We start from the raw sequence: 57671 nt of genomic DNA on the forward strand, positions 1-57671 counted from the left end.
ACGATTCAAAACCAAAACCGCATCATGCTCCCAACGCTCAAACAACAGCTGAAACAATTCCGAGCGCTGCTGATTGATTTCGATGAATTTTTTCTGCGATAAAAAAGTGATGTTATTCTGATTGATAATTTTAACCACGGGAGCTGCGTCACAATAAGGCTCTACCAACGGATGCGTGAGAATATCCAAAACCTCTTTGTAATAGAAAGTATAACTGGTTTCGCTGCGTTGAAGTGCATTGGCGTGCAACTTGAACAACTTGCTGATTAAAATCTGCGCCGGATTGTTCTTACTGCTGTAGCCCATGGTAATGTTTAAACTCTCGACGGAGTCGGGTAAAGCGTATAAGGCCGGTATCAGCAGGTTTTCTTCCCCAAGAACCAAGGCCGTTTTGTCCAGACTTTCACCGTTGGCCTGAATATTCTCGACGATTTTACCGGCAATTTTAGCCTGTCCAATCGTTTTGGGTGTTCCTATGATATGGATTTGTTTCGTATTGGAAAACTCATTTACAACCCACTCGAACGGTTGTGTGGTATATTGCTTCCATTCTTTTTTAAAGCGACGAATAAACAAACCGGCGTCGTGATGGCTGTCCTGCAGAAAAACAGCATCCATATCCCAGTAAATCTTGGCCTGACTGTTAAACAAGAGTTGCTGAATAATTTTTTCCTCCGCCTGATTTAAAGCATTGAAACCTGCAAAAACAAGTTTAGTAGCGCCCAACGATTCGGAGAAATACTGCAAATTGTTTACGGCTTCTCTGTAAATCAGTCCTTGATAACCGATTCCCATATTTTTTAAATGCGTATAGAGCGTTTCGTAATACTCAGGAAGTCGGCTCCAGAATTCTAGATGGGTTTTAATCAAATCGGTGGTTTGGGAAGGTTCCAAATCCCAACGCTTCAATACCTCAATATCTTTCAGATAAGAGAAAACATGATCCGGTTTTAAAAGATATCGGTCGATTTCATTAAAATCCTGCAGCAGCGTTTTTCCCCAATTGGCAAACAATTCAAAATCCTGTTGTTGTTCTACCGGTGTTACGGAAAGGTAAATATTGTAAAATTCAAAAAGCAGTTCTGTAGGATCTATCGTTCGGATTCCGGCCACCTCCTGAATAAAATCTTCAATACTGATGATATTGGGGGCAAAGACGGTTTGATCCAACTGTTTTTTTAACGCTTCAATCAAAAAAACTTTGGCTCTTTTATTGGGTAGAATTATAGTAACTTCTGAAAGGGTATTTCCGAATTCGGAAACAATTTGATGGCTTACTTTATCGAGAAAAGAAAAATGTATCATGCCATAAAAATAAAAAAAACGTCCCGATAAATCGGGACGTTTTCACTATTTATTTGAAGTGTAAGTTTAAATTAGTTAGCCAATTTAACTTCTACACGTCTGTTGTTAGCTTTACCTTTAGCGGTTTTGTTAGAATCGATTGGTTTAGATTCTCCGTAACCTTCTGAAGTTAATCTGTCAGCAGCGATACCGTTATCGATTAAGTAATTTTTAACCGCAGCAGCTCTGTCTTTAGATAATTTCAAGTTAGCAGCATCTGAACCACTTGAATCTGTATGACCTTCAATGCTGAATTTAGAAGTAGGGTACTCTTTCAAGATAGCAGCAATTGATTGTAATACTGGGAAAGTTTGTTTTTGGAACGAAGACTTACCAGAGTTGAACAAGATAGTTTTAGCGTAAGCGTTTAATTTTTTCATTGCGTCTTCAGACACTTCAGGACATCCGTTGTTAGCAACAGTACCTTTCACGTCAACACATTTGTCATCTTTATCAGCTACACCGTCACCATCTGTATCAGGCCAAGGACAACCAGCATTTTCAGCAGGACCTTTCACGTCAACACATTTGTCAAGGTTATCAGCTACACCGTCACCGTCTGTATCAGGACATCCGTTCATAGCAGCAGGACCAGCTACTTCAGGACAAGCATCGTCTTTATCAGCGATTCCGTCACCGTCAGTATCAGGACAACCGTTTAATTCTTTTGGACCAGCTACTTCCGGACAAGAATCATCTTTATCAGCGATTCCGTCTGCATCTGTATCAGGACATCCTTGGAATTCTTTTAAACCAGCAACTTCTGGACAAGCGTCATCTTTATCGTAGATTCCGTCACCATCTGTATCTTTTCCTCCAAATTTGAAAGAAAGACCAACAAAGTGCTGTAAATGAGATGCGATATCTACATTTGGAGTTCTAGTTTCGTCAAATGAATGTTTGTAAGTAGATTGGAATGTTAAACCAACTTGCTCTGAAAACCAGAAAGCCAAGCCTAAACCTCCATTAACTGTACCTGCTGAAGCATCACCCATGAAAGTGTAACCTCCACCAATGTGAGCAGATGGATCAATCCATTTTGATTTTAAAGCATTCATGAAGCTATATTTAATAACCCCATCAGCTGCATAATACATTAAATCTCCAGGATTTGAAACCTGATACTCACCAGGATTAGTAGGTCTTTCACCAACAAATTTATTGATTTTGTTTACCGACCCCGTAATTCCGAAAGAGAAGTTGTTACCTACGTGTCTTGATACGTTAACGTAAGACACTGAAGGAATGATATTCCAATACCCTTTTGCATTGAAATATTGAGAAAACTGATCTTCTACTTTAGAAGCAGCACTCACTCTACCACCATCCACTGCGTTAGCACCGAATGAGATAGCCCATGGATTGTTACTATCCTGTGCTTGAGAGCTTAATCCTGCAAACATAAGAGCAGCAACAAATAATCTGTTTAGATGTTTCATACTTTTTTTATTTAATTACAATAATTTATAATTGAGACAAAAATAAGAGGTTAAATATTAATTACAAAGCGATTTGTTAAAAAAAATACATTTTCCTACTAAAAATCCCCTTATCTAATCACATTTAACGTTTTTCCAACCTCAGTAAATGCCAGAATCGCTTTATCAAGATGTTCTTTAGTGTGTGCTGCAGACAATTGCACGCGAATTCTTGCCTTATCTTTTGGCACCACCGGGAAGAAGAACCCTATCACATAAATTCCTTTTTTCAACAATTCATCTGCCATTACCTGAGACAATTTCGCATCGTACAACATTACCGGAACAATTGCAGAATCCCCGTCAATAATATCAAAACCGGCCGCCTTCATTCCTGCTTTAAAATAGTTGGTATTCCATTCCAATTTATCGCGTAAGGACGTATCCTTTTCCAACAATTCAAAAACCTTGATTGAAGCCCCAACAATGGCTGGTGCCAAAGAATTGGAAAACAAATACGGACGGGAACGCTGACGCAAAATTTCAATCACTTCTTTTTTAGCCGTGGTATATCCTCCCATGGCACCGCCAAGCGCTTTTCCTAACGTTCCGGTGATAATATCCACACGTCCCATTACGCCTTTAGCTTCAAGCGTTCCTTTTCCGGTAGCCCCAATAAAACCGGCAGCATGACATTCGTCTACCATCACCATCGCATCGTATTTATCGGCTAAATCACAAATTTTATCCAATGGCGCTACCAATCCGTCCATAGAGAACACCCCATCGGTAACAATCAATTTGAAACGGCGTCCTTCCTGATTAGCTTTAATAAGTTGCTGTTCCAAATCTTCCATATTATTGTTTTCATAACGGTAACGCGCTGCTTTACACAAACGCACGCCGTCAATAATCGAAGCGTGGTTTAAACTATCCGAAATAATACAATCTTCTTCTCCCAACAACGGTTCGAAAACCCCACCGTTGGCATCAAAAGCCGCTGCGTATAAAATCGTATCTTCCGTTCCGTAGAAATCGGCAATCTTTTTTTCTAAGGTTTTATGAATATCCTGTGTTCCGCAAATGAAACGCACCGACGACATTCCGAATCCGTGCGTATCCAAAGTATCTTTAGCGGCCTGCACCACTTCCGGATGCGAAGACAAGCCCAAATAGTTGTTCGCACAGAAATTTAAAACCGTTTCGTTGTTAACGGTAATTTCCGCTCCTTGCGGCGACGTGATAATGCGCTCTTTTTTATACAATCCGTTTTCCTGAATCGTGTTCAGTTCGTTTTGCAAATGTTCTTTTATTTTTCCGTACATTATTAAGTGTGTTTGTTTATTTGATTATTTCATATTTACAATCCGGTTTCCTGCTTAGTGAAGTCTCTACCGTCATCAGCGTTTTGCTTTTTGCAACCTGCTGCCTTTTGCCTTCTGGCTTACAAATGTACTACTTCTAATTTTTCTCCTATATATACAAGTGTTTTTTTCTCAACCGAAAATCCCATCTCCTGCAAGGCATGTGCGTATTCTGCCAATTGTGCTTCATATTTCGTTTGATGTGCACCGGTTTTATAATCCAACAAATATGCAGATGTTCCCTGCACCGAAACACGATCCGGTTTAACGGTAGCCGTACCTTTTTTGATGATATTCTGTTCGTTGAATACTTTTTTATCGGCTTCAAAAAAAACGGCCAAATCCGGATGATTTACAATTTCAGACAAAGTTCGTTCCACTTCCGGCTTTTGCGATTCGGTTATCAGTCCGCTTTCAATCGCTTTTTCGATAGCCAAATCCACATCGGCATCGGTTTTTACAAACGATAAAATCTCGTGCATCACATTTCCGAATTCAATCGCTTTAATCTGATCAGTGCCCCACATCAGGGCTTCACGTTGGGCGATTTTGATTTTCTTCGGATTAAAAACCTCGTTTACAATTTCAATTGTAGGTTGTTTTTCTTTTTCTTCTTTAGTTACCGAAAGCCGATTGCTGTCGCCAAATTCAAATTCGGATTGATCGTCCTGATACACGCCTTTAAAATCGAGATATTTGATGAAATACGACGACATATTATTGGTCAACTCTCCTTTTGAGGTCAGATTTTTATTGGAAATAACATACAACTGTTCTTCGGCTCTGGTTAACGCCACATACAAGACATTGATATTGTCCAAAAGTTCTTCCTGACTTCTTTCATTATACACCTGCGCGGCATTTTCACCGTATTGGGCCACTTCTTTTTTCGTATCGACCAACGCTTTCGGAATATCCAAATTGGCATCTTCCAGTTCCAACCACATTTTATTTCTTGGGGAACGGGCGTAATCTTCTTCGGCAAACGGAAAAATCACTACCGGAAATTCAAGTCCTTTCGATTTGTGAATCGTCATGATCCGCACCGCATCGTTTCCTTCCGGAGACGGGATGCTGAATTTGGCGCCATTATTTTCCCAATACTCCAGAAAATCCGAAATTCCGGCTTGCGTGCGCACATCGCGTTCCAATACCAAATCCATGAAATACTGCACATAAGAAACCGTGCTTTTTTCTTTGATAAACGTCGACACAATAATTTCCACCGCTTCGTACAACGATTTTTTTCGGCAGTTTTTAAAGGAAATTACGATTCCGAATTCCGCCAACCATTTTTGCAGTTCTTCTTCCGAAAATTTGGTCATGCCCAATTCGATGAAATCATGAATCGGCAATTCGGATTGTTTATTTTTGGCGATGAAATATAAAAAGGCCGCTTTGGCTTCCTTATCGTTGTTGTTTTTCAGATAGCGCAACACATTCAAAATCAACTTTACTTCAGTCGCGTTATCGATCAATAAGGTTTCCGAAGACAAAATCGGGATATCATTTTCGGTTAAATAATTCGCCAAGGCCACACCCGATGTTCGCTTCCGCGTCAACAAAACCATATCGCGGTACTGAAACCCATTCGCTTTCACTTTTTCAATGGTTGCTAAGGTTGCTTTCAGATACAGTTGTTCTTTATCATCGGATTCTTCCTCAGACATTTCATCGGCTTTTTCGACTTTCGGAATAAAGGAAATATTTACATAACCGCCTTTTTTAGTGTTGACTTCCTGATGACTTTTGTTGCGGTACAAATCCTGATAATCTTCGTTGGAAAATTCATCGGCCAACATCGCAAAAAAAGCATTGTTGAAAGTGATGACTTCCGAATAGCTTCGGTAATTCGTTCCTAAACGCACCAATTCCTTGCTCGGATTGGAAAACGGATTTTCGTCCTTGCTTAAACTGATGAATTGTTCCGCTTTCCCACCACGCCATCGGTAAATCGACTGTTTCGGATCGCCCACAATCATCAGTGAACCTTGCGCACCGGATAAATCTTCGGAAGAAAGCGCATTGTCAATCAGCGGAACCAGATTGTGCCACTGCATTTCCGACGTATCCTGAAATTCATCAATAAAGAAATGCTTATAGCGTTCTCCTAATCGCTCATATATAAAAGGTGCAGGTTGGTTCTGGATTTCGTTGTAAATAATGGCGTTGAATTCGGAAATCGACAAAATATTTTTCTCTTTCTGAATCGTGTCGAGTTCTTGTGCGATGGAATTCAGCAACGACAATGGTGTGATGTTTTTCTGAAACGCGGAATAGAAATTCTTCTTTTCGTAATTTTTATAGACTTTGGCCAAAATTGCAATCAACTCGGGCGCGATACTTTCGATGACGGCTTTGTCTTTTGCGGTTTTATTCACCTGAATGTCATCGGCTTCAAAAAACTTTTTGTGCGAACTTTTCAATTCGCCTTTCTGAATGTAGCCCAAATGATTCGGAAACGTACCGCGGGAAAACGAACTTACATCAATGTTGTTGCTTTCAATCAACCGCAGTGCTTCCTCGGCGAAAGCCACACATTCTTCTTCCAATCTTTTGATTTCTTCCGATAATTTTTCGCGAATCACCAAAAACTCATCGATGGTTTTTTCGTGGAAATGCGAAATTTCGTTTCGGTTGTTTTCGTTGACCAGCAATCGACTCACATCGAACAATTCGTGCGTGACATCCCAACTTTTATCGTTATCGGTTTTATCAACGGAAAAATCGACTAAAATTTTGGTCAGCACTTCATCTTCTCCGGCTTTGGCGATAATAGCATCCACGGCTTCCTGCAACAATAAATCGGTTTCCAGTGACACTTCGAAAGTCACCGGAAGATTCAAATCATGCGCAAAGGCGCGAATGACCTTGTGCGTGAATTTATCAATCGTGGAAATATCAAACGCCGCATAATTATGAATAATGTTTTTGATGATCGCTTTCGACTTGTCTTTGATGGTAGCCAATGAAAGCTTCGTTTCCGATGCGACATCTTTCATGAAATCAAGCGCTTTCCCGTTCGGTTCGTCCTTTGAAAATTCGTGCAACGCATTCACAATTCGCGATTTCATCTCCTCTACCGCTTTGTTGGTGAAAGTAATGGCGAGGATTTTTTTATAGGCGTCGTTCGTATTGGCCAGCATCAGGATTTTTAAATATTCCTTAACCAGCGTATAGGTTTTACCGGAACCGGCCGAAGCATCGTATATGGTGAAAGCGGATTTTGCCACAGATTTGTCTTTATTAATGTTTAAGTAATCTTAAATTACCTCAGTCTATTTTCTTTTACGAAGATAAATTTATAATTTTGAATGAATTTAATTATTAATCTTTAAATATAAAATATCATGGCTTTTGAATTACCACAATTACCATACGCATACGACGCCTTGGAACCGCACATTGATGCCCGTACCATGGAAATCCACCATTCGAAACACCACAATGCTTACATCACCAACCTAAATGCAGCGATTGCAGGAACAGATTTGGAAGGAAAGTCGATTGAAGACATTCTGAAAAATCTTGACATGAACAATATGGCGGTACGCAACAATGGTGGTGGTCATTATAACCACACTATGTTTTGGGAAATCATGGCACCAAACGCCGGTGGATTACCAACAGGAGAATTAGCAACTGCAATTGATGCTGCGTTTGGTTCTTTTGATGCTTTCAAAGCAGAATTTGCTAAAGCAGGAGCTACTCGTTTCGGTTCGGGATGGGCTTGGTTGTGTGTGAAAGACGGGAAATTAGAAGTTTGCTCTACGCCAAACCAAGACAACCCAATCATGCCGGGTGTACCTTGCGGCGGGCAGCCAATCTTAGGAATGGATGTTTGGGAGCACGCTTACTACTTGAACTACCAAAACAGACGTCCGGATTACATTGAGGCGTTCTTCAATGTAATTAATTGGGCAGAAGTGGCAAAGCGTTACGCAGCAGCGAAATAAGCGAAAAAAAAGAATAGAATATAGAAAATAGACAGATGAACTTTGGGTTTGTTTGTCTATTTTTTTTGTCTTTACTCTTTCATCTATTTTCTTTGCTCTTTCCTCACTTTACTCTAATAAAAAAGGTGGAATTGCTTCCACCCTTTTTGCCCCAAATCTACCATAAACTTAACCTACTAATGCTATGGTAGTACGAATGTATAGCGATAGTTATTGAACATCAAATAAATCAGACATACTGCATTTTTTCTCGATAAAGTGCATTTTCACCCGCTTTTCACCGATTAAATGAAGTCGAAAACGAAACTTTGTAAAATAAAAAAGGTGGAATTGCTTCCACCCTTTTTGCCCCAAATCTACCATAAACTTAACCTACTAATGCTATGGTAGTACGAAAGTATTGCGACTGCTTTCATCCGTCAAATAAAACAGTTAAACTGCATATAAAATCGATGAAAAGCATTTTTATCTGTTTTTTAGTATGCTCGGGCGTCTTTTCCTTCGTAGAAGTTCATGAACGCTCGGTTTACCACACGATTTCCGCCATCGGTTGGATAATTTCCGGTGAAGTACCAATCGCCTAAATTCTTCGGACATGCTTTGTGCAGATTTTCAACCGTTTGGAAGATAATTTTCACCTCTGCTTTCACGGAACTCTCCGTTAACATCTGCGCAATTTTATCGGAAATCTCCTGATCGGTAAACGGTGCGTAAATTTCTTTCACATAATTGACCACTTCGCTATCATGGAAATTTTCCTGTGCTTTGGATTTCTGATACACTTCTTCAACGATGTGTAGCAAATTGCGTTCTTTCAGCAATTCCATAGCAGCACGGAACGCAACCAATCCTTCCAATTTCGCCATATCGATTCCGTAACAATCCGGATAACGGATTTGCGGTGCCGAAGAAACAATCACTATCTTTTTCGGATTCAGTCGGTCCATCATTTTGATGATACTTTTCTGCAAAGTAGTTCCGCGAACGATACTGTCATCAATAATGACTAAATTATCAGTTGGTTTGATTACACCATACGTCACATCGTATACGTGTGCCACCATATCATCGCGACTGCTGTCTTCGGTAATGAACGTTCTTAGTTTCACATCTTTAATTGCGATTTTTTCCGAACGCAGTTTCACCGATAAAATCTCCTGTAATTTTTCAGCAGAAAGCGATTCCTTATTGGCTAAAATATCGGCAATTTTCCGTTGATTCAAAAAATCATTGGCGGCTTCCACCATTCCGTAGAACGAGGTTTCTGCCGTATTCGGGATATAAGAGAAAACCGTGTTGTCAGTATCATCGTTAACCGCATCCAAAACGGCCGGCATGATTAATTTTCCTAAATTTTTACGTTCCTGATAAATTTCAGCATCGCTGCCTCGGGAAAAATAGATTCTTTCAAAGGAACAAGCTTTCAAAGGCAAGGCTTCACGGATTTGCTCATCGATAACACGACCGTCTTTTTTAACGATAATGGCGTGTCCGGGAGTGATTTCTTTTATTTCTTCAAACGGAACATTGAAAACCGTTTGAATTACCGGTCGTTCCGAAGCCACCACCACGATTTCATCATCCTGATAGTAAAACGCCGGACGGATTCCTGCCGGATCACGGGTTACAAACGCATCACCGTGACCTAACAAACCTGCCATCGCATAACCACCATCCCAGTTTTTGGAAGCTCTTCTCAAGATTCTTCCGATATTTAATTTTTCAGCAATTACCGGAGAAGCTTCTCTTTTACTCAACCCGTCATTTTTACATTCCTGATACAAATCGGTTACTTCATCGTCTAAAAAATGACCGATTTTTTCCATTACAGTAACCGTATCTGCCATTTGTTTCGGATGTTGCCCTAAACGTACTAAATCTTCGAAAAGTTCTTTAACATTGGTCATGTTGAAGTTTCCGGCCACAATCAGGTTTCGGTGCATCCAATTGTTCTGACGCAAGAACGGGTGCACACTTTCGATGCTGTTTTTGCCGAACGTTCCGTAGCGTACGTGTCCTAAAAACAATTCTCCGATGTAAGGAATATTGGCTTTTTGTGCCGCAACATCATGCTGGTATTCTGGATGCTGCTCCATCTCTTCATTAATACGCTGATTGATTTGCGCAAAAATGTCCTGAATGGGCTGCGTCTGATTGGAACGTACCCGACTGATGTAACGTTCTCCCGGTTCCACATCCAATTTAATACTGGCCAAACCGGCACCATCCTGACCACGGTTGTGTTGCTTTTCCATTAACAGGTACATTTTCTGTACTCCATAAAAAGCTGTGCCGTATTTTTCTTTGTAGTATTCTAACGGTTTTTTTAATCTTAAAAGGGCAATGCCACACTCGTGTTTTAAAGCGTCACTCATGTTGTTGTGTGTTGTGTTGTTGTATTAATGAAAAGAGCCCCGTTTCCGAGGCTCATGTGTATAGTGTTAGTTTTCTAACGCGATGTCAAATTGTGTCAAGGCTTTAAACTCCTGTAAACGAGACAGCACCTCTGTTTTTTCTAAATTCTCCATTCTTTCTGTTCCGAATTTCTCCACACAGAACGAGGCTAAATTTGATCCGTAAATAATCGCGTTTTTCATATTGTCGAACGAAATGTTTTCGCTTTGCGTAATGAATCCTGCGAAACCACCTGCGAAAGTATCTCCCGCTCCGGTTGGATCGAATACTTCTTCCAATGGCAATGCCGGTGCAAAGAATACTTTACTGTCGTTAAACAATAAGGCGCCGTGCTCTCCTTTTTTGATTACCACGTATTTTGGTCCCATCGTATGGATTTTTGCTGCCGCTTTCACCAAAGAATATTCTCCGGATAACTGACGGGCTTCTTCATCATTGATTGTAATTACATCGATGCGTTTCATTACGTCTAATAATTCCGGTAATGCACAATCCATCCAGAAATTCATGGTGTCTAAAACTACCAGTTTCGGTTTTACCTCCATCTGATCCAAAACGCTGCTTTGAACGATTGGGTGCAAGTTCCCTAGCATTACCACATCTGCGTTTTTGAAATCTGCCGGTACTTTTGGCTGAAAATCCGCCAACACATTTAACTGTGTATCTAAAGTGTCTCTGGAATTCAAATCGTTATGGTAACGACCGCTCCAGAAAAATGTTTTTCCGCCCTGAACCACTTCAAGACCTGAAATATCAATGTTTTTGCTTTTTAATAAATCTAAATATTCTTTAGGGAAGTCGTCTCCAACTACGGAAACAATTGCCGATTTCAAGTTAAAATGCGAAGCCGAAAGCCCGATATATGTACCTGCTCCACCTAAAATCTTATCGGTTTTTCCGAAAGGAGTTTCAATTGCATCAAAGGCTACTGTGCCTACAATCAATAATTTATTCATAAAATGATCTTAATTTTGAAGCTGCAAATGTACGATTTAGTTTTGGTTCGCAAAAGCCTATTTTTTGTTAAGATTTTCGACCCGCTTCCGAAGCTCTTTAAAGGTATCGAAAGGTCCTTTTGTGATGACCATATTCACCATGAATGCCGGGATATTTCCACCAGGGTTCCCGTAAATTTGCTGAACAACGAGTGTTTGTGTATTGGATACTTTTTTCAGATACCAAAATCCTTTAAAATTAGTGAGTCGGACATAACCGGGTTTTTCTTTGAGCAATCGGTTTTCGGGAAGAATGGTTATGATTCGCTCGTTTTCATTTGTCGTCAAAGTCACTTTAGAAACATGATCCCGATCCTGAATCGGCCAACCCAAATGGTGCGTCATGTAAAAAATCCAACTCGTGTCGGAAGTTTTCTTCAGTAATTCGCTTTTTCGGGTTTTGTAGTTCCACTTTTTGAGGTTTTTGACATCGACAAGCTGTTTAACGATAGTGTCGATATTCGCATTTACCGTCATTACCGCCCGGTATTCTTTGAAAGCGGTAGTGTCAAATTTGGTCAAATACACCTTTACACCGTCCTTGTCTAAGGCGAGTTCCGGTTTTTTTTGTGAATAGCCGCAACCGCCAATCAGCAAAAAAAAGAGTAGCGTTGAAAAAAGAATTTGGGACCTTTTCATTCCCTAAAGTTATGGAAATCAAAACAAATGGCCTTCTTCTTTTTCGTAAAAAGTGTCAACAGAGAGATTTGGCTGTTGAGATGCCATCACCGCAAGTGCATCGCAACGCTCGTTTTGCGGGTGATTACTATGCCCTTTAATCCATTTAAAATCCACCTGGTGCTTTCGGTAAATTTTAAGGAAACGCATCCATAAATCGGGATTTTTCTTTCCGACGAAATTTTTCTTTTCCCAACCGAAAACCCAGCCTTTCACGACCGAATCAATAACATATTTGGAATCGGAGGTAACCAAAACGGAGGTGCCCTGTTTTTTCAATTTTTCCAGACCCACAATAACCGCCAGCAATTCCATCCGATTGTTGGTCGACAGCCGGAATCCTTCGTAGAATTCTTTTTTATAGGGCGTTCCTACCATTTCCATCACCACGCCATAACCGGCAGGCCCTGGATTTCCTTTGGATGCGCCATCGGTATAAATATGTACTTCGTAGGATTTCAATAGTTATGCAGTAGTAATAAGTTGCTCGATTACTTTGGGAAAATGTTCGTGTTCCAGTTGATGGATTTTTTCAGCTACCGCTTCCGGAGTGGTGCAATCTTCAATATTTACACTCGCCTGAAAAATTACCGCGCCTTCATCATAATGTTCATTTACATAATGAATGGAAATCCCGGTTTCTTTCTCTTTATTTTCTAAAACCGTTTTATGAACGTTCATGCCATACATTCCTTTTCCGCCATATTTTGGCAACAATGCTGGGTGTACGTTAATTATTTTATCGGGATAATGCGCAATAATAGTTGCCGGAAACATTAAAAGAAAACCGGCTAACACAATTAAATCCGGTTTTAAATCGTTCAGTTTTTCTAAAACCACACCGTTATTAAGTTCAGTTTTGTCAAATATTACAGTAGAAACATTTTGATTTTCAGCACGTTCCAAAACTTTGGCATGAGGATTGTTAGTCAACACCGCGATTACGTTCCCTTGATTTTTATTTTTGAAGTATTTAATAATATTTTCGGCATTCGAACCCGAACCGGAAGCAAAAATTACTATTCGTTTCATTTATCCTGTAATTTTTATTACGTAGAAAACATCGTTTTCACAGTGCAAAAAAAAGAATAATAAATGATAATAAATAGAAAATGGAAGTCTTTGTAAAATTATTTTTTTAATTTCGTAGTCACATTTAGTAACAAAAATGTTGTTTTAAAATAAAGTTTTTTATTTTTGCCAACAAATTAAATTTTAAAATTAAAGATTATGTCAGACATTGCATCAAGAGTAAAAGCGATTATCGTAGACAAATTAGGTGTTGACGAAAATGAAGTTGTAACAGAAGCAAGCTTCACAAACGACTTAGGAGCTGATTCATTAGACACTGTTGAGCTTATCATGGAGTTCGAAAAAGAATTCGATATTCAAATTCCGGACGACCAAGCTGAAAACATTGCTACTGTTGGTCAAGCTATTTCTTACATCGAAGAAGCTAAAAAATAATAACTACTATACACCCCATGTATTCTTCGGAATGCATGGGTGTTATTATTTTTGCCATTTAGGAAAAAAAACTGATTGGGAGCAATCAAAAAAATACAATCTACTACCCATGTTTCCTTTACAGATTAAAGAAAAGTAACATGGGTATTATTTGTTTAAATACATTGTAAAAAATATATTATGGCATTAAAACGAGTTGTAGTAACAGGTTTAGGCGCTCTTACCCCTATAGGAAATTCCATTGAAGAATACTGGGATGGATTGATTACCGGTAAAAGCGGCGCTGCCCCAATAACATATTACGATACCGAAAAACACAAAACAAAATTCGCTTGTGAAGTGAAAAACTTCAACATCGAAGCGTATATGGATCGTAAAGAGGCTCGTAGATTGGATAAATTTGCGCAATATGCCGTTGCCGCCAGTGACGAAGCAATTAAAGATGCCGGAATTACTGCCGACAACATTGACAAATACCGCGTTGGGGTAATCTGGGGTGCCGGAATCGGTGGTTTGGAAACCTTCCAGGAAGAGGTAATGTATTACGCCAAAGGCGACGGAACACCAAAATTCAATCCTTTCTTTATTCCAAAAATGATTGCCGATATTGCTCCTGCGCACATTTCCATGCGTAACGGCTTTATGGGACCAAACTATACCACAGTTTCTGCTTGTGCGTCTTCGGCCAATGCTTTGATTGATGCGTTCAACTACATCCGTTTGGGAATGTGCGACGTAATCATTTCCGGAGGATCGGAAGCTGCCGTAACGATCGCCGGTATGGGAGGATTCAACTCCATGCATGCCTTATCCACCCGAAATGACAGTCCAGAAACCGCTTCAAGACCTTTTGATGCTACCCGCGACGGATTCGTTTTAGGAGAAGGTGCCGGTGCTTTGGTATTGGAAGAATACGAACATGCAAAAGCCCGTGGTGCAAAAATTTATTGTGAAATTGGCGGAGGCGGAATGTCGTCTGACGCGTACCACTTAACCGCTCCGCATCCGGAAGGAATTGGTGTAATTGCCGTGATGAACAACACTTTACGTGATGCTGGAATGAAACCGGAAGAGGTTGATCACATCAACACACACGGAACTTCCACACCACTGGGTGATGTTGCTGAGCTAAAAGCCATCAGTGCTGTTTTTGGCGAACATGCTAAAAACATCAACATCAACTCTACAAAATCCATGACAGGTCACCTGTTGGGTGCTGCCGGAGCTATCGAAGCCATTGCTTCCATTTTAGCAATGAAACACGGTATAGTTCCTCCAACAATCAACCACTCTGTTGTAGATGAGAATATTGATCCAAGCTTGAATTTAACCCTAAACAAGCCTCAAAAAAGAGAAGTGAAAGTTGCCATGAGCAATACTTTCGGATTTGGTGGTCACAACGCTTGTGTTTTATTCAAAAAAATAGAAGAGTAATTCTTTGTTATGAGTATCATCAAGAAAATATTTTCAAATTCCCGCTCTCCAGAAGACGGGATTTTTTTTGACGCTATTCAAAAAATATTGGGTTTCAAACCTATCAACTTAAACAATTATCGCAAAGCCTTCACCCATCGTTCCATGAATAAAGTGGACGAAAAAGGAAACCCAATCAATTACGAGCGATTGGAATTTTTGGGTGATGCGATGTTGGGTTCGGTTATTGCGGCGCATTTGTTTAATGAAGTCCCAACAGGAGACGAGGGATATCTAACCAAAATGCGTTCGAAAATTGTCAGCCGCGATCACTTAAACGAATTGGGAAAAGACCTGAACCTGATCAAATTTGTCGAGAGCAAGGTTTCAACCCAGCATTTCGGCGAAAACATTCACGGCAACCTCTTTGAAGCTTTAATCGGAGCCATTTACCTCGATCGCGGGTTTGTATACTGCGAGAAATTCATCCACAAAAAGGTGATTTTGCCTTATGTAGACATACCGAAACTGGAAGGAAAGGTAATCAGTTACAAAAGTCTGGTAATCGAATGGTGCCAAAAAGAAAAAAAGGCATTTCATTACGATGTTTTTGAAGACAACGGAAACGAAGGCGTAAAATATTTCGGAGTAAAACTCAAAATTGACAACAAAATAGTAGCACGGGCCAGAGCTACTTCCAAGAAAAAAGCAGAAGAAAAAGCATCACAACGTGCCTATTTTGCTTTTCAGGAAAAAATGAGCCCCAACAACTAACTACGCAACTTGTACTAAATTATAGTTAACAACACTTCAGGGCTGTTTTTTAAAAGCATAATGTACTATATTTACAGTATCTTTTTACAGCACTATGGCTATTCATAAAATTCAGATTGACGATTTTATTTCGATTGATTATCAGCTTGTAGCGGTACACTCTACACTTGAAGATTATCGTTTGGCGTATTTTATCAATCAGAAATTAGCCGTTTCCTTTGAGAAAAGCGAACACGACATCGGCATTCAGATTCCCGAAGGAAAAAGTCATTTTACCCGATTTGTTTTTGATGACGAAGAAAACGAATTGTACTGGAACCTGATTCCCAATAAAACAAAAGTCGTAACCCGACAAACCAAAGCGACTTCGCTTTTCGACGAAACAGAATTGGACATCACCACCAATATTTACCTGCTTCCCGAACTGAAAAAAGTCGATTACATCATAAAAATTGAGAATACCGACGATTTTTTTGACGTTGACCAGTTAATTGACGAATTACTCGCGATTAAACAAATTACGACGGCTTATAAAATCGAACAACATACACTAAAATCGAAAAATAATTTAATTTTCTAATACAATGCCAACAAGAAAAAAGACGAAAATTGTAGCGACACTTGGCCCGGCCTGCAGCACTAAAGAAGTGATTAAAGACATGATTGATGCAGGAGTAAACGTTTTTAGAATTAACTTTTCCCATGCCGATTATACCGATGTAAAAGAACGCATCGACATGATTAGAGAACTGAACAACGAATTCGGATACACTACCTCCATTTTAGCTGACCTCCAAGGTCCAAAATTACGGGTAGGTGTTATGAAAGAAGACGTTGTGGTAAGCAAAGGCGATAAGATTACCTTCACAACTGCCGAAGACATTTTAGGCACTGCTGAAAAAGTGTACATGAACTATAAAGAATTCCCAAAGGATGTGAATCCGGGCGAACGCATATTATTGGACGACGGAAAACTAATTTTCGAAGTACTGAAGACTGACAAAAAAACAGAAGTGGAAGCCGTTGTCGTTCAGGGCGGACCCTTAAAATCTAAAAAAGGCGTAAACCTTCCCAACACCCGTGTTTCTCTTCCGGCATTGACCGAAAAAGACATCCGTGACGCTCTTTTTGCCATTAAAAGCGAAGTCGACTGGATTGCGCTTTCCTTTGTGCGAACTTCCGAAGACTTAAAAGATTTACAGGATTTAATTATGGCCAATTCCAGTCATAAAATTCCAATTATCGCCAAAATTGAAAAACCGGAAGCGGTCGAAAACATTGATAGAATTGTAGCCTTTTGCGACGGATTAATGGTAGCCCGAGGCGATTTGGGCGTGGAAATCCCAGCGCAGGAAGTACCATTGATTCAGAAAAAACTGGTGCATCGCGCCAAAACCGCGCGTATTCCAGTAATCATCGCCACACAAATGATGGAAACGATGATTACGAGTTTAACACCCACCCGCGCCGAAGTTAACGACGTGGCCAATTCAGTAATGGACGGAGCCGATGCCGTAATGCTTTCCGGAGAAACTTCTGTGGGGAATTATCCGGTTCAGGTTATTGAAAAAATGACGCAAATTATTGAAGCTGTGGAAGATTCACCGCTAATTCAAGTACCGCAAAACCAACCGCAAATCAAAACCAACCGTTACATCACCAAAAACATCTGTTATCACGGGGCAACATTGGCCAACGATATCAATGCCAAGGCTATTACTACTTTAACGAACAGTGGTTACACCGCCTTTCAGGTTTCCGCTTGGCGACCGCATGCACACGTTTTGGTTTTCACTTCCAATAAACGCATCTTAACACAGTTAAACCTGCTTTGGGGGGTAAATGCTTTCTTCTACGATAAATTTGTAAGCACTGATGACACCATCGACGATATCAACGCAATTTGCAAAGAAAGAGGCTATGTAAAATCGGGAGACATGCTGGTAAACCTTGCTGCCATGCCGGTTACCGCAAAAGGGATGGTAAATACGCTGCGTATTTCCGAAATTGAATAGAAAAATTTATATTTGAGAAACCAAAAAAAGACACTTATGAATTCGAACAATCCGTTTTTTAAGAACAAATCTTTTACCAATACAACCCGTTATTCCGGAGAGAACATCACCGAGAATGAAGCGGTTGCCATTGACTACAATGACACGATGACCGTTCAGGGTACGATCAACAAAAGTTTACTGATGTTGGCTTTATTGGTAGCCGGAGCAGCGGTAACCTGGACCATGACCTTCAACGGATACAATCCGATGGTACTGACAATTGGTGGCGCCATCATCGGCTTTATTTTGGTACTTGTTGCAGCTTTCAAACCACAATATTCTTCGGCTTTAGCACCGGGATATGCGGTATTTGAAGGGCTTTTCATTGGCGGACTTTCGGCTATTTTCGAATCAATGTACCCGGGATTGGTAATTCAGGCCGTAGGAGCGACTTTCGTAACCTTCATAGTTTGTTTCGGATTATACAAATACAATGTTGTTAAGGTTACCGAGCGTTTTCGTTCCGTAGTCGTAGCGGCAACTTTGGCCATCGCCAGTTTTTACCTGATTTCCTGGTTGCTTTCCTTGTTTATAGATTTCCAACCGGTACATCACGGCAACTCGTTAATGAGCATCGGAATCAGTGCTTTCGTAATTGTAGTAGCGGCGATGAATTTATTCCTTGATTTTGATCAGATTGAAAAAGGGGCACAAAGAAACCTTCCAAAATACATGGAATGGTTTGGCGCTATGGGCTTGATGATTACCTTGGTTTGGTTGTACGTAGAATTTTTACGTTTATTGTCCAAACTTTCCAGCAGAGATTAATCTGTATAAAAAATATACTAAAACCGATTTCTTTTGAAGTCGGTTTTTTTATTCCTAAAACTCAAATTTCAATTGTACCACTACTGATTTCTTCAGTTCCGTATTCAGATTGTGGAGTGAAATTCCGAGCAAACGCACCGATTCTTTCATCTTTTCCTGATACAGTAATTCTTTGGCTGTTTCGTGAATCAGACTTTTATCGGAAATAAAATACGGCAGCGTTTTACTTCTCGTCTGCAAGGTAAAATCAGAATATTTTATTTTTAACGTGACCGTTTTTCCGGAAATTTTATGTTTCTGCAAGCGTTTGGAAAGTTCCGCAGCAATGCGCTCGAGGCGTTCTTCCATGAAAATTTCAGACGTCAGATTTGTATTAAACGTATGTTCTGCGGCTACCGATTTGGTAATTCGGTTAGGTTTCACTGCGCTGTTGTGAATTCCGCGGACAATCAGATAATAATGCCCGCCACTTTTCCCGAAATGCTCTTCCAGATATTCGCGGGTACGATCTTTCAGATCCTTTCCGGTAAAAATCCCGTGCTGGTACATTTTCTCAGCGGTTACTTTCCCGATACCGTAAAACTTTTTGATGTCCAACGCTTCCAAAAACGGCTCGACCTCATCCGGATTGATAGTTTTCTGTCCGTTGGGTTTGTTGTAGTCCGAGGCCACTTTGGCTACAAATTTATTCACCGAAATGCCTGCCGAAGCCGTCAATCCCGTTTCTTCAAAAATACGCTGTCGAATTTCCTGCGCAATCAATGTTGCACTCGGGTTTCCTTTTTTATTTTGGGTTACATCCAGGTAGGCTTCATCCAGGGAAAGCGGTTCCACCAAATCGGTATACTCATGAAATATTTTGCGGATTTTATTCGAAATCTCTTTATAACGATCGAATCGGGGTCTTACAAAAACGATTTCCGGGCATAATTTTTTGGCCAGATAACCACTCATCGCACTGCGAACGCCAAATTTTCGGGCTTCATAACTCGCCGCCGAAACCACGCCGCGTACTTCACTTCCGCCCACGGCAACAGGTTTCCCTTTGAGCAACGGATTGTCCATCTGCTCGACTGAAGCATAAAAAGCATCCATATCAACATGGATTATTTTTCTCTGAAGTACCGTTGGTTCCATGTTGTAAATTTATGTATATTCAGTAGAAATTTGGAAACCGATGAAAAAAACAGCACTACTTTTAGGAGCCTCAGGATTAACAGGCAGTTTATTGTTGGAACTGCTGCTTTCCGACTCGGACTATGCGAAAATAAAATTGTTTTCCCGAAAGAGTTCCGGTATAACGCATCCGAAAATCGAAGAACATGTAATTGATCTGTTGCATTTGGAAAACCATTCAGCTGATTTTACCGGCGATGTGGTTTTTTGCTGTATCGGCACTACCAAAGCCAAAACACCAAACGAAACCGAATACAGAGCGATTGATTACGGCATTCCGGTTGCCGCCGCACAATTGGCAAAACTTAACAACATTCCGACTTTTATAGCCATTTCCGCGTTGGGCGCGACTACGAACAGCCCGGTTTTCTACAATCGAATTAAAGGCGAAATGGAACAAAGTATCATAGCTTTTGGAATTCCGAGAACCTATCTTTTGGAACCTTCTTTGATTTCAGGCGATCGAAAAGAAGTCCGAATTGGCGAAACCATGGCAATATACCTCATGAAAATTATCAATCCGTTATTGTTCGGAACCCTGAAAAAATACCGAAGTATCGCTCCGCAGCATATTGCTAAAGCCATGTGGTACCTGTCAAAAAACGAATATCCGAAAACCATTATTCCTTCTGATGTCATTTTCAGCCTGTCGCAATTAGTCTGAAATATTGTTTTTTACCGGAAAGAAAAACGCAGTTGGTCGCTTTTTGAAATACGTCCAAATGGCTTTGTTCAGAAAATGCACTTCGGAAAACGGAATGTTTCTGGAACGAAACGCCAAGCCTAACGAAAGCGAAAAACTCACGATAAAATTCATAAATCCGATAACCCCAATTCCGAAAATCCCCCAGAAAAGAGTCCAATTATCCACCTTAAAATGGGCGCCATATAAGCCGAGTGCCAGATTGCCGCTCACAAACGTAATGTGTCGGACATCCAAATCCAATCCTAAAAAAATTCCAATGGAAGCGGTACTTCCCATAAAAACCCCAAACCAGGTATTGGACACCACGCCTGCCCAATGGTCTTCAAACCATTGCGCAAGTTGCTTGGTTTTTTTCACGCCAAAACTCTTTTTCAGCAACGGATGCTCCTGAATGCGGTAAAACAACTGATGGTGTTTGTTGCGGTTGGACACACTTCCCGAAATAATTCCGGAAAGAAACAGAAAAACACCGGCAATAGACGCATGAAAAATTGCCGGAGAAGCTATCGGACTGATATCGGTTAACAACTTATTCCATTTCGCTTCCGCAATATTGTATCCTAAAGCATAATCAATCAGCCAAATCCCCAATAATGAAACGGGAAAGGCCACAATCACATTCCCTACAAAAGCAATAAACTGCGAACGGAACAACCGGGCAAACAGCTGCGCAAACGAACTGTGTTTTTCGCCGTTTTTGTTTTGTTTTTTCATCCCGGTTTCCAGGGCTTTGGTTATCGTTGCGGCCGTCATCGCGGGCTGTTTTGTGGCTAAAGTGAATCCGAGAAGGAAAATCGCGACAAAACCTACGGCATAATTCAAACTGTATAAAAAAGCGTGACCGAAATCACTCGTTTCAATTTTACCGAGCAGTACTTTAATGATACAAAGTACCCCAACTACCGCTCCGGCCCCCATAGCCGCATAAAACATTTTAAAGTATTCTTTCGAAGATTCCGTGATGTAATGTTCACCGGTTTTGGCGGTGTGCTGGGTGATTTCATAAGAAAGCAGCTGCGTACTCTCATTGATGAGTTGCCCCACATTATTCTTATAGCAATTGTATTTAATTACTTTGAGCGCCAGTTGAATACTGTTGTTGATTTTGTCTTCTTCTTTGTTTACGACCAACAACGGAATGAGAATTTTCAAGCGGTACAACTGTTGGCGAATGCGCAACAAACTCTGATTGACTTTTAAGGAAATTCCGAATTTAGAACTGTTACTGAATGCCTTGTCTACATATTCTTCGCATTGTCTGTGCAAAATCAGGAATTGTTTGTAGCGTAAATCATCCGAAGTAATTAAATGATCGGTTTGATTTCTGATGCGGTCTTCCATCTGCAGAAATTCCTTTTCCATTGCCACGAACGGACTTTCGAAAGCGTCGTATTCCGGAACCATTTTAATCACATCGGTTTCCATTGCGCGGCCGCTCATTCGTTGGGAAATCAGCTCCATGGCATTAATCAGTTCGGATAAAACCGAAAACTCTTTTACCGAGGTATAAATATCTGAAAACTGCAACATTTCAAACAGGCGCAAAAGTTCCTCGTGGGGTATTTTATTGATCCAAATCGTATCCGAATCCAGATAAAAAACCTGATTCAGCACATATTCCAACGTGTCCTTTTCGGGTTGATACGGCAGCACTTTATCAAACAAACGCTTCTTTACTTCATAAATAAAATCCGAATCGCGCAGAATTCCGGCATCCGAAAGCATCCGGCTGAATTTCCTTTCACTTAGTAATGTTTTTAGGTATTCAATAAGTACGCTTTTCTGCTGAGGGTTTTCGGTTAGGAAAAGTAATAGTTTTTCGATGGAAACGGTACTTTCTTTTGGTTTTTCAGGTCGGAAATAGCGCACGAGATCTACCAGAAAATGTAACGTGTCGTCTGAAGTGTATTCTCCTTCCGAAAAGTGTTTGCCGAACAGATTGGCTAACGTAAATTCTGATTTTGTTTTGCTGCTTGGTTTCATCCCTTTCATTTTGGCGTTACTACTTTTGTAAAAATACGATTCATCGGCTATATTTTTCTTAACTTGCTCCCAAAATATGTTAATTTCTTTACAAAATGCAGGAAATAGAACGAAAATTTCTGGTGCTTTCCGATGCTTTCAAGACCGTGGCGACAACCCAAAACCGAATTGTACAAGGGTATCTCAATTCCGATCCGGAAAGAACTGTACGCGTTCGAATCAAAGGAAATAAAGGCTTTCTGACCATCAAAGGAAAAGGCAATGCATCGGGCACCACGCGTTTGGAATGGGAAAAAGAAATTCCGGTTTCGGAGGCAGAACTGCTTTTACCGCTTTGTGAAAAAGGGATGATTGACAAAATACGGTATGAAGTTCCCGTGGGCAAACATGTGTATGAAGTAGATGTTTTTTCGGGTGATAATGAAGGTTTGGTTGTAGCCGAAATTGAACTGAACACTGAAGAGGAGTCTTTCGAAAAACCAAACTGGCTGGGAAAAGAAGTTACCGGAGAAGAGCGGTATTACAATGCTTTTTTAAGCAATTCCCCTTATAAAAACTGGTAAATTTATTCTTTAATGGTTTCAAGATTTACATTAAGAAATCCGCGTCCTTTAACGTGTGTAATCTCCATGAATGCTTTTTTGGACAAATCGATTTCACGACCTCTGGTGAAAGGTCCACGGTCGGTAACCGTCACTACCACTGATTTGTTGTTCACCGGATTGGTAACCCGTAATTTGGTCCCGAAAGGTAATTTTTTGTGAGCCGCGGTATATTTCGAATTATCAAAACGCTTGCCGCTTGCGGTTCGTCTTCCGTTAAACCTGTCGTGATAATACGAGGCGTGAACGGCTTTTTTATAAGGTCTGTACTTTAAATTAACCTGAACGGAATCTACCGTTAACGTATCCTGAAGTGATTTTTTGGCTTTATCGCTGCGTATGATTTTTTCGCTGGTAAAACTACTGGCAAAGAATACAAAAATGAAAAGTAATAAAGTTGGGGCAATAATTTTTTTCATGTTTTATTTTTTATGCAATACTGATTAACAAGAAATATGCCATTGAAGAAAAAAGCCCTAAAAAGGGCTTTCTATAAGATTAGAACCAAAGGTTCCACGGAATTCTACTTAATATAAACAGTAAGCCTGCCAAATACAGAAATCCTATTTTCTTGAATTTTCCATTACTGCTGTCTTCTTTTTTGTGTTTCGACCAACCGATTGTTATTAAAGCTATCGCCAGTATATTTACCAACGGATGTTCCAATGATGTTAATCGTAATGCCGCATTACTCATGTCGCCAAAAGCGGCCATTCCTAATGGGGAAACAAAATAAACCACCAAACCCAAAAGCAATTGAATGTGACAGAAAATCAACGCAAACAAAGAAATTTTTCGGTCTTTGTCTTCGAAACTTCTTTTGGAAGAAACGCCCATTAAAGCATTAATCACTGCAAATAATAATACCGCTAAAGCCAAATAGGCCACACCGGAATGTGCTTTTTGAATAATATCGTACATGTTTTTCGTTTATTTAGTTTAACAAATATAGCAAATTGGTTTAATTTCTATACTTTTTTCAAATCTTTAATAACCTTAAACGCGCTGTCGATATGATCTTCGCTAACTACTATAGTTACCTCATAATTCGTGGAAATCACCTCATTGATGTTGATTCCTTCCCAGGCCAAACGTTGGAAAATAAAATAAAAAAGTCCGGGTGTTCCTACGTTTTCTTTTGGAAGTTTCACCGTTATGGAGGCCAATTTATCCGTTTTCAATACCCATTTTTCATCGGCAAAATGTTTTTCAACGATATCACTAATGGATTCACTTACAATTAGATTGGTTTCATTAACGCCGCGGGAAGAAGTATAAAAAACGTCTTTTAACGAACTTATTTCAGTAAGAAAATCCGCTTGACGGTTTAATACTCTTGGATTAATGGTAAAATTATAATTCACTAACGAGGAGCGAACCGTAATTTCCCCCATACTTTTCAAAGTCTTCTCAATTTTATGATTGATTCTGAAATCCAATTCTTCCGACAAACGCTTTAATGCCATAACGATTGCACCCTGTTTCACTTCTTTGTCCATTTCGTGCTCCAGTTCCTGTTGCATGATACGGGCCAATGAGGTTAGGTTTACAATTCCAAGCGTTAATCCGTTAAGTAAGAAGGGTTTAGATTTTATATAGTTTTCTACTACAGAAGAGATTGTTTTCATATTTAATTGATGATTGCATTAAAAAAATTTGCGAAATATAGAATTAAAAACAAACTGTTATAGTTATAACAATGTTAAAAATAATAAAACGCATCTTCAAGATGCTCGATTTTATAAATGGTTGCGTCCTTGGAAACAGCAATTATATCAAAACGCAGGTCTAAATCCAGATTATTCTGGCTAACATACTCATCCACAGCTTTCACCAACAATTTAATTTTTTTTGGATTTACGAAATCCTGTGGGTCGCCAAAATCTATAGAAGAACGGGTTTTTACCTCAACTATTGCAAGAACGGATTCTTTTTTCGCGATAATATCGATTTCCGCTTTTTGAAACGTCCAATTTCGTTCTACAATTTCATAGCCCTCTTTCTGAAGGAAATCGGCTGCCAAATCTTCTCCGAGTTTACCTAAATCATTATGTTCTGCCATTATTTCAGGAACTCTAAAACAACTTCCTCCGAATTCACTTCAAACTGTACTTCCTTACCCAAAATCAAAGTACGGTTGTCTTTCTGGTGTCCGGCCGGAAAATAAAAACAAACCGGGAAATGGTATTTTTTGGCAATTTCCATAATAATGCCCACTTCATTTTGTCCGAACGGAATTTCGTTATCGTGCATATCGGTCATGCTCCCCACGATCAAACCTTTCAGATTTTCGAAATAACCGTTGCGTTTCAGATTTTGCATCATTCGGTCAATATGGTAGAGGTATTCATCCAGATCTTCTATAAAAAGGATTTTGCCTTTCGTATTCAAGGACGATTTCGAACCCAGCAAACTGTATAAAATCGAAAGGTTTCCGCCCACCAATTGTCCTTTGGCCTTGCCTTGAATTTCATATCCTTTTGCAGGAACCTTATATTCGATATTTTCACCAAAAAGTGCTTTACGCAAGGTTTCTTTCACTTCTTCCGGTGCTTTTGGCACCGTAAACGGCATAATGGAATGCAGGGAAGCGATTCCTAAAGTATTCAAATGACTGTGCAAAACAGTCACATCGCTGAAACCCATTATCCATTTCGGATGCTTTTTAAATTTTGTAAAATCCAGACTATCGATAATGCGTACGGTTCCATATCCGCCACGGGCACACCAAATCGCTTTGATGTTGTCGTCGTCTAACATTTCCTGTAAATCGGCGGCACGCTCCGTATCGGTCCCACCCAGCTGACAACTGTCCAACCCGATGGTTTTGCCCAACTTTACTTGTAATCCCCAGGATTGTAATAAATCGATTGCAGGTTGGGCTTCTTCAGGAGAAAATTTTCGGGCAGTGCACACTAAGGCAACAGTATCGCCTTTTTTAAGATAAGGTGGAATTTTCATACGTTTTTGAGAATATACTTCAAAGCTAAATATAAATAAAATAGCGGCAAACAATATTTTAAAAAATACGTTTTTCATAAATTCAGAATTTCATTTCAACCCATTTTGTTGCAAAACGGCTATTTTTTTAGCTCTTTTAAAGGTAGCAACTTTAAATTAACTTTTTGTATAATATTTTTAAAAGAAGTAATTCATACTTTTGAAAAAAACAAAAATCCATGAAAATCACTTCATTGTTATTCATAACTACCCTATTAGCGGTTTCCTGTCAGAAAGAAGAAAAAGCTTCCGAGAAAATAAGCGCTGAGGCATCCGACAGTCTGAGTGTCTTAAAAGCAGAAGAAGCTAAAATGATAAATACTCCTGTTGCCACACAAGGCCAACAGATTATGACCACGACCAATTCGGCAAACACCGCCGCGGTTCCGGAAACAAAACCCGGAATGAATCCACCACACGGGCAACCCGGACACCGTTGCGATATTCAGGTAGGAGCGCCCTTAAACGGAAGTGCTCCGGTAGCAAAACCGGCAGCAGCAACTCCAAACCAAACTAACAAAACTTTTACCGTTTCACCATCTGGGAATGCGACGGTTACTAAAATAGAAAGTTCCGACATTCAGACAGCACCTCCTAAACCCGTGGCACAAACAACGCTCCCGGGAATGGAAGGAAAACCCAATCCCGCGCACGGAGAAACAGGCCATCGCTGTGATATTCCGGTAGGTGTAAATCTTCCGTAAAACCTCAAACCACCCCGAAAAGGTGGTTTTTTTATGCTTTTGACTGCCGATTATAGGCTTCCGATTATGGAAACTAGCATTTTGTTATGTATTTTTGCAAACTATAATAAGTTTATACCAAAATGATACAAGATCCTAAAAGATATACGATTACTGCCGCGTTGCCTTACACCAACGGACCTATTCACATCGGACATTTGGCTGGTGTTTATGTGCCTTCCGATATTTATGCCCGTTTCCTTCGCCTTCAGGGAAGAGATGTAGCTTTTATCTGCGGAAGCGACGAACACGGTGTAGCCATTTCCATGAAAGCCAAAAAAGAAGGAATCACACCGCAACAGGTAATCGACAAATACGACGGTATCATTCGTAAATCGTTTTTAGATTTCGGAATTTCGTTTGACAATTATTCCAGAACTTCTTCAGAAATCCATCATAAAACCGCTTCGGAATTTTTCAGAAAATTATACGACGATGGTAAATTCATCGAAGAAACCACGGAGCAATTGTATGACGAGAAAGCCAATCAGTTTTTGGCTGATCGTTTCGTAACCGGAACCTGTCCGAAATGTGGCAACGAGGAAGCCTATGGCGATCAGTGCGAAAAATGCGGTTCGTCTTTAAATGCGACCGACTTAATCAATCCGAAATCAACCATTACAGGTACAAAACCTATTTTAAAATCAACTAACCACTGGTTTTTACCTTTAAATGAATATTCCGATTTCCTGCAAAAATGGATTATTGAAGGTCATAAAAACGACTGGAAACCGAATGTATACGGTCAGGTTAAATCTTGGATTGACGGCGGATTAGAACCTCGTGCCGTAACCCGCGATTTGGATTGGGGAATCGACGTACCCGTAGAAGGTGCAGAAGGCAAAAAACTGTACGTTTGGTTTGATGCGCCCATCGGATATATTTCATCTACCAAAGAATGGGCCGCCAGAGAAGGAAAAGACTGGGAACCGTATTGGAAATCGGAAGATACGAAACTGGTGCATTTCATCGGAAAAGACAATATCGTTTTCCATTGCGTGATTTTCCCTGCGATGCTAAAAGCGGAAGGAAGCTATATTTTACCAGATAACGTTCCTGCCAATGAATTCCTGAATTTAGAAGGCAACAAATTGTCGACTTCCAAAAACTGGGCAGTTTGGTTGCACGAATACCTATTGGATTTCCCGGAAAAACAGGACGTTTTGCGTTACGCTTTAACCGCGAATGCACCGGAAACCAAAGACAACGATTTTACCTGGAAAGATTTTCAGGCAAGAAACAATAACGAATTGGTAGCCATCTTCGGAAACTTTATCAACCGAGTGGTAGTGCTTACCAACAAATATTACAACGGCGTTATTCCGCAACCAAACGCGCTATCGGAAGTAGATCAGGTAACGTTAACCGAATTAAAAGCCTATCCGGCAGTGATTGCTTCTTCTGTGGAACGTTACCGTTTCAGAGAAGCGTTAGGCGAATTAATGAATGTTGCGCGTTTGGGGAACAAATATTTAGCCGACGAAGAGCCTTGGAAAATCATCAAGGAAAATCCGGAACGCGTTCAGACGCAAATGTATGTAGCCTTGCAGATTGCTTCAGCGTTGAGTGTTTTGGCAGAACCGTTTTTACCGTTCACGGCGGCGAAACTGAAAAATATTCTTCGACAAGCTCAGAATGATATCCAATGGAATGACATTGCTGCTAAATCCGATTTACTTCCGTCAGGACACCAAATTGGAGAAGCCGAATTGTTATTCGCAAAAATAGAAGACGAGGAAATCCAAAAACAAATCGACAAATTGGAAGCAACTAAAGTGGCGAACAAAGCCGAAAATGCTAAAGCCGAACCGCAAAAAGACATCATCACATTCGAAGATTTCGCCAAAGTGGATTTGCGCATCGGAACCATCATCGAAGCCGAAAAAATGCCGAAAGCCAACAAACTACTGGTATTAAAAGTAGACACCGGAATTGACGTTCGCACGATTGTTTCGGGAATTGCGGAACATTTCACTCCGGAAGAAGTCATCGGAAAACGTGTAACCGTTTTGGTAAACTTAGCACCAAGAGCGTTACGCGGTGTGGAAAGTGAAGGTATGTTGTTATTAACCAACACCGCAGAAGGCAAACTGGTTTTCATAAATCCGGATGCAGAAGGCGTGATTAACGGCGCGATGATTAGTTAATAATTTTCAAATACCATACATGTTCATGAAACGTTTACTTTTTCTTCTTTTATTTGCCATACAGAGCCTAACCAGTTTTTCACAGGAAATAGCTTCGGAATTACCCATTAACTGCGACAAAAAAACAGATGTTTTTCAAATCGTAGAAGATAAAAAACAACAAGCTCTTATTTTTTATACCGATAAAAAGAAAATAACCGCCCTTCGACTGAATAGTGCACTTAATATCATGGACTCGATAAAAGTCAGCCGTAATTCCGAGGAACTGAACGACCTCTTGGGTTACAGCATGACCGAAAACACGTACAACCTTTTATGGGCCGGTTCAAAATCAAAAAACATAACAATCCAATCGTTTGATTTTGAAAAAAAAGAGACACTTGCTAAACATACCACTTTGAATTTTGAAAATGAAAAATTATTTCAAAAGCTAACGGTTAACGGTGTTTTTTATATGTTAACCATTGTAAAGGCAAGCAACATCATCAACTTGTATAAATTCGAAAACGACAGTTTTACCAAAAAGACAATCGATCTTTCTTCAAAACGTTTTTTGAGTTCTGAAAACAAGTTTAATTTGCTTTATACCATAATCAGCGAAAACAGACTTTCCGACCCCGCCTTTTCATTTGAATTAATTTCCAATGAGACACCGCCTTCTTTGGTTTTAAGTTCCCGAAAAAGAAAAGTTTATTCACAGGGAAATCAAATTGTGCTAACCCTTGATGTATGTAAACTCTACAGCCAGATTATCCGTATCAATCTTAATGATTTTTCAGCACAGTGCCAATTCATTGCTCAGCCAAAAATAGAAGAAGCAAATTACCCGTCAGGGGATTCGAATTCTTTTCTATTGAACGACAAGATTATCCAATTACGATCTAAAAGCGACATATTACTACTAAAATTCAAAAACCAGGACGGGGAAGAACTAAAGTCTTATGAGCTAAAAGCTAACGAGGAAATTCCGTTTAAAAATTCCGATATTATTCAGGAAAACGGCAACGTGAACAATGTAAGAATCTTAGACAAATCCAACCAGCTGATACGAAAAATAGACAACTTAAATCCGTCAATTTCTTCATATCTGCTTGGCGACAAAATTTACCTGACCATTGGCGGGGTTTCTTCCCCACAAAACAATAACGCGGTAATGTACGGCGGGATGATTGGTGGTTTTACTGGGGCAATTATTGCAGCAGCGTTAACCTCCAACTATTCCATAAACAATCTAAATTCCTACAACAACCGAAAGGTGGTCTATATTCATTGTATTTTTGACACAAACTTTAACCATATCGATACCGAAGCACAAAAATTAGCGTTTGACAAATTGCGCTTTTTCGCAGAAGAAAAGGAATCGCATTTCGGACAAACCATCTTTAAGATGAATAATACTTTGTATTACGGAGGATATAGTACTGCTAAGAAAAAATATTTGTTTTACAGATTTAACGATTAATTATAATGTCATGAAACCTAAAATAATCGCCTTCGACGCCGACGATACGTTATTCATTAACGAACCCTATTTCGAGGAAACCGAAAAGAAGTTTTGCGGACTGATGAGCGATTATCTTTCTTTTCAGGGCTTATCTCAGGAATTACTCAAAACGCAAGTCGACAATTTACCACTGTATGGTTATGGCATCAAAGGTTATGTGCTTTCGATGATTGAAACCGCGGTAAAAGTTTCCAACGGTACCATTAGTGCAAAAGGTATTCAGAAAATTACCGATTTAGGAAAAGAACTGATTCAGAAACCAATCGAATTATTGGATGGTGTAGAAGAAACGCTCGAAGCGCTTCACGGCAAATACAAATTGGTGGTCGCTACTAAAGGCGATTTGAAAGACCAGCAACGCAAACTGCACGATTCGGGTCTGGGACATTATTTTCATCATATAGAAGTCATGGCCGACAAACAGGAAGTGAATTACGAAAAACTGTTAGGTCGTCTGGAAATCCAAGCCGAAGAATTTTTCATGATTGGGAATTCCTTAAAATCAGATGTACTGCCTGTATTGAATATTGGCGGTTATGCGGTTCACGTTCCGTTCCATACCACGTGGGCACACGAGAAAATCGATCACGAAATTGTGCATCCTAAATTTACCTCCGTTACTAAAATTACTGATATTTTACCGCTTCTTTTAAAGTGAAACACAAATTAGACATAGCCAACTGGAACCGAAAGACGCATTTTGAATTTTTCAGTAAATTCGAAGAGCCTTTTTTCGGCATTACCGTAAACGTCGATTGTACCAAAGCATACGAAACGGCAAAACGAAGCGGGATTTCTTTTTTTATCTTTTACCTGTACAAAACATTAGCGGCTATAAATGCCATTGAAAATTTCCGTTACCGGATAATCGACGGCGAAGTAATTGTATACGACAAAATCAATGCCTCACCAACTATCATGCGGGACGACACCACTTTTGGATTTGCTCTGGTAGAATATTTCGATGACCTCCATCTTTTCAATAAAAAAGCAACACTTGAAACTGAACGGGTGCGTAACACCAACGGCTTACTTACCCGTGACTTCAGTGGCGAATACAATCTGATTCATTTCTCCTCTATTCCGTGGGTCAATTTTACTTCGATTTCCCATTCGAGAAGTTTCACGTTTCCCGACAGTTGTCCTAAAGTTTCTTTTGGAAAAATGATTGAGGAAAACGGTAAAAAAACCATGCCGATGTCAGTCCACGTGCACCACGGACTGATGGATGGCTACCACGTAAGTCTTTTTATAGACGAATTTCAAAAGCAAATGGACGCCTAAATGTTCCCCGTAGCTTTTCATCCCATTTACAAACATCCTTTACCGGAAGGCCATCGTTTTCCGATGCTGAAATACGAATTACTGCCGCAACAATTAGTCCACGAAGGCACCGTTTCTCCGAACGCTTTTTTTGAACCGGGATTACCCGATCTGCAACACATCTTAGGCGTCCATAAAAAAGAATATGTTGAGGCTTTACTGAACCTGACATTAGAGGCTCGGGCCGTTCGAAAAATAGGTTTCCCATTATCCGCGGAATTAATTGAACGGGAACTACGTCTGGCAGAAGGAACACGCATAGGAGCCGAAAAAGCACTGCAAACCGGAATCGCTTTCAATATAGCCGGTGGAACGCATCATGCCTACTCCAATCGCGGAGAAGCCTTTTGTTTGTTAAATGATCAAGCCATTGCCGCTCAATACTTATTGAATAAAAAGTTAGTCAAAAAAATTCTGATTGTCGATTTGGACGTACACCAAGGCAACGGTACAGCTGAAATATTCCAGCACAACGAAAAAGTTTTTACCTTTTCGATGCACGGAAAATCGAATTATCCGTTCAAAAAAGAAACTTCCGATTTAGACATTGCATTGCACGACCATACCGACGACTCAAAATTCCTTGAGATTTTAGAAAACACGTTACCGTACCTCATCCAAACCCAAAAACCGGATTTTATTTTTTATCTGAGCGGGGTGGATATTCTTGCTTCGGATAAATTAGGAAAACTCGGTTGTACCCTGGACGGTTGCAAAAAAAGGGATGAAATTGTATTCTCACTATGTCAGAAACACGAAATCCCGGTTCAGGTGAGCATGGGTGGCGGGTATTCGCCAGACATTAAAACCATTATTGAAGCCCACGCAAACACCTATCGCGTAGCGAGTACCTTGTATCTTTAAATAAAACCACCGACAAAAGCCGATGGTTTTCTAATTGACTGGCTTCCAATTAAACCGCATTCAAAACGGAAATAATTTCTTCGCCGTATTTCGCTGTCTTTTTGTCTCCAAACCCTTTAATCCTTCTAAGTCCTTCAATATTCTTGGGATGATGGAAAGCAATGTTAATCAGTGCTGAATTATGACAAACTACAAATTTCGGCACATTTAATGTTTCGGCTTTTTCAGTGCGCCATTGTTTCAAACATTCAAAAACGTATTGAGCGCCGGGCGTTAAATCTGCTACTTGAATCGAAATCTTTTTTTCCTGTTCCACCTTCGGCAATTCATAATGGAGTAAAACCGACCAATACTGAATCTCCTCAGATACCACAAAATGCGTAGTCGATTTTACAAACTTTACCTCTTGCAGAAAATCGTTCAGTTTCTTTTGATCGGACATTAAATGTTCCGAAGCGATTCGAATAGTAAATACCTGAATGTTCATTTTTCACTATTTTCCTAAAAGCAAAACCTCGTTGGCTACAATTTCTGTAATATATTTTTTATTTCCTTCTTTGTCATCGTAGCTGCGGTGCGTTAGTTTTCCTTCAATTCCGATTTCTTTTCCTTTGGTTACAAATTTTTCAATCAGTTCGGCCGTTTTTCCCCAAGCAACAACACGATGCCACTCTGTTTGCTCGACTTTATCACCCTTTTCATTATAGTAATAGTCATTTGTTGCGATAGTAATGTTTGCAAATTTTCGGTCTCCGGTAACTGTTTTTACTTCCGGCTCCTGTCCTACATGTCCGATTAATTGTACTCTGTTTTTCATGGCGTTTAAAATTTAAATGTTATTGTTAAAATGATTGTGTTCGTGTCGATAGTTGTTTGATTTCGACAGGGCAAAGATGTAACGGTTACTGAACTTTATTCGGTTGTAAGTCGTTTACATTCGATTGTAAGTGTTTGTTGTCGTTTGAATTCGGGAATTTTCTTATATTTGAATACTGAATGTCTTAGAAAACAATAAAATACAAAATCAAAAAGTAAAAGCCATGAAAAACAACATTGACATTGAAAAACTCAAATTTCCTATCGGCCGGTTCGTTTGTCCGCCAGAAATTAGCGCTAAAAATCTTGAATACTGGAAGGCAACCCTAAAAGCATTCCCAAAAGAACTGAAAGCCGTAACCGAAAACCTATCGGTAACAGAACTTAACTGGACTTACCGTCCCGAAGGCTGGAAAATCAAACAAGTCATTCATCATTTGGCCGACAGTCACATGAATGCGCTCATCCGTATCAAACTTACCTTAACCGAAGACGCACCCGTGATTCGCCCTTACGAAGAAGCCTTATGGGCCGAACTGCCAGACGGATTTGAGAACAACATCCATTCTTCTTTAAAAATAATTGAAGGAGTGCACGAACGTTGGTCTCATTTATTAGAAAATTTATCGGAAAACGACTGGAACAAAATGTATTTTCATCCGGAGCACCAACGCCTGTTTTCCATAAAAGAAGCTGTCGGCATTTACGACTGGCATTGCCGACATCATCTGGCGCATATTGAACAGGCACTATCGTTAAAAGGAACCTTTAATTGATACGGTATGAAAACCTGTTTGGAATGCAACGATACCATTGTGGGACGTGAAGACAAGAAATTTTGTGGCGATGGTTGCAGGAATTCTTACAACAATAAAATAAATAAGGACAGTACGAATCTTATGCGCAACATAAATAACAAATTACGAAAAAATTACCGTATTTTGTCAGCGCTTAATCCGGAAGGGAAGTCAAAAACCACAAGAACAAAATTATTGGGGAAAGGTTTTGACTTCGAATTTTTCACTTCCATCTACCAAACCAAAACCGGAAATACTTATTATTTCCTTTACGATTTAGGCTATATGGCAGTAGAAAACGACGGATTTATACTGGTGAAAAAAGATCCATAAATAGTGAACAGATATGATACGATTCTATCCTAATGAAGAGTTTAAAGAAATTATTTTAGAAACCAAGCATAGAGTCCGATATGCACTTTCAAATTACGGTCGCCTTGTAAGTTATACCGATGAAGTAAAAGACGGAACCTTATTAAAAGGCACATTAACCGATGGATATCGAACGCTGAGACTTTGTTTTCAGAAAAACAACAAAAGAACCCAGAAAGCCATCCTGCTCTATAAATTGGTTGCCGAATTTTTCATACCCAAGACCTCCGAGGACCAACAGTATGTGATTCATCTTGATCGTAAAAGAGATAACGACCATTTTAAAAATCTGAAATGGGTAAACTATGAAGAAAAAATGGCGCATTACAGAAGTAGTCCTGCCGTAATTGCGGCTAAAAAAAGATTAATCGAGTACAATATTAAAGCTGACGGGCCTAAACTGACGGAAACGAAAGTGATGCGCCTGAAAAAAATACTGCTGGATCCCAACCGAAAAACCCGAATGAAAATTTTAGCCAAACAATTCGGCGTTAGCGAAATGCAGTTGTACCGCATAAAAAGTGGTGAGAATTGGGGGCATATTAAAGTAAATGTTACTCCGAAAGATGAAACAAAATAAACCTCAGATATCCATACTGGGATGTGGGTGGTTAGGGTTTCCTTTGGCCAAAAAATTGCTTTCGGAAGGATATTCCGTGAAGGGCTCCACTACTTCGGAAGAGAAAATCACAACTCTTCTTGCCAATGGAATTGCACCGTATCAAATTGCATTGACCGAAGACGGCATCCAAGGTCCGATAGCCGATTTTCTGGAACATTCCGAAATTTTAATTATCGATATTCCGCCGGGTTTGCGAAAAGCAACGCTTTCGGTTTCGGGAAAAACCTTTGTTGCCAAAATTGAAAACCTGCTTCCGTACATTGCACAATCTTCGATAAAAAAAGTGCTTTTTGTAAGTTCCACTTCGGTCTACGCCGATGAAAACAGGTTGGTAACCGAAGACACTTTTCCGAATCCGGATACCGAAAGCGGCAGACAGTTAGCGGAAGTAGAACTGTTATTGCGAAACAATCCGAATTTTGAAACCACAATTGTTCGTTTTGGCGGACTCATTGGCGAAGACCGGCATCCAATAAAAATGCTCGCCGGAAGGGAAAACCTAGACAATCCAGACGCTCCTGTAAATCTGATTCATCAAAAAGACTGCATCGGAATCATGCTGCGAATCATTGAAAATGAAGTTTGGAACGAAACTTTCAATGCGGTTACCCCGGATCATCCGACACGAAAAGACTATTATCACAAAAAAGCGCAAGAAATGAATTTGGCAATCCCTAAATTTGCCTCGGACAAACCTTCATCAGAAAAATGCATCAGCAGTGCAAAAATCGAAAAAGTTTTGGACTATACTTTCATTATAAATCCGCTTTAAATTGGCAAAAATCACAAACCTACACCAATCCGCAAAAAGCCGTTTAGCTGCCATCGGGTTGCCCATGCTCGCCTTAATTTGGGTCAGCTTTTTTTGGGGCACGACCTGGCTGGCTTCCAAAGAAGGGGTAAAACATATGCCGGCTTTACAATTGGCCGCCATCCGTCAGTTTTTAGGCGCAGCCATCTACATTTCGTTTTTCCTTTATAAAAAAACGCCTTGGCCGAAAGGCAAACAATGGAAAACGATTGTTATTTTAAGCATCCTCAACTTTGTCCTGAGTAACGGACTGAGTACTTGGGGCGTAAAATACATTTCCAGTGGTTTGGGTGCTATTATCGGAGCTGTTTTCCCGTTGTGGATTGTAATCATCAGTTTCTTTCAGGGCGAAAAACCATCGAAATGGTCTGTTGTAGGATTACTGATAAGTTTCGGCGGCGTGTGTCTGATTTTTTACGATTATTTAGCCGATTTGCTCAAACCCGACTTTAGATTCGGAATCGTTTTATCGGTATTGGCCACCTTAACCTGGGCGTTTGGAAGCATGTATACCAAGAAAAAAGCCGCCAGTTTTAATCCGTATTTCAGTTTGGGACTGCAAATGTTATTGTCGAGTATTTTACTGTTTGCATACACCGGAGCCACAGGAACTTCGATAAATGTAATGGAGATTCCGGCCGCTTCCTGGTGGTCGATTGCCTATCTGGTAATTTTCGGTTCGGTCTTTACATTTATTGCTTTTATTTATGCCCTGCAAAATCTTCCGGCTGAAGTAAGCAGCATTTATGCTTATATCAATCCGATTGTTGCGGTTATTTTAGGTTCGTTTATTTTTGATGAGCCGCTAACCTTTATGATTGGCATTGGCGGAACCGTAACGCTTTTCGGTTTGTATCTGGTGAACCGAAACATACGAAAGAAATAAAAAAAATCCCAAACTCACGCTTGGGATTTTTTATTGTTAGTCTTTCAGATTACCAAATCTTCACTCGGTTTTCCGGTTTAACGTATAATTTTTGTCCTTCGGTAATATCAAATGCCTGATAGAACGCATCTACATTTTGCAACGGCACGAATGCACGATACATCCCCGGTGAATGCGGATCGGTTTTCACTTGGTTTTTGATAGCTTCGTCTCTCATTTTTGAACGCCAAATCGTCGCCCAGGAAATAAAGAAACGTTGCTCCGGAGTATATCCATCAATTAAAGCGGTTTTTCCGGTTTTTTTCAAAGCAATTTGTAAACCGTCATAAGCGGCGTTTACCCCACCTAAGTCGCCAATATTTTCACCTAATGTAAATTTACCGTCTACAAAAGTTCCCGGAAGCGGTTCCAAAGCACTGTACTGCGCCGCCAAAGCCCCACCAAGTCCGGTGAATTGTTTCAAATCGTCTTCCGTCCACCAGTTTACAAGGTTTCCGTCTGCATTGTATCGCGATCCGGAATCGTCAAAACCATGAGAGATTTCATGTCCGATTACCGCTCCGATTCCACCGTAATTTACGGCGTCATCTGCTTTATAATCATAGAATGGCGGCTGCAAAATAGCTGCAGGGAAAACAATCTCGTTGTAAGACGGATTGTAATACGCATTTACAGTTTGTGGTGACATGCCCCATTCGGTTTTATCTACCGGTTTTTTCAAATCGGCAATATTTTCGGCAAAGCCCCAACGCGCCACATTTTTCATGTTATCGAAATAGTTTCCGCCTTGCTCCACGCCTTTAATTTCCAATTGCGAGTAATCTTTCCATTTGTCCGGATAACCGATTTTAACCGTCGATTTTCGTAATTTTTCAATAGCGCCTTTACGCGTTGCCGGTGTCATCCAAGGCAAATTATTGATACGGTTTTCGAACGCTAAAAATACGTTATCGATCATTGCCTTCGCTTTCGCTTTCGCTTCAGCAGGGAATTTTTGTGCTACATATAATTTCCCTAAAGCCTCGCCCACAGTTCCGTTTACAACCTGTAATGCTCTTTCTTCACGCGGACGTTGTTTTAAAGCACCGGTTAGCGTCTTGCTGTAAAATTCCCAGTTAGCCGTTTCAATATCGGTGGTTAAAACACCTGTTGATTTGTTAATTAACGTCCAACGCATGTAGGCTTTCCAGTCTTCTACTTTATTGGCTTTGAAAATATCCTCCAAAGCAGTCATGTATTTTGGCTGTGATACAATCAAAGAATCGATTTTACCGATACCAACACCTTCAATATAACCGTTCCAATTTACAGATGGGGTCAATTTTTGCAAATCTGCCACAGTCATCGGATTGTAGGTTTTTCTACGGTCGCGACGCTCCACTCGGTCTAATCTTGGTCGTGCCATTTCAGTCTCCAATGCCAAAACCTTTTCGGCTTGTATTTTTGCATCTGCAGGTTTGATTCCTAAGAATTGAAGCATTCGCGCAACGTGAAGCACGTATTTTTCGCGTTTTTCTTTCGAATCTTTATCATCGGAAACATAATAATCTCTGTCTGGTAACCCTAAGCTTCCCAAGCCAAGATACACTACATTTCGGTTACTGTTTTTTGCATCGGCACCCACGCCGATTCCGTAAAACCCTAAGCCGCCCTGAGGCTCCATTTCGATAAGCAATTTGTTTACATCGGCGATGGTTTTCACCGCGTTGATTTTTGCCAAGTATGGTTTTAAAGGCGTAATTCCGATTTTATTTCTGAAAATAGTATCCATGTAGGTTTTGTACACGTTTACCGCTTTGGCCTGATCGGATTTTGGATCCAGTTTTTTGTCGGCTGCCGCTGCTTTCAAAATGGCTAATGCGTCTTTATCGGTGTTCTGACGCAGTTCGTCAAAACTTCCCCAACGGGTTTTATCGGCCGGAATTTGTGTTTTATCAAACCAGCTTCCGTTCACATATCGGAAGAAATCATCTCCCGGTTTTACCGATTTGTCCATCAAATCCAAGTCGATTCCCGGATTTTTAGGTTTTGCCTGTTGTGCCGCAGCATCCAGACTAAGAAGTGAAAAAACCGCAAGCGAACCTGCCGCGACAATATTTTTCTTCATAGGATTAATTTTTGATTATACGTTTCACTACACTTTGTTCTTCTGAAGCAATTTTAACGAAATAAATTCCCGTTGCAACATTGCTAAGATTTAATGAGTAGTTAGAATCCGATATTGTTACATTTTCTTCTGTTAAAATTACTTTTCCGGACAAATCGTAAACCGTAATGATTTCCGGCGTGAACGTTCCTAAAGCAATATTAAAAATTCCCGTCGACGGATTTGGATATACTGCAATGTTGTTCAGTTCGAAGTTTTGACTGGCAAGCGTTCCTTCAATAACAAAATCGTCAATAACAACGCCTAATTGGTTGGCTGATTCATCCGAATGGAATACGATTCTGAAAATAACATTCGTCTGGCTGTTAAGCGCATTTAACGGGTAGAAATATGATTTCAGCGTGGTGTCTGTACCGGTCCATTGTGCGCCAGGACAATTGTAGCAATCGCTTCCGGTTGTAGCAGAAGTACGGTTACTGTTGTACCAATTGGCGCCTTGAGTTCCCAAAACATTCCAAGTCTGACCGAAATTTGTGGTATATTGTACATAAGCGACATCCCAATCCTGCTCCAAATCAAATTTCATTTTGAAACGGATTACCGGATTGGTCACATTGGAAAGGTTATAACACTGCGACACCAAATACGACTTGGTCATGTCAGGATAATTTCCTGTGAAATTAGTGGTATACACATTGTTGGTAAGACCTCCGGACAATGTTCCCGCTGATCGGATGCCTCGCTGCCATTGGGAAACTGCAGCGCCGTCATTATACGATAACAAGGCAGAACCTGCAGTTTCAAAAGTATTTACAACTCCAACTGTCCCGGGATCATTCACATAGAATGGAATATTGGATTGGTTGTTATCAGAATAAGCATCATTTGTGGTAGTGGTAACTACATTTAAAGTATATACTCCTCTTGCTGCCGATATTTGAGGCAGATCGATAATCTGATTTGCTGTTGGAGTAATTGTACCGTTCCAAACATAATTAAGCGGAGTACCATTGTACTGATAATTTACCGAAACGGAATTTATCGGATTGAGTCCGTTATTTTTAACCGTCACCTGAGGAATGAAACTTCCGCAGTTAATTGCAGACGAAGGATTGTTCACCGAAACCAGTTTTACGTCTGTTAACGGTACTTCAACAGGAATCGAGGCTTGCCAAATACCTCTTCCGTAAGTGGCTGCAGTGATTTTTGAATCTTCCAGATTGATTTCCAGATCCGTAACACTTACGTTAGGTAAATTGGTATCGAAAGCTTCCCATTGCGTCATCGAATCGTCTCTGTAATAAACCCCTAAACTTGTTCCCAGATACAATGGGTTTAAGGTATTTCTTCCCTGGTGTCGGATTACGTTTTTTCCAATTGAAGGTAGACCTGTTGAAAAAGAAGTAAACGCGGTTCCGCCGTTAGTTGATTTTAATGCCTGACCAGCGGTTCCGGAAGTCGTGATGTAAATAGTATTACTGTCTGTTGAATGCACACATACCGAAGTAATGTTGGATGATGCCGAATAAGCCAATGTAAAGGTAATTCCTTTATCGGTGCTTTTGTACAAGCCTGTTCCGTTAACAACGTACATATTGTTATCGTTACTTGGGTCTACGGCGATTAATTCTAAATTTCCGGTTCCTATACTACTACTGTTTTGCTGTACCCAAGCCGAACCAACTAATTTATACAAGCCTGCGAAACCGGAATACAATTCACCGGCACCGTTTGATGTTAAAGGTGTAACCCAGTTTCCGTCTACACCACCGGGTGATCCAACCGAAGAACCCAAAGTGTTTCCGGCATCGGTACTCATGTACAGACTGCTTCCGTTTTGAATGAATCCGTAGTATTTATCGCTGTTGTTCGGATCGATGGCTGTATCCATACCGTCGGCTCCATAGAAATTTTTCCATTGGTTTGCACTGTAAGCATGACCTCCGTTATCCTGAAGTCCGCCCACCATTTTATTGGCCGATTGTTTTGAAACCGCAATTTTATAAAACTGACTGATTTGCAATCCTCCGGTTAAATCGGTGAAATTTGTTCCCCCATTTGCCGAAACATAGACTCCACCATCAGTACCGGCAAATAACTTTCCGCCATAAAAACGCAGAAAATGAATATCGGCATGAGTATAGGAAGCTGCCGTTGGTGAACTCCAGTTGTTTACTTTTGTCACGGCTGTACCGCCATTAATTGATTTCCAAACATTTAGACATCCGGTATAAATTTCATCGGCATTGGTATCCGATACCGCCAAAGCCATGTCGTACCATGCCTGAGTGGATTCAAAAATATCAGTAGTCCCGGAAGTTTTCGTCCAGTTTGTTCCAGCGTTTGTTGATTTGTAAATGCCTTGAAAAGCATTGCCTGTGGTAGCACTTAAAATGTAAACATAGTTAGCATTGGCCGGTGTTACGTCTAAAAGCAATCTTCCTGAATTTATAGGTAATGGCGTTGTTGTAATTACGGTGAAAGTATCTCCCGCATTGGTAGAACGGTAAAATCGGTTTGTCGTAACGGCATACACTGTATTGGAATCATCCGGTTTTACGCGAATCGAACCTTGGGAAAAATCTCCAGCCTGCTCGTTGGTCCAGGTAGTACCGCCATTAGTTGTTCTGTATAAGCCGACACTCGTGGCTACCCATAACATATTAGGGTCGTTGGGATTCATAATTAAATCGCCAGCCAAAGTTGTAGTGTTAGCAAAAGTCAACCCTGTAGTATTCCAGGTTAATCCACCATCGGTAGATTTGAGCACGCCAATGGAATACGTATCCGAGGCATCCCTGTCTCCGGTAGCAATATAAATCACATTTGGATTGGTATGGTCTACTGCAATTCCCGAAACCCCAATCTGAGGTAATTCATCGGATAAAGGCGTCCAGGAAGAACCATTATTGGTTGATTTCCAGATTCCCCCCGCCGGCGCACCTATATATAAGGTATTAGGATTTGTAGGATCTACGTAAACAAAATTAACCCTTCCTTGTCCGGAAGACCACGAGCCGGTGTTGACATGGGTAAACGGTCCGATTGGCGTCCAATTGCTTACTGGCAAACTTCTTCCGGTCGTTCCGCTATTTGCGGCCTTCTGATTTTTTTTCTGATTAAGCGCCAACCACATCTGATCCGGAGAAATTAAAGTACCATCCGCATTGGTTTTATTACGCCAGTGGTTTTCCCAACGCATAAACGGTTTGTAACCGCTTCCTTTTATATTTCGGTCGTGGTTTTTCCAATATTCATTGAAGTCAGCCACAATTTCATCAATCGACCGCTCTTTTTTGTTTTCCGATGCAGCGCTACCCTGCATCCAAGGTGCCGATCGGTTAAATTGCGAATATCCCAACAGGGAACACAATAACGTTAATACTAAGTAAGTTTTTTTCATTTTTAGTTAAGTTTTGTCAAATTTATAAAGTTTTGTTAGAAAACCTATTATTTTAACACCCAACAAATCAAAACATTAGATATTTTTTATGCGTATTATATGTTTTGTACCTTTGCAAAAAAAATATTCTATGATTGCCTTTTTCAAAAAGTACATCCCTTTTTTTATTGTTCTTGGTATATTGTCCGTTATCATTATCACTCTGTTTTATACCGCCTTAAAACCAAAAAAAACCTTACCGATTTACACACCGTCTATGGTCAATCCGGAATTGGTTGATTCCACCATTCAGCATATTGCCAATAAAAAAGAACACCATATTGCCGATTTTGCCTTCACAAATCAGAACGGAAAAACCATTACCCAAAAAGACTATGAAGGTAAAATTTATGTGGCCGATTTTTTCTTCACCACCTGTCAAACCATTTGCCCGATCATGACCGATAACATGACCTGGTTGCAGACTCAGATTAAGAACAAACCCGAAGTCATGTTGCTTTCCCACTCGGTTACACCGGATATCGACAGCGTTTCCGTATTAAAAAAGTATGCTCAGGAAAAAGGCGTAATCGACAGCAAATGGAACCTGGTTACCGGAAACAAAAAAGATATTTACTACATCGCCCGAAAATCCTATCTGGCCGTAAAAACCGGGAAACCGGAAGAACTGTACGACATGGTACACACCGAAAATTTTGTTTTGGTAGACCAAAAACGTCGCGTTCGCGGATTTTACGACGGCACTAAAAAAGAAGAAGTCGAGCGCTTATTAACCGACATCAATTTTCTGATAGAAGAAGAAAAATAATTCGTCGTTTCTTAAAATTATGCAAAAGTGATTTTTATCATCTTTTAAAGAATTATTATCCTTATTTTTGTAATCTAAATTCAATCTAAATAAAGTTTGGCAATTACGGTAGCACAATTACAACGCGGTCAAAAAGGCACCATTCTGGATTTTAACATCGAAGAAATTCCGTTAAAATTACTGGAAATGGGTTGTTTACCCGGCAATGAAGTAACGCTTCTTCAGGTAGCGCCGTTTGGCGATCCGTTATACATTACCGTAAACGACAGTCATGTGGCCATCCGATTGGAAACAGCAAAGGAAATTAGTATTGAAATCATAGATGTGCCCTGATTTATGAATCGCAACACCATAAAAGTAGCCTTAATAGGAAACCCGAACGTTGGAAAAACTTCTGTTTTCAACGAACTCACCGGTTTAAACCAACAAGTGGGGAATTATCCCGGCATTACGGTGGAAAAAAAGGTGGGTTTTGCAAAACTATCCGAATATACCAAAGCCACCATACTCGATTTACCCGGAACATACAGTCTGAACGCGAGTTCAATGGACGAAAGTGTGGTGATTGAATTGCTGATGAATAAAAACGATAAGGATTTTCCCGATGTGGCCGTAGTGGTTTCGGAAGTGGAAAACCTGAAACGAAATTTATTGCTTTTCACACAGATTAAAGACCTTGAAATCCCTACAATTCTGGTAATCAATATGGCGGATCGCATGATTCCGAAAGGTATTTCGCTTGATATTCCGTTTTTGGAAAAAGAACTGAAAACCAAAATTGCTTTGGTGAGTTCCCGTAAAAAAATCGGAATCGACAACCTGAAACAACTCATCATCAATTATAAGGAATTGTCCACCGAACCTTGTTTGAACGCTTCAAGCATTGATCCGGAATATTTTAACAGCCTGCGTCGCGCATTCCCGAATCAGTTGTTGTACAAATTATGGTTGGTGATTACGCAGGATGTGAATTTCGCAAATCTGCACCGAAAAAAAATCGAAGAAAACTCCTTCGCCAAACCTAAAGCCGATTTAAAACGACTGCAACAAAAAGAAACCATCAAACGCTATCAGTTTATTAACGATACGCTGAAAGTTGGTTACAAAGTAGACAAAACTACGGCGACCGATTTCAGAGAGCGTCTGGACAGGGTGCTAACCCATAAAATATTTGGCTATGTAATTTTCTTCGGAATTTTGATGCTGATTTTCCAATCGATTTTCGACTGGTCGAGCATTCCGATGGATTTCATCGATGAAACGTTTGCAGTTTTAAGTTCGTATGCGAAAACCCATTTGCCGGCAGGAATTTTAACCGATTTGATTTCCGAAGGAATCATTCCGGGCTTGGGCGGGATCATTATTTTTATTCCGCAGATTGCTTTTCTGTTTCTGTTCATTTCCGTTTTGGAAGAAAGCGGATACATGAGCCGCGTAGTGTTTCTGATGGACAAAATCATGCGGAAATTCGGCTTGAGCGGAAAAAGCGTTGTGCCTTTAATTTCGGGAACTGCCTGTGCTATTCCAGCGATTATGGCCGCGCGAAATATCGAAAACTGGAAAGAACGGCTGATTACCATTTTAGTGACTCCTTTTACCACTTGTTCTGCCCGTTTACCGGTATACGCCATTTTAATTTCGTTGATTATTCCGGACAAACGTGTATTCGGACTGTTCAATATGCAGGGACTGACCCTGATGACGTTGTACCTGCTGGGCTTTGGAATGGCTATTTTTTCGGCTTATATCCTAAATAAAATCCTGAAGATAAAATCGCATTCCTACTTTGTAGTGGAAATGCCGGGCTATAAAATTCCGATGTTTAAAAACGTGGCGATTAATGTAGTTGAAAAAACAAAATCGTTTGTTTTCGGTGCCGGAAAAATTATTTTGGCGCTGTCGGTTATCCTTTGGTTTTTAGGCTCTCACGGTCCGGACAAAACGTTCCATGATGCCGAAAATATTATCGAAACCCAATTACAGAACAAAACCATTTCCGGCGAAAAAGACGATTTGGTTGCCTCCTACAAACTGGAAAACTCCTATATCGGCATTATCGGAAAATCGATTGAACCGGTAATTCGTCCGTTGGGTTACGACTGGAAAATAGGGATTGCCGTGGTGAGTTCGTTTGCTGCCCGGGAAGTTTTTGTGGGCACCTTAGCTACGATTTACAGCGTGGGAAGTCATTCCGACGAAGAAACCACGATTAAAAACCGCATGGCTGCCGAGGTACATCCGATAACCGGAAAAAAGATTTTTAATGTCGCCACCGGAGTTTCGCTTTTGCTTTTTTATGCTTTTGCGATGCAGTGTATTTCGACGCTGGCCATCACCAAAAAGGAAACCAACTCTTGGAAATGGCCGATGATTCAATTGGTCTTCATGAGCGGATTTGCCTATACCGTTTCACTGATTGCTTATCAACTACTTAAATAATGATGTCGTTTCAGGAAATAATCGTCTATTTACTCTTAGGATTTGCAGTGGCGTTTCTTTGGAAAAAATTCTTCGGAAAAAAGAAGAAAGACAAAGATTGTGGCGATGGCGACTGTGGTTGTCACTAGTATTTTAATACAATTTTATAGTCTTTTGACTCAATCGGAACGCCTTCTTTCGGATAAGGAAACACTTGTATTTCTTTTAAATTTTCTTTTCGAACGGGAAGATGTTTCGTAAACCAATCATTTACTTCAGTCATTGTGTTACTGTTTAACGTAAATTCCTGTTGGGCTACTACTTTTTTGTTTTCATAGGCGGCAACTTCAACAGAAACTTCGCCAGCCCAAATGCATTGTGCTCCTTCCGGGCATCGGGAATCGTTAATGACCCGTACCAAAACAATTTCTTTTTCTGATGAAGAATCTAATTTCTGATTGATTTCATTTTTGTTCGTTGCAACAGTACAACAACCCGAAATTAGAAATGAAACACTCAAGGCGACAATTACGTTTTTCATATCTGTTTTATTTACTGTTGGATAATCAATAACGGAATTCGGATGTTGTGCCGCACCGCATCTACGGTAGTTCCGAACAAAAGGTCTTTGAACCAATTGTGTCCATGCGCTCCCAACACTAATATATCGAAATCGCCTTCGTTAATCATTTTCGCAATGTTTTTCTTCGGAATTCCGAAATCGAGCTGAATCGCAACCTGATAGCCTTTTTCCTCCAAAGCTTTTTTGTATTGCTCTAAATATTTACGGTCACTTGAGGTTTCAAAATCCTGAATTTCTTCACCATACACCATCGCGCCCACTGATTCCACTACGTGAATAATGGTGTACTGCGCACTCTTTCCACCCAATTGCAAAGCACTTTCGATACTTTTCTGATCGGTTTTAGAAAAATCCAAAGCAATGGCAATTTTGGAATATACGATTGGTTTTTCGGCTTCTTTCACGATAATTTCTTTTATGTGCGGTACCAATGTTGGCGTGGCCATACCCTTTTCTAAAAAAGGCTTTACAATAATATACAGCAAAAGTAATGCCGCCACGACTGCCAAAGGAACTACAAAAAGCCAGATGTAAATTGGATTCTCCGAAGACGTTATCCAACCTTTAATTTCATCGAAAACCAAACGGGCATTCAGCGACACAATCACCAAAGCGATCACCCAAGAGGCAATTTTGGTGTACTTCCCAATGGCGAATCCTCTCATTTTGGTATCATCACTCACAAAATGAATCAACGGAATAATCGCAAATCCCAACTGCAGACTCAAAATAACCTGACTCAGAATCAGCAGTTTTCCGGTGGCGGCTTCCCCGAAATACAAAATAGCGATGAAAGCCGGAACAATCGCAATCAACCGCGTGACAATTCTTCGCACCCAAGGCTGGATTCGCAGGTTCAGGTAGCCCTCCATTACTATTTGACCGGCCAACGTTCCGGTAATGGTAGAACTTTGTCCCGCCGCAATCAAGGCCAAAGCAAACAACGTTGGCGCCCAATGGCTTCCCAAAAGCGGTTCTAAAAATTTATAAGCATCCTGAATTTCCGCTACTTCAAACATTCCATTTTTATAGAACGTTGCCGCAGCCAAAATAAGTATCGCAGCATTCACAAAAAAAGCCAGATTCAAAGCAATTAAGGAATCGAAAAAGTTATACCGAAGCGCCTGCTTGATTCCTTTCGCGGTACGGTCAAATTTTCGGGTTTGTACCAGCGACGAATGCAGGTACAAATTGTGCGGCATTACCGTGGCCCCAATAATTCCGATCGCAATGTACAAAGCGGTACTGTTAGGAATGGAAGGGACAATGCCTTTGGCGATTTCAGTAATTTCCGGTTGGGCCAAAAACATTTCGACCAAAAACGAAAATCCGATGATGGCGACCAATACAATAATAAATGCTTCCATTTTCTTAATGCCTTTGTTCAGCAGGAAAAGCAGCAAAAAGGTATCGAGCATCGTAATACTAACGCCCCAAAGCAACGGTATATCAAAAAGCAACTGCAATCCGATGGCCATTCCCAAAACTTCAGCCAAATCACAGGCAGCAATGGCGATTTCGGCTAAAAAATACAGCACCATATTCACCGGTCGGGAATAGGTATCCCGGGAGGCTTGTGCCAAATCACGTTGGCGTACAATGCCCAATCGCGCACTCAGACTCTGCAGCAACAACGCCATAATGTTGGACATCAGCAACACCCAAATTAGGGTATATCCGAACTGACTTCCTCCAGCGATATCGGTTGCCCAGTTTCCCGGATCCATGTAGCCGACACTTACCATGTATGCCGGACCGAAAAAAGCCAATATTTTTTTCCAAACCGACGTATTCTGAACGATTGCTACCGATTCGTGTACTTCTTCGAGTGAATTTGATTTTGATGCCATCTTATTTTATAAAACGATTTTTGCAAAAAGATTACTCGCAATTTTATTGGAAATGATGATTTGTTTCTTTTCCACTTCAATGGTTAACGACATATCGAAACTTTCCTTGGCAATAATTTTTATTTTCGAACCTAAGGCGATTTGCTGTTTGTCTAAATATTGCAGAAAACTGGACGACGAATCTTTTACGCCGACGCAAATTCCGGTTTGCCCGATTTCAAATTCCGACAACAATTGTTTTTCGACCTTAACAATATTTCCGTTTTTGTCCGGAATCGGGTCGCCGTGTGGATCTTCTGTTGGGAAACCTAAGAAAGCATCCAGTTTGTTAATGAGTTTTTCCGATTTGATGTGTTCGAGTTCTTCCGCCACATCGTGAACCTCATCCCAGGCAAAATCCAATTTTTCAACTAGGAAAACTTCCCAAAGACGATGCTTCCGCACAATCATTTTGGCTGCCATCAGACCTTTATCCGTTAAGCCTACCCCTTGATATTTCTGATAAATCACCAATTCTTTTTCGGCTAATTTTTTAATCATATCCGTCACCGAGGACGCTTTACTTTCCACTAAAGCGGCAATCGCATTGGTACTTACCCCTTGCTTTTGAGACAACGAAAGATGATAGATGGCTTTGAGATAATTTTCTTCAGAATAGGTCATTACACAGTATTTATGTTTCCAAAAATACAAATTTTTTTGATTGAAAATAATTTTTTAGCTTTGTCTAAATTTTTATTTCGTTTAAATCTAAAATATAATTGTGAAAAATCTAATCCTGCTCTTTTCATTCCTTTTCTTTTCTGCGGTAAACGCACAAACCAGAATTACAGGAAAAATTTCTGCAGAAGGAAATGCTTTGGGCTATGCTTCCGTGTCGCTTTCGAAAACAAAATTCGGCGTTACGGCAGACAGCCTCGGAAATTATACTATACAAAACGTAACCCGCGGTGAATATGAAATAAGAGTATCGCATGCCGGTTTTAAAAGCCAACGAAAAAAAATTACAATTTCCGATTCGACCACGATAGTTCTTGATTTTGACTTGAAAGCAGACAATGCTCTGGAGGAAGTAGTGGTAACCGGAACCCTAAAAGCCGTAAACCGGTTGGAAAGTCCGGTTCCTGTGGAAGTGTACAAACCTGTCTTTTTCAAAAAAAACCCAACCGCCAATATTTTTGAAGCCCTGCAAAACGTAAACGGTGTGCGACCGCAATTAAACTGCAACGTTTGCAACACCGGCGACATTCACATTAACGGACTGGAAGGTCCTTACACCCTGGTTTTAATCGACGGAATGCCGATTGTGAGCGGATTGTCAACCGTTTACGGATTATCCGGAATTCCGAATTCACTTTTGGAACGCATCGAAATCGTGAAAGGACCCGCTTCGTCCTTATACGGAAGCGAGGCGGTGGGCGGCTTAATCAACATTATTACCAAAAATCCGAAAAGCGCTCCGGTAGTTGCTGCCGACGTTTTTACCAACAGTTGGGGGGAAACCAATGCCGATTTGGGATTCAAAACCAATATCGAAAAAACCGCTTCGTTGTTAACAGGTGTGAATTATTTCAGTTACAGCAATCCGATTGACAACAACCACGATAATTTTACCGATGTGACGTTACAAGACCGAATTTCCGTTTTTCAAAAGTGGAATTTTAACCGGAAAAGCAACAGACTCTTTTCGATGGCCGGACGCTATTTCTATGAAGACCGTTGGGGCGGTGAAATGCAATGGGAGAAAAAATTCCGCGGCGGAAGTGAAGTATACGGCGAAAGCATCTACACCAAACGTTACGAAATTTTAGGAGCCTACGAACTTCCGGTAACGGAAAAAATATTGTTTTCCTTCTCCTATACCGATCATGACCAGAATTCGGTGTACGGCAACATCCCTTATCTGGCACAACAGAAAATCGGTTTCAGCCAGCTGACATTGGATAAAAAAATCCAAAAACACGATTTACTTTTCGGAACGGCGGTGCGGTATCAGTTTTACAACGACAATACGTCGGCAACCGCCAAAGCAGACCAATCCTGGATTCCGAGTTTGTTTGTACAGGACGAAATTCATCTGGCCGAAAAACACAACCTTCTGTTAGGCGCCCGATACGACTACAACAGCAAGCACGGTAACATTTTCACCCCGCGACTGGCGTACAAATGGAAAATGAACGACAATTCGATTTTACGTTTCAATACCGGCACCGGATTTAGGGTGGTGAATCTGTTTACCGAAGAACATGCGGCACTGACTGGTTCTCGGGAAGTGATTGTACTCGAAGATTTAAAACCCGAACGTTCCTATAACGCCAATGTGAATTTCTTGAAGAAATTTTACTCGAAAGACGGCGATTTCATCGGATTGGAAACCACCGCCTGGTATACCTATTTTACAAATTCGATTATTCCGGATTACGACACCAATCCGAATCAGATTATCTACAAAAATCTTGACGGATATGCGGTTACCAAAGGCATCAGTCTGAACCTCGATGCGGTGTTTCAAAACGGTCTGAAAATAATTGTCGGAGGAACCTATATGGATGTCAACAAAACCGAAAACGGCGTAAAAACGCAGCAAATCCTAACCGAAAAATTCACCGGAACCTGGGCCATTACCTATCGTGTAAAAAAATGGTTTCTGGATATTGATTACACCGGAAATGTTTACGGGCCGATGCGATTGCCCCATTTGGGCGCCAATGATCCGAGAAAAAAATACTCGCCAACATGGAGCATTCAGAACATTCAGCTGACGTTCAACAGGTTTAAAAATTTCGAAATGTATGGCGGAATCAAAAATTTACTAAATTGGACGCCAAATAAAGGCAACCCGTTTATAATTGCCGGAGCCGATGATCCGTTTGATCAAGACGTTCAGCCGGGAGAATTAACCTTCGATCCGGGGTATGTTTACGGTCCGAATCAGGGCATCCGAAGTTTTTTCGGCATCCGATACACCTTAAAATAAATGAAAAAAAACATCTTTACAATATTCCTTTTCCTTTTCGCTTTCACACTATCGGCGCAACTGAAAAACCATACCTTGGCCGAAGCCGAAAAACTGGAACAGCAAGACCCGAAACCGGTTTTTGTTTTTATCCATACGTCTTGGTGCAAATATTGTAAGATGATGGAAAATTCGACGTTTAAAAATCCGGAAGTGATTCAGCTTCTGAACGACAATTTTTATTTTGTTTCGTTAGATGCCGAAAATAAAGCCCCGATTACGTTTAAAAACCACATTTTCAAATACAAACCAAAAGGGAAAAACACCGGAATTCACGAACTGGCGGAAGCACTCGGCACTGTTGACGGGAGCATCACTTATCCAACCTTTTCCATTTTGGACAAAAACAATACCATCTTACTGCAAATCAGCGAATATACCGATGCCAAAACCATGATTCCTTTATTGAAAGAAGCGGCTAATTTTCGTTAACAACATTCTAACATAAATTTCGATTTTACTTTGTAACTTTGCGACACATTAACTTAGAAATTTAAATTATGTATCCAGAAGAAATGGTAAAACCAATGCGTGCTGAATTATCAGAAGCCGGTTTTCAAGACTTATATAATGCAGAAGCGGTAGAAGCGGCTTTGGCTAAAGAAGGAACAACGTTGGTAGTGGTAAACTCTGTTTGCGGTTGTGCCGCAAGAAACGCGCGTCCAGGTGCAAAAATGAGTTTGGACAACAGCAAAAAACCAGACAACTTAATCACGGTTTTCGCTGGAGTTGACAAAGAAGCGGTAGATGCCGCACGTCAGCACATGTTTCCTTTCCCGCCGTCATCACCAAGTATGGCTTTATTTAAAAACGGAGAATTGGTTCATATGTTAGAACGTCATCATATTGAAGGACGTCCTGCCGAATTAATCGCTGAAAACCTGAAAGACGCTTACAACGAATATTGCTAGTCGTAACTATGCTTGCATACCATAAAACCACTGATTTTCTGGTGGTTTTTTTTATTTAATCCCTTATCTTTGTAGCAAATACCACTATAAATGCAAAAATTAATTTCATACCCAATATCCATTGTTTTCTATTTGGCTTTTGCGTTATGTCTATTGATATTTCATCCGATACAATGGGTATGTTTGAATGTTTTTGGTTATCAGGCACACAAGAAAAGTGTCGATTACCTTAACTTCTTTTTGACAAAATGTACGAATCTTTTAGGAACTACTTATGATTTTCAGCACATTGACAGAATTCCGAAAGGAGTACCCGTTATTTTCGTAGCCAACCATCAGAGTTTGTATGACATTGTTGGGATTATCTGGTATTTACGCCGTTCCCATCCGAAATTTGTCAGCAAAAAAGAATTGGGAAAAGGAATTCCGAGTGTATCTTATAATTTACGTCACGGCGGTTCGGTGTTAATCGACAGAAAAGACCCGAAACAAGCATTGCCGGTAATTAAAGGATTGGGCGAATATATTGAAAAAAACAACCGTGCTGCGGTAATTTTTCCGGAAGGAACTAGAAGCAAAAATGGTGTTCCGAAGCGTTTTTCGGAAAACGGTCTGAAAATATTATGTAAATATGCGCCATCGGCCTATATTGTGCCGATTTCTATAAACAATTCCTGGAAGATGGTTCGCTACGGACAATTCCCAATGGGCTTAGGGAACCGATTGCAATTCATCATTCATGAACCCATGGCCATAAAAGACTATCCTTTTTCCGAATTAATGGAAAAAACAGAAAAGGCGGTGGTAGAAGGAATAAAAATTTAAAACTTATGTCAATACAAAATGTACGTCTGGAAGTAATGCAATTTCTGGAGAAAAATATCGACAGTTTCGTGGAAAACTACCTAATTCCTGTCGAAAAAATATGGCAACCCAGCGACTTGCTTCCGAATTCCGAAAAAGACACTTTTTTGGATGAAGTAACCGAACTGCGTGAAATCGCCAAAGAATTACCGTATGACTTTTGGGTGGTTTTGGTAGGTGACACCATCACCGAAGAAGCGTTACCAACTTATGAATCTTGGTTAATGGATGTGGAAGGTGTAGATCAGAAAACAGCTAACGGCGACAACGGCTGGGCCAAATGGTTACGCCAATGGACCGGGGAAGAAAACCGTCACGGTGATTTGTTAAACAAATATTTATACTTATCCGGTCGTGTGAACATGCGCGAAGTCGAGATTACCACACAGCACTTAATTAACGATGGTTTCGATCCGGGAACCGACCGTGATCCGTATAAAAACTTCGTATTTACCAGTTTTCAGGAATTGGCTACGTATGTTTCCCACAACCGTGTGGCACAATTGGCAAAGAAATTCGGTGACAACAAATTGTCTAAAATCTGTAAAATCATTGCCGGCGATGAAATGCGTCACCATTTGGCCTACAGCGAATTCGTAGACCGTATTTTTAAAGTCGATCCGAGCCAGATGATGTTGGCCTTCGAATACATGATGAAGAAAAAAATCACAATGCCGGCCCATTTAATCCGTGAATCAGGAGAAAGTATCGGTAGCGCATTTGAGAAATTTTCGGAATCAGCACAACGCATCGGAGTGTATACCGCAATGGATTATGTAGACATTCTTGAAAAATTGAATGCCAAATGGGAAATCGACAAAATCGGAAACTTAACCGATGAAGCCGAAAAAGCCCGTGATTATTTATTGAAACTACCGGCGCGTATGACTAGAATTGCAGAGCGTATGGTTGTACCAAGTGAAGAAAAACTGTTCAAGTGGGTACAACCTGCCTTGATTAAGTAATAAAACATAAAAATCCTTTCTTAACCGAAGGGATTTTTTTTAAAACCGACACATTATGGGTTTGATAGACAGCACGATCCTTTTCGTAAAACAACAACTGGAAAATGCCGAAGGCGGTCACGATTGGTTTCATATCGAACGGGTGTATAAAAATGCACTTTTAATTGCTGATGGCGAAGACTGTGATTTGATGGTGGTAAAATTGGGCGCCTTGTTGCATGATATTGCCGACAGTAAATTCCACGATGGCGATGAAAGCATAGGGCCGAAAACTGCCCGGGCTTTTCTGGAAAGTCAAAACGCTTCGGAAGACGTGATTGAACACGTAATTGCCATCATTGAAAACATTTCGTTTAAAGGCGGTAATTTTGAAAAAACGTTTCATTCCAAAGAACTGGAAATCGTTCAGGACGCCGATCGTCTGGATGCATTGGGTGCGATTGGTATTGCGCGTGCTTTTAATTACGGCGGCTTTAAAAACCGCACGATATTCAACCCAAATGTTCAGCCGAACCTCAACATGAGCAAGGAAGAATACAAGAATTCCAACGGTACGACGTTGAATCATTTCTATGAAAAACTATTGCTTTTAAAAGACAAAATGAATACCGTAACAGGGAAGAAAATCGCTTTGGAACGCCACAATTACATGCAAAATTTCCTCTCGCAGTTTTATGCGGAATGGGATGGGGAGAAGTAGTGGTAGTTAGCCATAATTTAAAAAAATCGTACCCGTAACACAAAATAAACATAATGATAACTATTTTAAAACAAGACTTTGCCAGATGGCTTCAAACAAAAAATTAGCAAGAATTGCAGGTCTATGTTATCTTATTGTAATTGCGACAGGCTTATTTGCTGAAGTATTCGTTCGTCAAGCGTTACTAGTTTCTGGAGATGCAATTGCAACAGCACACAACATTCAATGTTCTGAAATGTTGTTTCGTTATGGGTTTACTGCAGACCTTATCAACTTTATTATAGGACTGCCTTGTGTGATTATTATTTATAAACTTTTCAAGCCTATTAATAAAACTCTTGTTAGACTTGCTATTATATTTGTTGTTATTCAAACTGCAATCATTGCTGTGAATTTACTATTTCAAATGACTCCACTACTCCTTTTGGGTGGCGACAAATATCTAAATACTTTTCAACCAAATCAATTAGCAACACTTTCGTTATTATTGCTAAACATTCAAGCATTAGGATATGGAATTGGATTAGTATTTTTTGGTTTTTACTGCCTTATTATCGGCTATCTAATTTTTAAATCGACAATTGTACCAAGACTTCTTGGAATACTTTATGCTCTATCAGGTTTGGGATATTTAATCAATAGTTTTGTAATGTTTCTTTCAAAAGACTTTGCAAACCCTTTCTTTATTTACTTTGCTATTCCTATATTCATTGGAGAATTATCACTTTGTTTGTGGTTACTAATAATGGGAGTAAAAGAACAGGAAGTTAATTTTAAAGTGTAAAAAAACCATGGCTAACAGCGGTTTTGTCCAACCAATTCCAAAGTGACTGCATACACTTTACGCCTTTCCATTTTTGCTTTCAGCCAGGCATAAAAACTCATTACAAAGAGATCTTCTTCCCTTTGGGGACGCCATTGAAAAAGAGAATCGGCTTGAGAAACCAATTCTTCCGAGGTAAGATATCCCGGCTCATAAAGAAACCGCTCTACGAAACCAAGGAAAACCAAAACCCGTTCTTCTTTCATTTCGGTTAAATACTTTTTATACCTTCTTTTAAAACTGCTCAGTCTTGAAAGAACATAATCAGCATGGTCCAATTCGACATGCAGTAGAATTTCCACCAGATTTTTTTTGATGGTCCATTCCGTTCCCTTTTTTTTCTCATACCAGGCATCCGAACCGGAAAATGTTTTGATGATTTGCTGTACTTTTCGCAACTCATTTTGCTGAAAATGAAATACCCCCAGACTCAACTGCAAATCGAGGATGTCCGTGACTTCATTTTTGGCAACCGAATTCAAAGCGTCCTCTAACATACGGATTGCTGTGACTGAATTTCCGGAATAATTTTCATTCAGGCTACGCAATAACAGCAATCGGTTTTCGAATTGTTTAAAATAGACGTTGTCCTGTTTTTTCATTTCGACTTCCATTTTATCAAGGTATGCTTTTGAATCGTCGAATTTTTTGTTCCGAAAAAGCATGTTTGCCATAAAGTACAAGATATTGATGTGGTAAAAAAGGTGTTTTTCTGCCAATTGGGTTTTCGTGTTAATAAATCGGAAGCTGGTCGCTACAAAATGTTCAATTTCGTGATATTTATTGCGCAACGCCGCATATTCATTGGCGATAAAAAGAATCTGATACAACGATTTGAAGGTCATCCTTTCCTCCAAAGAAATCGACAATTTTGCAAAAGTGTGATGAAGTGTTTGGTGAAAATCGACGTCAGCGGTTCCTTCTTTAATTTTGGCCAATTCCATACGCAACGAGGCATACGCGAGATTTAGCTGTTCTTCCTGTAAAAATTTTTGCTGATTGATTTCGTATTTGTGAACCAATGCCGAAAAATCAATGGATGGATTAAGATACGCATATTGAATGTAAGTGTGATAAACCTCATTCAAAAGATTAAAGCGTTCGATCCCAAGTGCTTTTACTTCTGCTTTTTCCAAAATTTTAAAAGCCGCTTTGTGCTGGGAATGTTCAAAAAAAGTACGGCTCACCAAAATCAGTTTCAACACATCGCGTTCTTCCGACGTATCATTTTCAAACCGTTTGTTGGCAATAAATTCAACCAGATTCTGATACAACCGTTTGCGTAAGGCATACAAGGCCGGTTTGTTTTTATAAACCGTTATTTCTTCATTTATATCATCATTTTTAAGCAAATTAAAAAGTTGAATATTCTGCGTGTCATGCCGTTTGTTTTTCTTTTTTAAGAAAAGCATAAATTCTTCTTTTTCAACTAATGTTAGGGTTTTAATAATTCCGGAAACCGAGTTCATGTGGTATAATTTATTAAACATTAAAGATAGCTATTTTACTAATATATCGTCAGTTTTTATAAAATATTGATTTTTATGCAACCGGATTTTGACGGAATTTCGCTGTATCAAAAACAAACAATCATGGAAAATTTCAAAACATCAGAAGAAAGAGCAATCATCGGAAAACAAAACGAGCAAGCAACCATTTCAATTTTAAAACCTAGCAACGCTTTTGTCGGCGCCTCATGGATGGTTTTCGTTATAGGTGTCGTGTCGTATTGCGTTGGGTTATCCAATGCGGAAATGCAATTAAACGAAAAAGGATATTATTTCACCTTATTACTGTTCGGACTCTTTTCGGTAATCTCCGTTCAGAAAAATGTGCGCGATAAAATGGAACAAATACCGGTATCCGATATTTATTACGGACTGAGTTGGTTTTCTGCCTTGGCATCGTTAACCCTTCTTGTAATAGGATTGTGGAATGCCGATTTGGAACTGAGTGAAAAAGGGTTTTTCGGAATGGCGTACCTGGTGGGTTTGTTTGCTGCCATTACAGTGCAAAAAAATACCCGCGATTTAAAAGTATCCGAAAGCAATAATTAATTCCGAAATGGTGTAAAAAAACGGCTTTCAGATCTGAAAGCCGTTTTTTTTATTATTTTACTACCTCACCACTTAAACTTAAAACTGTAAAGGGTGGTGCTGTATTCGCTTCAAGAAGCACATCTTTTCTAATTTTCCCTACTTTATTTGGAATAAACCGCACCA

57 protein-coding genes (2 of these 57 cut by a window edge) are annotated in these 57671 nt (G+C 40.1%); 32 read left to right on the forward strand and 25 right to left on the reverse strand.

The genetic code is table 11. The features are described from left to right. The 4 genes from FCR2A7T_RS01560 to FCR2A7T_RS01575 form a co-directional block, all read right to left on the reverse strand. Positions 1 to 1305 carry the 5' portion of a PD-(D/E)XK nuclease family protein gene (locus tag FCR2A7T_RS01560; RefSeq protein WP_023569508.1) on the reverse strand. 1458 nt of this gene lie to the left of the window's left edge, so only the first 1305 of its 2763 coding nucleotides appear in the window; it begins with the start codon at positions 1303 to 1305; the stop codon falls past the left edge of the window. Positions 1306 to 1376: 71 nt separating this feature from the next. Beyond that, entirely contained in the window at positions 1377 to 2783 is a 1407-nt protein-coding gene (locus tag FCR2A7T_RS01565; protein WP_023569509.1) for an OmpA family protein, read from the reverse strand. A gap of 110 nt (positions 2784 to 2893) precedes the next feature. Further along, on the reverse strand, positions 2894 to 4087 hold the full coding sequence (gene kbl, locus FCR2A7T_RS01570) for a glycine C-acetyltransferase (protein ID WP_023569510.1): 1194 nt from the start codon (positions 4085 to 4087) through the stop codon (positions 2894 to 2896). Between the two features lie 119 nt (positions 4088 to 4206). Further along, entirely contained in the window at positions 4207 to 7359 is a 3153-nt protein-coding gene (locus FCR2A7T_RS01575; protein WP_023569511.1) for a UvrD-helicase domain-containing protein, read from the reverse strand. A gap of 117 nt (positions 7360 to 7476) precedes the next feature. Here FCR2A7T_RS01575 and FCR2A7T_RS01580 point away from each other — a divergent pair, with 117 nt between their 5' ends. Next, positions 7477 to 8082: a superoxide dismutase gene (locus tag FCR2A7T_RS01580; RefSeq protein ID WP_023569512.1), complete on the forward strand. Its 606-nt coding sequence runs from the start codon at positions 7477 to 7479 to the stop codon at positions 8080 to 8082. 476 nt (positions 8083 to 8558) lie between these two features. On the opposite strand, the gene FCR2A7T_RS01585 is transcribed toward FCR2A7T_RS01580, so the two are convergent. The 5 genes from FCR2A7T_RS01585 to purN form a co-directional block, all read right to left on the reverse strand. Beyond that, positions 8559 to 10457 carry a hypothetical protein gene (locus FCR2A7T_RS01585; protein ID WP_023569513.1) on the reverse strand — a complete coding sequence of 633 codons (1899 nt, stop codon included), beginning with the start codon at positions 10455 to 10457 and terminating at the stop codon, positions 8559 to 8561. 66 nt (positions 10458 to 10523) lie between these two features. Beyond that, entirely contained in the window at positions 10524 to 11453 is a 930-nt protein-coding gene (locus tag FCR2A7T_RS01590) for a PfkB family carbohydrate kinase (protein WP_023569514.1), read from the reverse strand. 57 nt (positions 11454 to 11510) lie between these two features. Then, positions 11511 to 12131, reverse strand: coding sequence for an START domain-containing protein (locus FCR2A7T_RS01595; protein WP_035116828.1), 621 nt, complete (start codon positions 12129 to 12131; stop codon positions 11511 to 11513). A gap of 18 nt (positions 12132 to 12149) precedes the next feature. Beyond that, positions 12150 to 12632 carry a ribonuclease HI gene (locus FCR2A7T_RS01600; protein ID WP_023569516.1) on the reverse strand — a complete coding sequence of 161 codons (483 nt, stop codon included), beginning with the start codon at positions 12630 to 12632 and terminating at the stop codon, positions 12150 to 12152. A 3-nt stretch (positions 12633 to 12635) separates the two neighbouring features. Continuing rightward, a complete protein-coding gene (gene purN / locus FCR2A7T_RS01605; RefSeq protein WP_023569517.1) occupies positions 12636 to 13202 on the reverse strand; it encodes a phosphoribosylglycinamide formyltransferase in 567 nt (188 codons plus the stop codon). Between the two features lie 198 nt (positions 13203 to 13400). Here purN and FCR2A7T_RS01610 point away from each other — a divergent pair, with 198 nt between their 5' ends. The 6 genes from FCR2A7T_RS01610 (at position 13401) to FCR2A7T_RS01635 (ending at position 18649) form a co-directional block, all read left to right on the forward strand. Then, positions 13401 to 13637 (forward strand): acyl carrier protein, encoded by a 237-nt coding sequence (locus FCR2A7T_RS01610; protein WP_007137004.1) that lies wholly within the window; start codon positions 13401 to 13403, stop codon positions 13635 to 13637. A gap of 180 nt (positions 13638 to 13817) precedes the next feature. Further along, positions 13818 to 15071, forward strand: coding sequence for a beta-ketoacyl-ACP synthase II (gene fabF, locus FCR2A7T_RS01615; protein ID WP_023569518.1), 1254 nt, complete (start codon positions 13818 to 13820; stop codon positions 15069 to 15071). 9 nt (positions 15072 to 15080) lie between these two features. Then, positions 15081 to 15824, forward strand: a complete 744-nt coding sequence (gene rnc / locus FCR2A7T_RS01620) for a ribonuclease III (RefSeq protein ID WP_023569519.1) — start codon at positions 15081 to 15083, stop codon at positions 15822 to 15824. A gap of 94 nt (positions 15825 to 15918) precedes the next feature. Then, positions 15919 to 16404, forward strand: a complete 486-nt coding sequence (locus FCR2A7T_RS01625; RefSeq protein WP_023569520.1) for an IPExxxVDY family protein — start codon at positions 15919 to 15921, stop codon at positions 16402 to 16404. 4 nt (positions 16405 to 16408) lie between these two features. Next, positions 16409 to 17839, forward strand: coding sequence for a pyruvate kinase (pyk, locus tag FCR2A7T_RS01630; protein ID WP_023569521.1), 1431 nt, complete (start codon positions 16409 to 16411; stop codon positions 17837 to 17839). Between the two features lie 36 nt (positions 17840 to 17875). Then, positions 17876 to 18649: a Bax inhibitor-1/YccA family protein gene (locus tag FCR2A7T_RS01635; protein WP_023569522.1), complete on the forward strand. Its 774-nt coding sequence runs from the start codon at positions 17876 to 17878 to the stop codon at positions 18647 to 18649. Between the two features lie 54 nt (positions 18650 to 18703). On the opposite strand, the gene dinB is transcribed toward FCR2A7T_RS01635, so the two are convergent. Then, on the reverse strand, positions 18704 to 19786 hold the full coding sequence (dinB, locus tag FCR2A7T_RS01640) for a DNA polymerase IV (RefSeq protein WP_023569523.1): 1083 nt from the start codon (positions 19784 to 19786) through the stop codon (positions 18704 to 18706). A 40-nt stretch (positions 19787 to 19826) separates the two neighbouring features. On the opposite strand from dinB, the gene FCR2A7T_RS01645 reads away from it, so the two are divergent. Further along, positions 19827 to 20489 (forward strand): NAD(P)H-binding protein, encoded by a 663-nt coding sequence (locus FCR2A7T_RS01645; RefSeq protein ID WP_023569524.1) that lies wholly within the window; start codon positions 19827 to 19829, stop codon positions 20487 to 20489. Here the strand turns inward: FCR2A7T_RS01645 and FCR2A7T_RS01650 are convergent. Continuing rightward, on the reverse strand, positions 20481 to 22514 hold the full coding sequence (locus FCR2A7T_RS01650) for a site-specific recombinase (RefSeq protein WP_023569525.1): 2034 nt from the start codon (positions 22512 to 22514) through the stop codon (positions 20481 to 20483). The two genes, FCR2A7T_RS01645 and FCR2A7T_RS01650, sit on opposite strands and share 9 nt — an antisense overlap. Before the next feature lie 95 nt (positions 22515 to 22609). Between FCR2A7T_RS01650 and FCR2A7T_RS01655 the strand changes: the two genes are divergently transcribed. After that, positions 22610 to 23077 (forward strand): CYTH domain-containing protein, encoded by a 468-nt coding sequence (locus FCR2A7T_RS01655; RefSeq protein WP_023569526.1) that lies wholly within the window; start codon positions 22610 to 22612, stop codon positions 23075 to 23077. A gap of 2 nt (positions 23078 to 23079) precedes the next feature. On the opposite strand, the gene FCR2A7T_RS01660 is transcribed toward FCR2A7T_RS01655, so the two are convergent. The 5 genes from FCR2A7T_RS01660 to FCR2A7T_RS01680 form a co-directional block, all read right to left on the reverse strand. Further along, positions 23080 to 23535, reverse strand: a complete 456-nt coding sequence (locus FCR2A7T_RS01660; protein ID WP_023569527.1) for a septal ring lytic transglycosylase RlpA family protein — start codon at positions 23533 to 23535, stop codon at positions 23080 to 23082. A gap of 79 nt (positions 23536 to 23614) precedes the next feature. Continuing rightward, positions 23615 to 24037 (reverse strand): hypothetical protein, encoded by a 423-nt coding sequence (locus FCR2A7T_RS01665; RefSeq protein WP_023569528.1) that lies wholly within the window; start codon positions 24035 to 24037, stop codon positions 23615 to 23617. Positions 24038 to 24084: 47 nt separating this feature from the next. Beyond that, a complete protein-coding gene (locus tag FCR2A7T_RS01670) occupies positions 24085 to 24744 on the reverse strand; it encodes a hypothetical protein (RefSeq protein ID WP_023569529.1) in 660 nt (219 codons plus the stop codon). 74 nt (positions 24745 to 24818) lie between these two features. After that, entirely contained in the window at positions 24819 to 25178 is a 360-nt protein-coding gene (locus FCR2A7T_RS01675) for a YraN family protein (RefSeq protein ID WP_035116829.1), read from the reverse strand. Further along, entirely contained in the window at positions 25178 to 26077 is a 900-nt protein-coding gene (locus tag FCR2A7T_RS01680; RefSeq protein WP_035116997.1) for a S66 peptidase family protein, read from the reverse strand. Before FCR2A7T_RS01680 ends, FCR2A7T_RS01675 begins: the two co-directional genes overlap by 1 nt. Before the next feature lie 218 nt (positions 26078 to 26295). Here FCR2A7T_RS01680 and FCR2A7T_RS14595 point away from each other — a divergent pair, with 218 nt between their 5' ends. The 6 genes from FCR2A7T_RS14595 to FCR2A7T_RS01710 all read left to right on the forward strand — a co-directional run bounded on the left by FCR2A7T_RS14595 (position 26296) and on the right by FCR2A7T_RS01710 (position 32697). After that, the gene (locus FCR2A7T_RS14595) at positions 26296 to 26820 is read left to right on the forward strand and encodes a hypothetical protein (protein ID WP_023569532.1); all 525 of its coding nucleotides are present in this window, start codon (positions 26296 to 26298) and stop codon (positions 26818 to 26820) included. A gap of 122 nt (positions 26821 to 26942) precedes the next feature. Next, positions 26943 to 29006 (forward strand): methionine--tRNA ligase, encoded by a 2064-nt coding sequence (gene metG / locus FCR2A7T_RS01690; protein ID WP_023569533.1) that lies wholly within the window; start codon positions 26943 to 26945, stop codon positions 29004 to 29006. A gap of 25 nt (positions 29007 to 29031) precedes the next feature. Beyond that, positions 29032 to 30468, forward strand: coding sequence for a hypothetical protein (locus FCR2A7T_RS01695; protein ID WP_035116830.1), 1437 nt, complete (start codon positions 29032 to 29034; stop codon positions 30466 to 30468). Positions 30469 to 30478: 10 nt separating this feature from the next. Further along, a complete protein-coding gene (locus tag FCR2A7T_RS01700; protein WP_023569535.1) occupies positions 30479 to 31168 on the forward strand; it encodes an HAD family hydrolase in 690 nt (229 codons plus the stop codon). After that, on the forward strand, positions 31165 to 31794 hold the full coding sequence (locus tag FCR2A7T_RS01705; protein ID WP_023569536.1) for a chloramphenicol acetyltransferase: 630 nt from the start codon (positions 31165 to 31167) through the stop codon (positions 31792 to 31794). The genes FCR2A7T_RS01700 and FCR2A7T_RS01705 overlap by 4 nt, the downstream gene beginning before the upstream one ends. Then, complete coding sequence (locus tag FCR2A7T_RS01710; protein ID WP_023569537.1) at positions 31795 to 32697, forward strand: histone deacetylase family protein; 903 nt, start codon at positions 31795 to 31797, stop codon at positions 32695 to 32697. Between the two features lie 49 nt (positions 32698 to 32746). Here the strand turns inward: FCR2A7T_RS01710 and FCR2A7T_RS01715 are convergent, their stop codons facing one another. Both FCR2A7T_RS01715 and FCR2A7T_RS01720 read right to left on the reverse strand, forming a co-directional pair. Continuing rightward, complete coding sequence (locus FCR2A7T_RS01715) at positions 32747 to 33184, reverse strand: HRDC domain-containing protein (RefSeq protein ID WP_023569538.1); 438 nt, start codon at positions 33182 to 33184, stop codon at positions 32747 to 32749. Positions 33185 to 33190: 6 nt separating this feature from the next. Beyond that, positions 33191 to 33514 (reverse strand): single-stranded DNA-binding protein, encoded by a 324-nt coding sequence (locus FCR2A7T_RS01720; RefSeq protein ID WP_023569539.1) that lies wholly within the window; start codon positions 33512 to 33514, stop codon positions 33191 to 33193. Between the two features lie 223 nt (positions 33515 to 33737). Between FCR2A7T_RS01720 and FCR2A7T_RS01725 the strand changes: the two genes are divergently transcribed. From FCR2A7T_RS01725 to FCR2A7T_RS01745, 5 genes are all read left to right on the forward strand, one after another. Beyond that, positions 33738 to 34289, forward strand: coding sequence for a YfiT family bacillithiol transferase (locus FCR2A7T_RS01725; RefSeq protein WP_023569540.1), 552 nt, complete (start codon positions 33738 to 33740; stop codon positions 34287 to 34289). 6 nt (positions 34290 to 34295) lie between these two features. After that, positions 34296 to 34643 (forward strand): hypothetical protein, encoded by a 348-nt coding sequence (locus FCR2A7T_RS01730; RefSeq protein ID WP_023569541.1) that lies wholly within the window; start codon positions 34296 to 34298, stop codon positions 34641 to 34643. A gap of 13 nt (positions 34644 to 34656) precedes the next feature. Further along, a complete protein-coding gene (locus tag FCR2A7T_RS01735) occupies positions 34657 to 35262 on the forward strand; it encodes an NUMOD4 domain-containing protein (protein ID WP_023569542.1) in 606 nt (201 codons plus the stop codon). Then, positions 35249 to 36076: an SDR family oxidoreductase gene (locus FCR2A7T_RS01740; RefSeq protein WP_035116831.1), complete on the forward strand. Its 828-nt coding sequence runs from the start codon at positions 35249 to 35251 to the stop codon at positions 36074 to 36076. The genes FCR2A7T_RS01735 and FCR2A7T_RS01740 overlap by 14 nt, the downstream gene beginning before the upstream one ends. Positions 36077 to 36140: 64 nt before the next feature. Next, positions 36141 to 37001: a DMT family transporter gene (locus tag FCR2A7T_RS01745; RefSeq protein WP_081709358.1), complete on the forward strand. Its 861-nt coding sequence runs from the start codon at positions 36141 to 36143 to the stop codon at positions 36999 to 37001. Positions 37002 to 37050: 49 nt separating this feature from the next. Here FCR2A7T_RS01745 and FCR2A7T_RS01750 read toward each other — a convergent pair whose 3' ends face one another. Further along, positions 37051 to 39108, reverse strand: coding sequence for a M13 family metallopeptidase (locus tag FCR2A7T_RS01750; protein ID WP_023569545.1), 2058 nt, complete (start codon positions 39106 to 39108; stop codon positions 37051 to 37053). A 4-nt stretch (positions 39109 to 39112) separates the two neighbouring features. Beyond that, the gene (locus FCR2A7T_RS01755; RefSeq protein ID WP_023569546.1) at positions 39113 to 42511 is read right to left on the reverse strand and encodes a T9SS type A sorting domain-containing protein; all 3399 of its coding nucleotides are present in this window, start codon (positions 42509 to 42511) and stop codon (positions 39113 to 39115) included. Between the two features lie 130 nt (positions 42512 to 42641). On the opposite strand from FCR2A7T_RS01755, the gene FCR2A7T_RS01760 reads away from it, so the two are divergent. From FCR2A7T_RS01760 to FCR2A7T_RS14940, 4 genes are all read left to right on the forward strand, one after another. Beyond that, the gene (locus tag FCR2A7T_RS01760) at positions 42642 to 43319 is read left to right on the forward strand and encodes an SCO family protein (RefSeq protein WP_023569547.1); all 678 of its coding nucleotides are present in this window, start codon (positions 42642 to 42644) and stop codon (positions 43317 to 43319) included. A gap of 96 nt (positions 43320 to 43415) precedes the next feature. After that, positions 43416 to 43652, forward strand: a complete 237-nt coding sequence (locus FCR2A7T_RS01765) for a FeoA family protein (protein WP_023569548.1) — start codon at positions 43416 to 43418, stop codon at positions 43650 to 43652. A 3-nt stretch (positions 43653 to 43655) separates the two neighbouring features. Continuing rightward, positions 43656 to 45758, forward strand: a complete 2103-nt coding sequence (gene feoB / locus FCR2A7T_RS01770) for a ferrous iron transport protein B (protein ID WP_023569549.1) — start codon at positions 43656 to 43658, stop codon at positions 45756 to 45758. After that, the gene (locus tag FCR2A7T_RS14940) at positions 45758 to 45886 is read left to right on the forward strand and encodes a FeoB-associated Cys-rich membrane protein (protein ID WP_394330440.1); all 129 of its coding nucleotides are present in this window, start codon (positions 45758 to 45760) and stop codon (positions 45884 to 45886) included. The genes feoB and FCR2A7T_RS14940 overlap by 1 nt, the downstream gene beginning before the upstream one ends. Here the strand turns inward: FCR2A7T_RS14940 and FCR2A7T_RS01775 are convergent. Genes FCR2A7T_RS01775 through FCR2A7T_RS01785 form a run of 3 tightly spaced genes read right to left on the reverse strand, consistent with a single transcriptional unit; the run spans position 45883 to position 48833 of the window. Further along, complete coding sequence (locus FCR2A7T_RS01775) at positions 45883 to 46278, reverse strand: hypothetical protein (protein ID WP_023569551.1); 396 nt, start codon at positions 46276 to 46278, stop codon at positions 45883 to 45885. The two genes, FCR2A7T_RS14940 and FCR2A7T_RS01775, sit on opposite strands and share 4 nt — an antisense overlap. An 11-nt stretch (positions 46279 to 46289) precedes the next feature. Continuing rightward, complete coding sequence (locus tag FCR2A7T_RS01780) at positions 46290 to 48170, reverse strand: Nramp family divalent metal transporter (protein ID WP_023569552.1); 1881 nt, start codon at positions 48168 to 48170, stop codon at positions 46290 to 46292. A 6-nt stretch (positions 48171 to 48176) separates the two neighbouring features. Continuing rightward, on the reverse strand, positions 48177 to 48833 hold the full coding sequence (locus FCR2A7T_RS01785) for a metal-dependent transcriptional regulator (RefSeq protein ID WP_023569553.1): 657 nt from the start codon (positions 48831 to 48833) through the stop codon (positions 48177 to 48179). Positions 48834 to 48933: 100 nt separating this feature from the next. On the opposite strand from FCR2A7T_RS01785, the gene FCR2A7T_RS01790 reads away from it, so the two are divergent. The 7 genes from FCR2A7T_RS01790 to FCR2A7T_RS01820 all read left to right on the forward strand — a co-directional run bounded on the left by FCR2A7T_RS01790 (position 48934) and on the right by FCR2A7T_RS01820 (position 55410). Next, positions 48934 to 51147, forward strand: coding sequence for a TonB-dependent receptor (locus tag FCR2A7T_RS01790; protein WP_023569554.1), 2214 nt, complete (start codon positions 48934 to 48936; stop codon positions 51145 to 51147). After that, positions 51148 to 51618, forward strand: a complete 471-nt coding sequence (locus FCR2A7T_RS01795) for a thioredoxin family protein (protein ID WP_023569555.1) — start codon at positions 51148 to 51150, stop codon at positions 51616 to 51618. A 68-nt stretch (positions 51619 to 51686) separates the two neighbouring features. Beyond that, positions 51687 to 52097 (forward strand): BrxA/BrxB family bacilliredoxin, encoded by a 411-nt coding sequence (locus FCR2A7T_RS01800; protein WP_023569556.1) that lies wholly within the window; start codon positions 51687 to 51689, stop codon positions 52095 to 52097. A gap of 90 nt (positions 52098 to 52187) precedes the next feature. Next, positions 52188 to 52922, forward strand: coding sequence for a lysophospholipid acyltransferase family protein (locus tag FCR2A7T_RS01805; protein WP_023569557.1), 735 nt, complete (start codon positions 52188 to 52190; stop codon positions 52920 to 52922). 5 nt (positions 52923 to 52927) lie between these two features. Continuing rightward, complete coding sequence (locus FCR2A7T_RS01810; RefSeq protein WP_023569558.1) at positions 52928 to 53926, forward strand: acyl-ACP desaturase; 999 nt, start codon at positions 52928 to 52930, stop codon at positions 53924 to 53926. A gap of 55 nt (positions 53927 to 53981) precedes the next feature. Continuing rightward, positions 53982 to 54626: an HD domain-containing protein gene (locus FCR2A7T_RS01815; RefSeq protein WP_023569559.1), complete on the forward strand. Its 645-nt coding sequence runs from the start codon at positions 53982 to 53984 to the stop codon at positions 54624 to 54626. Between the two features lie 85 nt (positions 54627 to 54711). Beyond that, positions 54712 to 55410: a DUF4386 domain-containing protein gene (locus tag FCR2A7T_RS01820; RefSeq protein ID WP_023569560.1), complete on the forward strand. Its 699-nt coding sequence runs from the start codon at positions 54712 to 54714 to the stop codon at positions 55408 to 55410. 11 nt (positions 55411 to 55421) lie between these two features. Here FCR2A7T_RS01820 and FCR2A7T_RS01825 read toward each other — a convergent pair whose 3' ends face one another. Then, a complete protein-coding gene (locus FCR2A7T_RS01825) occupies positions 55422 to 56939 on the reverse strand; it encodes a hypothetical protein (protein WP_023569561.1) in 1518 nt (505 codons plus the stop codon). Positions 56940 to 56993: 54 nt separating this feature from the next. On the opposite strand from FCR2A7T_RS01825, the gene yiaA reads away from it, so the two are divergent. Beyond that, a complete protein-coding gene (yiaA, locus tag FCR2A7T_RS01830; RefSeq protein ID WP_023569562.1) occupies positions 56994 to 57506 on the forward strand; it encodes an inner membrane protein YiaA in 513 nt (170 codons plus the stop codon). Positions 57507 to 57558: 52 nt separating this feature from the next. Here the strand turns inward: yiaA and FCR2A7T_RS14600 are convergent, their stop codons facing one another. After that, on the reverse strand, positions 57559 to 57671 hold the end of the coding sequence (locus FCR2A7T_RS14600) for a DUF1573 domain-containing protein (protein ID WP_023569563.1). 298 nt of this gene lie beyond the right edge of the window; 113 of the gene's 411 nt are visible here — the last part of the coding sequence; its start codon lies off the right edge, out of view — the gene reads right to left on this strand; it ends in the stop codon at positions 57559 to 57561.

Source organism: Flavobacterium cauense R2A-7, assembly GCF_000498475.1.
In the GTDB taxonomy this organism is placed as follows: domain Bacteria; phylum Bacteroidota; class Bacteroidia; order Flavobacteriales; family Flavobacteriaceae; genus Flavobacterium; species Flavobacterium cauense.

Excerpts from the sequence above, each read along its gene's own strand:
- pyk (WP_023569521.1), top strand. The coding sequence starts at position 16,409 with ATGCCAACAAGAAAAAAGACGAAAATTGTAGCGACACTTGGCCCGGCC.
- FCR2A7T_RS01675 (WP_035116829.1), bottom strand. The coding sequence starts at position 25,178 with ATGGCAGAACATAATGATTTAGGTAAACTCGGAGAAGATTTGGCAGCC.
- FCR2A7T_RS01590 (WP_023569514.1), bottom strand. The coding sequence starts at position 11,453 with ATGAATAAATTATTGATTGTAGGCACAGTAGCCTTTGATGCAATTGAA.
- FCR2A7T_RS01745 (WP_081709358.1), top strand. The coding sequence starts at position 36,141 with ATGCTCGCCTTAATTTGGGTCAGCTTTTTTTGGGGCACGACCTGGCTG.
- feoB (WP_023569549.1), top strand. The coding sequence starts at position 43,656 with ATGAATCGCAACACCATAAAAGTAGCCTTAATAGGAAACCCGAACGTT.
- FCR2A7T_RS01610 (WP_007137004.1), top strand. The coding sequence starts at position 13,401 with ATGTCAGACATTGCATCAAGAGTAAAAGCGATTATCGTAGACAAATTA.
- FCR2A7T_RS01825 (WP_023569561.1), bottom strand. The coding sequence starts at position 56,939 with ATGTTTAATAAATTATACCACATGAACTCGGTTTCCGGAATTATTAAA.
- FCR2A7T_RS14595 (WP_023569532.1), top strand. The coding sequence starts at position 26,296 with ATGAAAATCACTTCATTGTTATTCATAACTACCCTATTAGCGGTTTCC.
- FCR2A7T_RS01670 (WP_023569529.1), bottom strand. The coding sequence starts at position 24,744 with ATGAAAACAATCTCTTCTGTAGTAGAAAACTATATAAAATCTAAACCC.
- FCR2A7T_RS01635 (WP_023569522.1), top strand. The coding sequence starts at position 17,876 with ATGAATTCGAACAATCCGTTTTTTAAGAACAAATCTTTTACCAATACA.
- FCR2A7T_RS01775 (WP_023569551.1), bottom strand. The coding sequence starts at position 46,278 with ATGAAAAACGTAATTGTCGCCTTGAGTGTTTCATTTCTAATTTCGGGT.
- FCR2A7T_RS01750 (WP_023569545.1), bottom strand. The coding sequence starts at position 39,108 with ATGAAGAAAAATATTGTCGCGGCAGGTTCGCTTGCGGTTTTTTCACTT.
- FCR2A7T_RS01715 (WP_023569538.1), bottom strand. The coding sequence starts at position 33,184 with ATGAACATTCAGGTATTTACTATTCGAATCGCTTCGGAACATTTAATG.
- dinB (WP_023569523.1), bottom strand. The coding sequence starts at position 19,786 with ATGGAACCAACGGTACTTCAGAGAAAAATAATCCATGTTGATATGGAT.
- purN (WP_023569517.1), bottom strand. The coding sequence starts at position 13,202 with ATGAAACGAATAGTAATTTTTGCTTCCGGTTCGGGTTCGAATGCCGAA.
- FCR2A7T_RS01760 (WP_023569547.1), top strand. The coding sequence starts at position 42,642 with ATGATTGCCTTTTTCAAAAAGTACATCCCTTTTTTTATTGTTCTTGGT.
- FCR2A7T_RS01695 (WP_035116830.1), top strand. The coding sequence starts at position 29,032 with ATGAAACGTTTACTTTTTCTTCTTTTATTTGCCATACAGAGCCTAACC.
- yiaA (WP_023569562.1), top strand. The coding sequence starts at position 56,994 with ATGCAACCGGATTTTGACGGAATTTCGCTGTATCAAAAACAAACAATC.
- FCR2A7T_RS01595 (WP_035116828.1), bottom strand. The coding sequence starts at position 12,131 with ATGAAAAGGTCCCAAATTCTTTTTTCAACGCTACTCTTTTTTTTGCTG.
- FCR2A7T_RS01735 (WP_023569542.1), top strand. The coding sequence starts at position 34,657 with ATGATACGATTCTATCCTAATGAAGAGTTTAAAGAAATTATTTTAGAA.
- fabF (WP_023569518.1), top strand. The coding sequence starts at position 13,818 with ATGGCATTAAAACGAGTTGTAGTAACAGGTTTAGGCGCTCTTACCCCT.
- FCR2A7T_RS01585 (WP_023569513.1), bottom strand. The coding sequence starts at position 10,457 with ATGAGTGACGCTTTAAAACACGAGTGTGGCATTGCCCTTTTAAGATTA.
- FCR2A7T_RS01805 (WP_023569557.1), top strand. The coding sequence starts at position 52,188 with ATGCAAAAATTAATTTCATACCCAATATCCATTGTTTTCTATTTGGCT.
- FCR2A7T_RS01810 (WP_023569558.1), top strand. The coding sequence starts at position 52,928 with ATGTCAATACAAAATGTACGTCTGGAAGTAATGCAATTTCTGGAGAAA.
- FCR2A7T_RS14940 (WP_394330440.1), top strand. The coding sequence starts at position 45,758 with ATGATGTCGTTTCAGGAAATAATCGTCTATTTACTCTTAGGATTTGCA.
- FCR2A7T_RS01725 (WP_023569540.1), top strand. The coding sequence starts at position 33,738 with ATGAAAAACAACATTGACATTGAAAAACTCAAATTTCCTATCGGCCGG.
- FCR2A7T_RS01645 (WP_023569524.1), top strand. The coding sequence starts at position 19,827 with ATGAAAAAAACAGCACTACTTTTAGGAGCCTCAGGATTAACAGGCAGT.
- FCR2A7T_RS01660 (WP_023569527.1), bottom strand. The coding sequence starts at position 23,535 with ATGAAAAAAATTATTGCCCCAACTTTATTACTTTTCATTTTTGTATTC.
- FCR2A7T_RS01680 (WP_035116997.1), bottom strand. The coding sequence starts at position 26,077 with ATGAAAATTCCACCTTATCTTAAAAAAGGCGATACTGTTGCCTTAGTG.
- FCR2A7T_RS01580 (WP_023569512.1), top strand. The coding sequence starts at position 7,477 with ATGGCTTTTGAATTACCACAATTACCATACGCATACGACGCCTTGGAA.
- FCR2A7T_RS01820 (WP_023569560.1), top strand. The coding sequence starts at position 54,712 with ATGGCTTCAAACAAAAAATTAGCAAGAATTGCAGGTCTATGTTATCTT.
- FCR2A7T_RS01730 (WP_023569541.1), top strand. The coding sequence starts at position 34,296 with ATGAAAACCTGTTTGGAATGCAACGATACCATTGTGGGACGTGAAGAC.
- FCR2A7T_RS01665 (WP_023569528.1), bottom strand. The coding sequence starts at position 24,037 with ATGTACGATATTATTCAAAAAGCACATTCCGGTGTGGCCTATTTGGCT.
- FCR2A7T_RS01795 (WP_023569555.1), top strand. The coding sequence starts at position 51,148 with ATGAAAAAAAACATCTTTACAATATTCCTTTTCCTTTTCGCTTTCACA.
- FCR2A7T_RS01815 (WP_023569559.1), top strand. The coding sequence starts at position 53,982 with ATGGGTTTGATAGACAGCACGATCCTTTTCGTAAAACAACAACTGGAA.
- FCR2A7T_RS01780 (WP_023569552.1), bottom strand. The coding sequence starts at position 48,170 with ATGGCATCAAAATCAAATTCACTCGAAGAAGTACACGAATCGGTAGCA.
- FCR2A7T_RS01740 (WP_035116831.1), top strand. The coding sequence starts at position 35,249 with ATGAAACAAAATAAACCTCAGATATCCATACTGGGATGTGGGTGGTTA.
- FCR2A7T_RS01650 (WP_023569525.1), bottom strand. The coding sequence starts at position 22,514 with ATGAAACCAAGCAGCAAAACAAAATCAGAATTTACGTTAGCCAATCTG.
- FCR2A7T_RS01700 (WP_023569535.1), top strand. The coding sequence starts at position 30,479 with ATGAAACCTAAAATAATCGCCTTCGACGCCGACGATACGTTATTCATT.
- rnc (WP_023569519.1), top strand. The coding sequence starts at position 15,081 with ATGAGTATCATCAAGAAAATATTTTCAAATTCCCGCTCTCCAGAAGAC.
- FCR2A7T_RS01720 (WP_023569539.1), bottom strand. The coding sequence starts at position 33,514 with ATGAAAAACAGAGTACAATTAATCGGACATGTAGGACAGGAGCCGGAA.
- kbl (WP_023569510.1), bottom strand. The coding sequence starts at position 4,087 with ATGTACGGAAAAATAAAAGAACATTTGCAAAACGAACTGAACACGATT.
- FCR2A7T_RS01800 (WP_023569556.1), top strand. The coding sequence starts at position 51,687 with ATGTATCCAGAAGAAATGGTAAAACCAATGCGTGCTGAATTATCAGAA.
- FCR2A7T_RS01655 (WP_023569526.1), top strand. The coding sequence starts at position 22,610 with ATGCAGGAAATAGAACGAAAATTTCTGGTGCTTTCCGATGCTTTCAAG.
- metG (WP_023569533.1), top strand. The coding sequence starts at position 26,943 with ATGATACAAGATCCTAAAAGATATACGATTACTGCCGCGTTGCCTTAC.
- FCR2A7T_RS01710 (WP_023569537.1), top strand. The coding sequence starts at position 31,795 with ATGTTCCCCGTAGCTTTTCATCCCATTTACAAACATCCTTTACCGGAA.
- FCR2A7T_RS01625 (WP_023569520.1), top strand. The coding sequence starts at position 15,919 with ATGGCTATTCATAAAATTCAGATTGACGATTTTATTTCGATTGATTAT.
- FCR2A7T_RS01785 (WP_023569553.1), bottom strand. The coding sequence starts at position 48,833 with ATGACCTATTCTGAAGAAAATTATCTCAAAGCCATCTATCATCTTTCG.
- FCR2A7T_RS01755 (WP_023569546.1), bottom strand. The coding sequence starts at position 42,511 with ATGAAAAAAACTTACTTAGTATTAACGTTATTGTGTTCCCTGTTGGGA.
- FCR2A7T_RS01565 (WP_023569509.1), bottom strand. The coding sequence starts at position 2,783 with ATGAAACATCTAAACAGATTATTTGTTGCTGCTCTTATGTTTGCAGGA.